We start from the raw sequence: 56,673 nt of genomic DNA on the forward strand, positions 1-56,673 counted from the left end.
TACATCACCGCACTCGAAATCTGCGCAATCCCTGTGGGAGCGGGCGTGCCCGCGAAGGCCTAGACGCAGTTACAACCCTTTAAAAATCGGGCCTGCAGCCGTGATAGAGGGCATTGATGAAATGGTCAGGGAAAGCGATTTGACGGGGCTGGCCACAGGCTATAGCTTGAGTCCTGTAGCCCCCATTTCCTTTCGAGCGCCAACGTGGAACAGAACAGCCGGGCCCTGATCGACGGCTTCAACCGGAAAATCGACTACCTGCGGATGTCGGTCACTGACCGCTGCGACTTCCGTTGCGTGTACTGCATGGCCGAAGACATGCAGTTCCTGCCACGCCAGCAGATCCTCAGCCTTGAAGAACTGTTCCAGGTGGCCGAGCGCTTCGTCGCCCTCGGCACCCGCAAAATCCGCCTGACCGGTGGCGAACCGCTGGTGCGCCAAGGCATCGTCGACCTGTGTGGGCGCATCGCCGCCCTGCCCGGCCTGCGTGAACTGTGCATGACCAGCAACGGCTCGCAGCTCGGGCGCCTGGCCCAGCCGCTGTTCGACGCCGGGCTCACCCGCCTGAACATCAGCCTCGACAGCCTCGACGCCGCGCGCTTCAAGCAGCTGACCCGTACCGGCGATCTTCATCAGGTAATCGCTGGCATCGATGCCGCACGCCAGGCCGGCTTCCAGCGCACCAAGCTCAACTGCGTGGTGCTCAAGGGCCGCAACGACCACGAACTGGTCGACCTGGTGCGCTTTGCCATCGACCGCGAGCTGGACATCACCTTCATCGAAGAAATGCCACTGGGGGTGATCAACGAACACGAACGCGGCGAGTCGTTCTGCTCCAGCGATGAAGTGCGCGATCGCCTGGCCGAGCACTTCAGCCTGATCGAATCCACCGAGTCCTCCCAGGGCCCGGCGCGCTACTGGCGCCTCGCCGAAGCCGCCCATACCCGGGTCGGTTTCATTTCACCGCACAGCCACAACTTCTGCGCCACCTGCAACCGTGTGCGCCTGACCGTCGAAGGCCGCCTGCTGCTGTGCCTGGGCAACGAACACTCGATGGACCTCAAGCAGGTCCTGCGCGCCCACCCCGGCGATGCGGCGCGGCTGGAGAAGGCCATCCGCGACTCGCTGCACCTCAAGCCCTACCGCCATCATTTCGAAGTCGGTGGCGAGGTGCAGATCCTGCGCTTCATGAACATGACCGGCGGCTGATCGGCCGCCTCTGGATTGCCATGATCGTCCACCCCCGCCCCGATGTGCTGCGCGTGCTGTTCACCCTCAAAGGCTCGATCGTCAAGCGCATTGCCCCGCGCTGCCTGATGGTCACCTTGCTGGCTGCGCTGATCGTGCTGGTCGAGCGGCACTTCCCGGCGTTTTTCTACCCGGTCAGCGCCACGCCGTTCACCCTGCTTGGCCTGTCGCTGTCGATCTTCATGAGTTTTCGCAACAACGCCTGCTATGACCGTTGGTGGGAAGGGCGCAAGGCCTGGGGCAGGCTGATCATCGAAACCCGTTCGTTCGTACGGGAGAGCGTGGTGATCGCCGATGAGCACCTGCGCGCCGAGCTGTTGCGCAGCCTGTGCGGCTTTGCCCATGGGCTGAATGCTCGGTTGCGCAACGAAAGCGAAGTGAACGCCACCCGCCCCTGGCTGAACCAGGCTACCCAGGTGGCCGAGCACAACGTGTGCGATGGCATCCTGCGCGACATCGGCATGCACTGTTCACGGCTGGCAGCGCAAGGGCAGATCAGCGAATGGCGCTACACCCTGCTGGAGCAGCGCCTGGCCGGGCTGACCGAGGTGCAGGCCAGTTGTGAGCGGATCAAGGGCTCGCCGCTGCCATTCCCCTACACCTTGCTGCTGCACCGTACCATCTACATCTTCTGCCTGCTGCTGCCGTTCGCCCTGGCCGAGCCGCTGGGCTGGCTGGCGCCGCTGTTCACCACCATCGTCGGCTACACCTTTTTTGGCCTGGATGCGATCGGCAACGAGCTGGAGGACCCGTTCGGGCGCGATGAGAACGACCTGCCGATGGATGCCATGGTCAGGACCGTGGAGCGGGATGTGTTGGGGGCTCTGGGGGTCGAGCCGCTGCCGCCGGTGTTGCTGCCGGTGGACTATGTACTGAGCTGATGGCCTCTTCGCGGGCACGCCCGCTCCCACAGGTAAGGCGTGATCCCTGTGGGAGCGGGCGTGCCCGCGAAGAGGCCGGTGCAGCTAACCGCGGCTTTCGCAGGCTTCGACAGGTTTCAGATGCTTGACAAAATTACAGGGCCGGTGCCGCGCATCCAGTTGCTCCACCAGGATGCCTTCCCAGGCAGTTCGGCAAGCGCCAGTCGAGCCGGGCAGGCAGCACACCAGGGTGCCGTTGGCAATCCCCGCCAGCGCCCTGCTCTGTACGGTCGAGCTGCCGATATCGAGAATGGACAAGGCGCGGAACAGTTCGCCAAAGCCATCGACGGTCCGCTCCAGCAGGCACTGTACTGCCTCCGGTGTGCTGTCACGCCCGGTAAAGCCAGTGCCGCCAGTGATCAGCACCACCTGCACGTCGTCGTCGGCGATCCAGCTCGCCACCTGGGCGCGGATCTTGTACAGGTCATCCTTGAGCAGCGCGCGTGCCACCAGGCGATGGCCGACCTCCACCGAGCGGCTGGCCAGCAGCTGGCCGGAGGTGTCGTTGTCATAGGTACGGGTGTCGCTGACGGTCAGCACGGCGATATTCAGCGGTACGAAAACCGCATCGGGTTGGACGCGCACGGTGAAGCTCCTCGAATGGCATTGTCGTCACGCTAGAGGCAAGCCAGAACAGCGTCCAATCGAAATGGCGAACCGGCCGATCAATGACATCTATCGCAGACGTGGGTTAAGGTCTGCACAACCAGACGCCAGGCACTCCCATGGACATCAAGCAGCTCAAGTTCCTCATCGCCCTCGACCAGACCCGCCACTTCGGCCAGGCTGCGGCGCTGTGCCATATCACCCAGCCGACCCTGTCGATGCGCCTGCGCAACCTGGAGGACGAACTGGACCTGGTGCTGGTCAAGCGCGGCCAGCGCTTCGAAGGCTTCACCGAGGCCGGCGAGCGCATCCTGGCCTGGGCCCGCACCCTGCTCGCCGCCCATGACGGCCTGCAAGCCGAGGCCGCCAGCTGCCGCGGCCAGGTGGTCGGCAGCCTGCGCCTGGGCACCGTGCCGCTGGCCAGCTTCAACCCCATGCACCTGCTGCTGCCGCTGCGCGAGAAGTACCCCGAGCTGCAATTCCAGCTCAGTTCGCACAGCACCGAGCAGATCATGGACGGCCTGAGCCGCAACCAGCTAGACCTGGGGATCTGCTACCTCGACCAGGTCAACGCCAACTTCTTCGAAGTGATCGAACTGGGTACCACCACCATGGGCCTGCTGTTCGACACCCAGCACTTCCAGTTCGACGCCGACAGCCTGCGTTGGGAGGAACTCGGCGACACCCCCCTGGGCCTGCTGAGCAAGGGCATGCACTACCGCCAGTCACTGGACCTGAGCCTGCGCAGCCGCGGCCTTGAACCCAATGCCGTGCTGGAAAGCGACTCGACCTTCCAACTGGTGCAGGCCATCAACACTGGCGTGTGCTGCGCGATCATGCCGCTGGGCTGCGGCCTGGAAGACCTCAGCGAACACATGCGCATCATCCCCATCGCCGACGCCAGCATCCACAGCCCGGTCGGCCTGCTGCTGCGCCGCAGCGAACCGCGTTCGGCGATTGCCGAGCAGTGCTTCGCCGAAGCGAAGCTGCTGTTTCAACCTAGCTGATCCGCGGTTGCCTGGCGATACTGCCGCGGCGTGAAGCCCGTCAGTTGCTTGAACTGACGGCTGAACGCGCTGTGGTCGGTATACCCGCAGCGCAACGCCACTTCGGTGATCGGCAAATCGGAATGCAGCAACCGGTGGGCGTGCTCCAGGCGTGCCTTGTGGATCATCTGCCGCGGCGTGAGGTGGAACACCCGCTTGCAATAGCGCTCCAGCTGCGCCACGGAAATCCCGGCGATGCGGGTCAACTCGCTCATGCTGATCGGTTGGTGGAAATGTTGACGGATGTGCTCGTCCACGGCAGCCAGGCGCTGGTAGGCGGGGTGGGTATCGGCGGCTGACTGCAGGTCGACGGAGATGCCCACCAAACCGATGATCTCCCCGGCCGGGTTGCGCAGCGGGCGCTTGTGGGTCAGGCACCAGCCCGGTTCTCGGCTGCCGTACAGGTGCAGTTCGAGCTGGTCTTCCAGCACCAGCCCATCCTTGAGCACGCGGCGGTCCTGCTCGGTGTAGCCGGGGCCCAGTTGCGCCGGGAACACTTCGGCACTGGTCTTGCCCAGCAGCGGCTGCAGGCGCTTGAGACCGCAGCGCTGGACCAGGGTGGTATTGGCCAGCACATAGCGCGCGGCCGGGTCCTTGATGAAGATCGCGGCGTTGGGGATGGCGTCGAGGATCGGTAGCAGCAAAGAGACACCCGCCAGCAGCGCTTCTAGGGTGGTCGGGCGGTGCTGGTCGACGGACTGGTACAGGGTTGCCAGGGGGATATCGGTCATCTGTCGGCTCACTGCAGCTTATAGCGTTCAGGTCTGCATACGCTTTTTTGTAGGGGCGGCCTTGTGTCGCGAAAGGGCTGCGCAGCAGCCCCGGGATCTGCGCCCTCATGCAAAATTGCCGGGGCCGCTATGCGGCCCTTTCGCGACACAAGGCCGCTCCTACAGGGACGGCGCTTGCAACTGAGAGCACTTCACAAAACCTTGTCCATTATGGCTTTCAGCCTATATCTGGGCACTTTCACCCCGCCACTGCTTTTTTGAAACTGTGCCGATTTCGTCATCCCTCCTGCAGAAAACCATCAAGAACCCCTGCCCCGTTCGGGTCCACTCTATGCCCCACGCAAGCCGCCCAAGACCTACAACAGCGCGGCCGTGGAAAGCCGCATCACGTGACATCAGACCTGCCTATCCAAAACCTACAAAAAGGCGCACCCATGTCAGGCAAATTCAAGAAACAGCTGTCGTTGCTCGACCTCACCTTCATCGGCCTCGGTGCCATCTTCGGCTCCGGCTGGCTGTTCGCCGCCAGCCATGTTTCGGCCATCGCCGGCCCGGCCGGTATCCTCTCCTGGTTCCTCGGCGGTTTCGCCGTGCTGCTGCTGGGCATCGTCTACTGCGAACTCGGCGCCGCCCTGCCGCGTGCCGGTGGCGTGGTGCGCTACCCGGTGTACTCGCACGGCCCGCTGCTCGGCTACCTGATGGGCTTCATCACCTTGATCGCGTTCTCCAGCCTGATCGCCATCGAAGTGGTCGCCTCGCGCCAATACGCCGCAGCCTGGTTCCCCGGGCTGACCAAAGCCGGTTCCAGCGACCCCACGGTGCTCGGCTGGCTGGTGCAGTTCGCCTTGCTGGGGCTGTTCTTCTTCCTCAACTACCGCAGCGTGAAGACCTTCGCCAAGGCCAACAACCTGGTCAGCGTGTTCAAGTTCATCGTGCCGCTGCTGGTGATCGGCGTGCTGTTCACCTTCTTCAAGCCGGAGAACTTCGAGGTCCAGGGCTTCGCCCCGTTCGGCCTGTCCGGCGTGGAAATGGCGGTATCGGCGGGTGGCATCATCTTCGCTTACCTGGGGCTGACGCCGATCATCTCGGTGGCCAGCGAAGTGAAGAACCCCCAACGCACCATTCCCATCGCGCTGATCCTCTCGGTGCTGCTGTCCACCGCGATCTACGCCCTGCTGCAACTGGCCTTCCTCGGCAGCGTGCCGACCGAGATGCTGGCCAACGGCTGGGCCGGCGTGACCAAAGAACTGGCCCTGCCCTACCGTGACATCGCCTTGGCCCTGGGTGTGGGCTGGCTGGCCTACCTGGTGGTGGCCGACGCGGTGATCTCGCCCAGCGGCTGCGGCAACATCTACATGAACGCCACCCCGCGCGTGGTCTATGGCTGGGCGCAGACCGGCACCTTCTTCAAGTACTTCACCCGCATCGATGCCCAGTCCGGTATCCCGCGCCCGGCGCTGTGGCTGACCTTCGGCCTGTCGGTGTTCTGGACCCTGCCGTTCCCCTCCTGGGAAGCGCTGATCAACGTGGTGTCTGCCGCGCTGGTACTGAGCTACGCCGTAGCCCCGGTCACCGTTGCCGCCTTGCGCCGCAATGCGCCGGACATGCCGCGCCCGTTCCGGGTCAAAGGCATGGGCGTGCTGGGCCCGCTGTCGTTCATCATCGCCGCGCTGATCGTCTACTGGTCGGGCTGGAACACCGTGTCCTGGTTGCTGGCCTTGCAGATCGTGATGTTCGTGCTGTACCTGCTGTGCAGCCGCTTCGTGCCGACCCAGCACCTGTCGCTGGCCCAGCAAGTGCGTTCTTCGGCCTGGCTGATCGGCTTCTACGCCATGACCATCCTGCTGTCCTGGCTGGGCAGCTTCGGCGGCCTGGGCGTGCTCGGCCACCCAGTCGACACCGTGGCCGTGGCCGCCTGCGCCCTAGGCATCTACTACTGGGGCGCGGCCACTGGCGTACCGGCTCACCTGGTACGCCTGGAAGGCGAAGACGAAAGCGAAGCCTCCACTGAAACCTACAGCGCCCAGCCCGCCGTCGCCTCCTGATCCTCATAGCAATGGACAAGCCCATGAAACAGATTCACGTCATCGACTCGCATACCGGCGGCGAACCGACCCGCCTGGTGATGAAAGGCTTCCCGCAGTTGCAGGGGCGCAGCATGGCCGAGCAGCGCGACGAACTGCGCGAGCTGCACGATCAATGGCGCCGTGCCTGCCTGCTTGAGCCACGCGGCAACGATGTGCTGGTCGGCGCGCTGTACTGCCCACCGGTGTCGGCTGATGCCACCTGCGGGGTGATTTTCTTCAACAACGCCGGATACCTGAACATGTGTGGCCACGGCACCATCGGCCTGGTCGCCTCGCTGCAGCACCTGGGCCTGGTCGAACCCGGCGAGCACAAGATCGACACCCCGGTCGGCCAGGTCAGCGCCACCCTGCACGCCGATGGCGCCGTCACCGTCGGCAATGTGCCGTCCTATCGCTACCGCCAGCAGGTGGCGGTGGATGTACCTGGGCATGGCGTAGTGCGCGGCGATATCGCCTGGGGCGGCAACTGGTTCTTCCTGGTGTCCGAGCACGGCCAGCGCATTGAACTGGACAACCGCGAGGCCCTCACGGAGTACACCTGGGCCATGCTCAAGGCCCTCGAGGCCCAAGGCATCACCGGCGAAAACGGCGCGCTGATCGACCATGTCGAGCTGTTCGCCGACGACGCCAATGCCGACAGCCGCAACTTCGTCATGTGCCCCGGCAAGGCCTACGACCGCTCCCCCTGCGGCACCGGCACCAGCGCCAAGCTGGCGTGCCTGGCCGCCGACGGCAAGCTCGAAGAAGGCCAGACCTGGGTCCAGGCCAGCATCACCGGTAGCCAGTTCCACGGCCGCTTCGAGCGCGACGGCGAACGCATTCGCCCGTTCATCACCGGCCGCGCCTACATGACCGCCGACAGCACCCTGCTGATCGACGAACAGGATCCATTCGCCTGGGGCATCTGACCCGGCTTTTCTAAACAACCGAATATCGCCAGGAGTGACAACAATGACTGACAACATCTTCACCGGCACCATGCCTGCCCTGATGACCCCGTGCACCGCCGAGCGCAAGCCGGACTTCGACGCCCTGGTGCGCAAGGGCCGGGAGCTGATCGAGGCTGGCATGAGCGCCGTGGTGTATTGCGGCTCGATGGGTGACTGGCCACTGCTGACCGAAGCCGAGCGCCAGGAAGGCGTGGCCCGCCTGGTGGCCGCCGGTATTCCGACCATTGTCGGCACCGGTGCGGTCAACACGCGCGAGGCGGTGTCCCACGCTGCCCACGCGGCCAAGGTCGGTGCCGCCGGCCTGATGGTGATCCCTCGCGTGCTCAGCCGCGGTGCTTCGCTGATCGCCCAGAAACACCACTTCTCGGCCATTCTCGCTGCGGCGCCGAAGCTGCCGGCGGTGATCTACAACAGCCCCTACTACGGCTTCGCCACCCGCGCCGACCTGTTCTTCGAACTGCGCCGCGAATTCCCCAACCTGATTGGTTTCAAGGAGTTCGGCGGCGGCGCCGACCTGCGCTACGCCGCCGAGCACATCACCTCGAAGGATGACGATGTGACCCTGATGGTCGGTGTCGATACCCAGGTCGTGCATGGCTTCGTCAACTGCGCCGCCACCGGTGCCATTACCGGCATCGGCAACGCCCTGCCGCGTGAAGTGCTGCAGCTGGTGAGCCTGAGCAAGCAGGCCGCCAAAGGCGACGCCAAGGCCCGCCGCCTGGCGCGTGAACTGGAAGCGGCGCTGGCAGTGCTGTCGTCGTTCGATGAAGGCTGCGACCTGGTGCTGTACTACAAGCACCTGATGGTGCTCAACGGCGACACCGAGTACAGCCTGCACTTCAACGAAACCGACGTGCTCACCGATGCCCAGCGCAACTATGCCGAGCAGCAGTACGCGCTGTTCCGCAAGTGGTACGCCAGCTGGTCGGCCGAGCAGAACCTGGCCTGATCCCTGGGGCTGCTGCGCAGCCCTTTCGCGACACAAGGCCGCTCCCACATTGACCGGCGTACACAGGTCTTTTGTGGGAGCGGCCTTGTGTCGCGAAAGGGGCGCAAAGCGCCCCCCGATCCAGAAACTGATTCCGAAGGAGGCCCCATGACCCTGACAGGCAACTTGCTGATCGGCCAGCGCGCCGTTCCCGGCAGCCGCGACGCGATCCACGCCATCGACCCGGCCACCAACCAGGCCCTCGAACCCGCCTACGCCGGCGGAAGCGGCGAACACGTGGCCCAGGCCTGCGCACTGGCCTGGGCGGCGTTCGACGTCTACCGCGAAACCTCGCTGGAACAACGCGCACATTTTCTTGAAACCATCGCCAGTGAAATCGAAGCCATTGGCGATGCCCTGATCGATCGCGCCGTGGCCGAAAGCGGCCTGCCCAAGGCGCGCATCCAGGGCGAGCGTGGCCGCACTTGCACGCAACTGCGCACCTTCGCCCGGGTGGTCCGCAGCGGCGAATGGCTCGATGTGCGGGTCGACAACGCCCTGCCCGAACGCCAACCACTGCCACGCGCCGACCTGCGCCAACGCCAGGTGGCGCTGGGCCCGGTGGCGGTGTTTGGCGCCAGCAACTTCCCCTTGGCCTTCTCGGTAGCGGGTGGCGACACCGCATCGGCCCTGGCCGCCGGCTGCCCGGTGGTGGTCAAGGCCCACGCCGCGCACCCCGGCACCAGCGAACTGGTCGGCCGGGCCGTGGCCCGTGCCGTCAAGCAATGCGGCCTGCCTGAAGGAGTGTTCTCGTTGCTGTATGGCGCCGGTCATGAAGTCGGTATCGCCCTGGTCAGCGACCCGCACATCAAGGCGGTCGGCTTCACCGGGTCGCGCAGCGGCGGCACAGCCCTGTGCAAGGCAGCCCAAGCTCGCCCCGAGCCGATTCCGGTGTACGCCGAGATGAGTTCGATCAACCCGGTATTTCTTTTCGATGCCGCGTTGCAAGCCCGTGGCGAAGCACTGGCGCAAGGCTTCGTTGCCTCGCTGACCCAAGGCGCCGGGCAGTTCTGCACCAACCCTGGGCTGGTGATCGCCCGCCAGGGGGCGGCGCTGCAGCGCTTCATCGAGGCGGCCAGCGCGCAGGTTCGCCAGGCCGCCGCGCAGACCATGCTCACCCCAGGCATTGCCAGCGCATACGCTGCGGGCGTCGACACCCTGGCCAGCAACGTCAACGCTACGCTTGCCGCCAGCGGCCTGACGCAACAAGGGCCGAACCAGTGCCAGGCGCAGCTGTTCGTGACCCAGGCCGAAGCGTTTCTCGGCGACCCGGCATTGCAGGCCGAAGTGTTCGGCGCCGCTTCGCTGGTAGTGGCCTGCACCAGCGACGCGCAGGTGCGCCAGGTGGCCGAACAGCTTGAAGGCCAGCTGACCGCCACGCTGCATCTGGACGATGCCGACCTCGACAGTGCCCGCGCCCTGCTGCCGACCCTGGAGCGCAAGGCCGGGCGCATCCTGGTCAACGGCTGGCCGACCGGTGTCGAGGTGTGCGACGCGATGGTTCACGGCGGGCCGTTCCCTGCCACCTCAGATGCCCGTACCACCTCGGTCGGCACCGCAGCGATCCTGCGTTTCCTGCGCCCGGTGTGCTACCAGGACTTCCCCGATGCCCTGCTGCCGCAGGCGCTCAAGCACGGCAACCCGCTGCAATTGCGACGTTTGCTCGACGGCAAACGGGAAGGTTGAGCATGGTCGATACCGCCGAAAACGATATCGCCGTGGTGGGTGCCGGCATTGTCGGCGTCGCCTGCGCCCTGCAACTGGCCCGCCAGGGCCGTCGGGTGCTGCTGCTCGATCATCAGGCGCCGGGCCACGGTGCCTCCTTCGGCAACGCCGGGCATCTGGCCACCGAGCAGGTGTTCCCGATCGCCGACCTGTCGATCCTCAAGCGCCTGCCGCGCATGCTGCTCGACCCGATGGGCCCGCTGCGCCTGGACTGGAAGTACCTGCCCAAGGCCATGCCATGGTTCACCCGCCTGCTGCTGAACCTGCGCCCGGCGCCGTTCCAGCGCAGCGTGGCCGGCATCCGCGCACTGAACGAAGGTAGCCTGGGAGCCTGGCAGCGTTTGCTGGGCTCGATCGGGCGTAGCGAGTTGTTCAAGGAGGACGGCTCGCTGCTGGTGTTCGAGCGGCCCGAGTCACGTGTCGCGCTGCAGGCCTTGCGCGCACGCATGCAGCAGCAGGATGTGCAGGTGGACCTGTGGTCAACCGATCACCTGCGCGAGGCCGCGCCGCAGTTGAACCCATCGCTGCTCGGCGGGCTGTTCTTCCCGCGTACCGGGCACTTCATCGACCCATACCGGGTGGTCTGCGCACTGTTCGAGGCCGCCAAGGCCAACGGCGTACGCTTCGTCCAGGCGCGGGTTACGGGAGGTCAACTGCACAGCGGCGGGGTCAACCTGGCCAGTGACCGGGGGACGTTCAAGGCGCGCCAGGTCCTGCTCAGCTGCGGCGCCCATTCAGCGCCATTGACGGTGGCGCTGACCGGCAAACGCGTACCGCTGGATACCGAGCGCGGCTATCACCTGATGCTGCCGCAAGAACAGCAGCGGCTGCCGTTCGCGGTCACGTCGCTGGAGCGCAAGTTCATCATGACGCCCATGGCTGATGGGCTGCGCCTGGCTGGCACAGTGGAGTTCGCCGGGCTCGATGCGCCGCCCAGCATGCAGCGGGCGTGGCAGTTGCACCGGCTGAGCAAGGGGTTGTTTCAGCATGACTTGAGCACGGAAGGGGCGACGCCGTGGATGGGCTTCAGGCCCTCGTTGCCGGACTCGTTGCCGGTGATCGACCGCGTGTGTGACGGGCGAGTGCTGCTTGCCTTCGGGCATCAGCATCTGGGATTGACCCAGGCGGCGGTGACGGCGGAATGGGTGGGGCGGTTGGCGGCGCAATCGGCCGGGCCGGAGACAGCGGCTTACCGGTTGGATCGGTTCTAGCCTGGACCGGCCTCTTCGCGGGCGCGCCCGCTCCCACAGGTACAGCGTTGCCTTCAGCCTTCACGCTGTACTTGTGGGACAGCGGCTTACCGGTTGGATCGGTTCTAGCCTGGACCGGCCTCTTCGCGGGCGCGCCCGCTCCCACAGGTACAGCGTTGCCTTCAGCCTTTACGCTGTACTTGTGGGAGCGGGTTTACCCGCGAATGGGCTGCAAAGCAGCCCCCCTTCAAGACTCAGCGATAGCGCTCAAGCCAGTGTGCATAAGGTGCCGGCAAGGTCCAGGAGGCCTTGTCCACTCCCAACTCCTTGGCCGCGAAGTACGCCCAGTGCGGATCGGCCAGGTGCGCACGCCCTACCGATACCAGGTCCAACTGCTTGGCCTGCACCGCCTCTTCAGCCAGTTGCGGCGTGCCAAAGCCCCACGCCGAAGTCACTGGCAAGCCCGCCTCGCGACGCACACGTTCGGCAATCGGCCCCATGAATGCCGGGCCCCACGGAATGTTGGTATCGGGAATGGTGAAGCCGACGCTGACGCTCAGCAGGTCCAGCCCGCCAGCCTTGAACCGGCGCGCCAGTTCGATCGACTCTTCCAGGGTCTGCTCATCGCGGCCGTCATACTCCAGCACACCAAAGCGAGCGGTCAGTGGCAGGTTCTCCGGCCATACCTCACGCACCGCTGCCAGGGTTTCCAACAGAAAGCGACTGCGGTTTTCGAAGCTGCCACCGTAGGCATCGGTACGCTGGTTGGAATGCTCGGAGAAGAAGCTCTGCCCCAGATAGCCGTGGGCGAAGTGCAGCTCGATCCACTCGAAGCCAGCGTCGCGGGCACGGCGCGCAGCGTCGACGAAATCCTGTTTGACCCGGGCAATGTCGTCCAGGGTCATTTCGCGCGGGACTTTCGGCAGGTGCGCACCAAAGGCGATGGCCGACGGGGCGATAGTGTCCCAGCCACGGGCATCGTCGGCAGCGATGTGGTCATCGCCTTCCCACGGGCGGTTGGCGCTGGCCTTGCGCCCGGCGTGGGCAATCTGGATACCCGGCACCGAGCCTGCCGCCTTGATCGCCTGTACCACCGGCACGAACGCCTGGGCGTGGGCGTCGCTCCAGATCCCGGCGCAACCGGGGGTGATGCGCCCTTCCGGTGCCACGGCGGTGGCCTCCACTACCAGCAGGCCTGCACCGCCACGGGCGAGGCCGGCCAGGTGCACGTGGTGCCAGTCGTTGATCATGCCGTCCTCAGCCATGTACTGGCACATCGGCGGGATGGCGATGCGGTTGCGCAAAGTGACATCTTTCAGGGTGTAGGGTTGGAACAGGGCAGACATGGGCAAACTCCGGGTCGTCTGAATACGATAGTTCGATCATAATCGAACTATGGCAATTAATGAAACCCCCGTTATCATGTCGGCCATGCGAGCCTACCAACACCCCAATTCTGAAGACCTGACTCTCGAGCGTGTGCTCTATGCACTGAGCGACCCGGTGCGCCTGGGCATCGTCCGCCATCTGGCCGGCGTGGCCGAGGCCAGCTGTGGCGAACTCGATGGCGGGCGGCCGAAGTCGAGCATGTCGCACCATTTTCGCGTGTTGCGTGATGCGGGGTTGGTGCATACCCGCAACGTCGGCACCACCCACATGAATTCGCTGCGCAGCGAGATGCTGGCCGAGCGCTTTCCCGGCTTGCTGGACTGCATTCTGCGGCAGGTCTGATCGCTACCGTGCCGCCCCGGCACGCCGGCAAGGTCAGGCGCTGATGGCGTCAAAGCTGCGTATGGGGGTGGGCGCCGCACAGAACAGCGGAAACTCTTCTTCGATGATCCACGGCTCTTTCATGACCAGGTACACATCGAGAAAATCAGAGAAGCCAGGCCAGATGAACAGGTCATTGGCTTCGGCAACGGCACGCGACAGCACGCCGACGCCGCCAAAGCTCTTGATCATGGAAACACTGACGATCTCGCTGCCGGAATGGAACACGGTGGCGGCGTCCAGCATGCCGGGCCGGCGCTCGGCGAAGCGGGAAAAGATCGAGGAATAAGGGCACTCGGGCAACGGCTTGATCACCGCGCAGGCAGGTGCACGGTCGTTACTGGATGACGAGGCGACGACTTCGATACGCAACCCCTTGAGCGGCAGCGAATGGTAGTTCTCAGGCACGCTGTCGCCCAGCACCACCACCATGTCGGCTTCGTCCTTGGCCAGCTTTGTCAGGTTGTCGGGCGATTCCGAGCAACTGAAGATCGGGTTGTAGCCTGCAAGCTTGCTGACCACCCCGCCCATGATCTGTTGGTTGATTTCCATGGACAACGTGCTGTTCAAGGCAACGCGCAGAGGCAGCCGCTGATTGCGGCTCTGGCGCAACTGATTGATCTTCAGTTGCATGCGCTCCGAAGAACGGACGATTTCCAGAACGTGCGGCAGGATGCCCACGCCCTCCTGGGTCAGCGATACCCCTTTGTTGGTGCGGTCGAACAACTTGAAGCCGCAATGATCCTCGAGCTTTTTCAACTGAGCGGCCAAGGCCTGGACCGTAACGTGAACCTGTTCGGCCGCATCGGTGATCGACCCCGTTCGAGCCACGTTCACGATGTTCTTTAGCACCTTGATGTCCATTCAATCTCCCTCCCCGATTTGCTGACGCAGTCCGGCAACAAAAGGCCAACAGGATAACGCACAAGGCCTTGCACTGTCTGCCCGCTTATGGTGCACGCGGCCCGGGTAGCAAGCAACGGTTGAGGCACCTGAAAAAAAAGTGAAGTTTCTCCGCGCAAGCCAACTGTTAGATTTTTGCCAGCTTTTGAATAAGAAGAGATGGCCATGCTGACACTGAACAGAAACATCGAAACTGCCCTGCGACAAAACAAGACGGTCAATGTCATGGGCAGCGATTATGCCTTGACCGGCGGCTTCAAGGAGTTCGTCGAGTTTTCCAAAAGTTGGGAAACCATGGGCGTCGACCGTTATTACGGTCAGGCCGACAAGGGCACGCGCTACCGCCGTTACAGTGATTTCGACTTCAACCCGGTCACCGGCGAACTGAACCAACTCAGCCACCGCGCCTACGAACAATCCGAGGCCCACAACGCCTACGTCGGCGGCATGGCGCGTCATTTCGATGACATCGGCGCCGATGTATTCAACTCACCGATCCTGCGGGCGCTGATTCGGCTGGATTTCGACGTGTACAAGGCCGTATTGCCGGAAGACCTGCATACCGTCAACTGGCAGTGCCAGGTGCATCAGATCCGTATCGAGATCAAACCCGGGGCGCAGATCGAAATCACACCTGAAGGTATTCACTGTGACGGTTACCCGTTCAGCGGCGTGCACTTCTGGGGCCGTCATAATGTCGAAGGTGCTACCAGCAAGATTTACGATAAACAGTCCAATGTTATCGATTCCGGCACCTACCTGAATATTCTCGACACTACTTACTTCCTCGACCGCGAACTTCAGCACTATGTAACGCCGGCCATCAACCCGAGCCATTCCGAAATGGGCTACCGGCAGATCATTGCCATTTCCTTCTCTCGACCGGGTAGCGAGCATGACATTATCGACTAGTTGCATCGGCACGGCGCCAAAACTGTTCCCGGCCGAACACATCAATGGCCTGAGCATCAAGAAAGCCACGCCCTTCCATGCGCGCAAGATCGTCGACTTCTTCCGCCGCTTCGAAGAGACCTCATTCTGCGACTGGCAGGACGAAGGGCTGCTCAAAGGTTTGCTCGGCACCGAGCACACCTATTGCTACGTGGCCGAGAACCAGACCGGGGCCATCGTCGGCGCGGTCGCGGGCGGACTGATGGGCACACGAGGCACCATCAATCACATGGCCGTGGAGCCGGACTATCGCCAGAGCAGGATCGGCACTTCATTGGCCAACTCGATTCTCAGTGATTTCCGCCAGCACGGCATTCGCCGGGTGTTCCTGTTCGTTGAGAATGACAACACCCAGGCACTGAGCTTCTGGCAGAAACAAGGCTTTCTGCAGACATGTGGTGAAATCACCTGCGAGGTCGACCTGTGACCTCGTCGGTGCTGCTATCCGCCACGCGCAAGGAAAGCCTGGTCGACGCCCTGCCGATCATTACCGGCTATTTCGTCGTCAGCTTCGTGTTTGGTGTCATGTGCATCAATGCCGGCCTGCCCTTGTGGCTGCCGGCCGCCATGTGCCTGTTCGTCTATGCCGGGGCGGCGCAGTTCGCCGCACTGGCCCTGATGACCACCAGCGCGCCGCTGATCACCATTGCCTTGTCGACCTTGCTGATCAATTCGCGGCACATGCTGATGGCGATGTACATGTCCAAACGCAGCGCACAACTGCCGATCAGCAAGCCACAGAAGCTGCTGTACGCTTTCGGCCTGACCGATGAGTCCTTTGCCTTTCATAGCCAACGCCTGGAAAACGGCAGGCCGACCTCGGCGGGCTATCTGTTGCAGTTCAATACCTACTGCCATGCCAGCTGGATCGCCGGCGCGGTGTTTGGCGCGGTGGCCTCGGATGCATTGAACCGGTTCTCCCAGTTCAAGCTGGACTATGCCCTGACGGCAATGATGATCTTCGTGCTGATATCGCTGTGCAGCAACCTCACCAAAGCGCTCATCGCCCTGGTGGTGATCGTCACCACCTGCCTGTTGAACATGTACGCACCGTCGCCCTTGAACGTATTCATCGCAACCGCCTTAGGCTGTGGAGCAGGGTTATGCCTGAAAAGAACTACCTGATCGCAGCGGTGATGCTGATGGCTGCCATCACCTATCTCACCCGTGCGACACCCTTTCTGCTGAAGATGGAGAAATCTCCCAAGCTGTTCAATGACGTCATTGAATACTTGCCGGTGGCAATCATCGCCAGCATCACCGTACCCGCCCTGCTGGTGGCCAAGGATGGCTCATTGCTGGGCCTGAATGCCGACCTGCTGGCAGCGATCCCGGTGGTCATCGTCGCCTACTGGTCACGCAGCCTGATCTACAGTGTGTGTGCCGGTGTCGCCGGGCATGTGGCAATCACGCTCCTGGCATGAGGTGCGGTTGTGAAAAGGAAGCAGTTATGAGCCTTGCACGCCGGAAAGTCACGCTGACCAACCTGAGTGAATTTTCCCGCCTGATGCCCAAGGTTCCTCGTGACCAGGTGATTGAGGAAATGGCTGACCTGTCGCTGGAATGCTCGCTGACCTACGCCTTGGGCAAGACGTTCCTGCGCGATGGCTGGATTGCGGAATATCGCCATCTGCATGCGGCCGCGCACTTGAGCCCATGCACCGACCTGCTGCTTTTCGCCACCTCGGGAAGCTTGAATCTGGAGCTGGCCGACGGCTCGCAAATACACGTCATGCACGGCGATCAGGTGGTACTCAGGGCTGCCACCGAGGCGAAGGTCTTTCCCGTCAGTGCCGAGGGTGATGTGAGTTTCCTGGCATTGGCCATCGACCTCAACCTGGCGGAGGTGCTGCAGGACCTCGTCGTCGACAGCGACCTGCCGAAACGCCCATAAAAAAAGCCACGGGGGTCACCCGTGGCTTTCGCGAACCCACATCGCCGCCCGATCAGAGCGCCATGTCGTTTGCTGGCTTGCTTTCAACCGGTTGGCTCGGCGCAACGCTGGTGCCGACGCTCTCGTCGATCACCGGCGGTTTCTCCAGTTGCAGCACTTCAGCGGTGTAGTTCCACTCTTTCTGGGTAGCCGCTGCCGAATCGTTCAGCTTGGTACCGTAGCTCGGTACGATCTGCTTGATCTTGGCCTGCCACTCAGGGGTAGCGACTTTTTCCTTGAACACGGTTTCCAGCACGTTGAGCATGATTGGCGCAGCAGTCGAAGCACCTGGCGAGGCGCCCAGCAGGCCGGCAATGGTGCGGTCCTGGGAAGCCACCACTTCGGTACCCAGCTTCAGCACGCCGCCCTTCTCTTCGTCACGCTTGATGATCTGCACGCGCTGACCGGCCTGCCACAGTTTCCAGTCTTCCTTCTTGGCGTTCGGGAAGTAGGTGCGCAGCGCTTCGAAGCGGTCGTCATCCGACAGCATCAGCTGGCCAGCGAGGTACTCGACCAACGGGTACTGGTCGATACCGACCTTGGTCATCGGCCACACGTTGTGGGTGGTGGTGCTGCTCAGCAGGTCCAGGTACGAGCCGTTCTTCAGGAACTTGGTCGAGAAGGTGGCGAATGGGCCAAACAGGATCACGCGCTTGCCATCCAGCACGCGGGTGTCCAGGTGCGGTACCGACATGGGTGGCGCGCCGGTCGAGGCAATGCCGTAGGCCTTGGCCATGTGCTGCATGGCCACGGTCGGGTTCTCGGTCACCAGGAACGAACCGCCCACCGGGAAGCCTGCGTACTCCTTGGCTTCTGGAATACCGGACTTCTGCAGCAGCTTCAGTGCGCCGCCGCCAGCACCGATGAACAGGAACTTGGCGTCGGTGGCCGATTCGGTACCGTCCTTGAGGTTCTTGTACTCGACGTGCCAGGAGCCGTCTTCGTTGCGGGTGATGTCCTGCACTTCGCTGGACAGCTTCAGGTCGAAGCCTTTCTGGGTCTGCAGGTGGCCAACGAACTGGCGGGTGATTTCGCCGAAGTTGACGTCGGTGCCGATTGGCGTCCAGGTGACAGCCAGCTTCTGGTTCGGGTCACGGCCTTCCATCATCAGCGGGACCCACTTGGCGATCTGCGCGTGGTCCTCGGAGTACTGCATCGGGCGGAACAGCGGGCTGGCCTGCAGCGCGTCGTAACGCTTCTTGAGGAACTTGATGTTGTCATCACCCCAGACGAAGCTCATGTGCGGGGTGGTGTTGATGAACGAATGCGGGTTCTTCAGCACGCCCTGGCGAACCTGCCACGACCAGAACTGGCGGGAGATCTGGAAGGCTTCGTTGATTTCGATGGCCTTGGCGATGTTGACGTTGCCGTCTTTGTCTTCCGGGGTGTAGTTCAGCTCGGCCAGCGCGGAGTGGCCGGTACCGGCGTTGTTCCAGCCGTTGGAGCTTTCCTCGGCGACGCCGTCCAGGCGCTCGACCATTTCCATCGACCAGCTCGGCTCCAGCTCGTGCAGCCACACGGCCAGGGTGGAGCTCATGATGCCGCCGCCGACCAGCAGCACATCGACTTTCTTGGTTTCTGCGGCGTGCGCTTGCATGAAGCTCGCAGCGACAGCCAGACCCAGCAAGGTCTTGCCAGCTTTCTTGAACATTGATCAATTCCAGTCAGTAGAACGGAGGGTGGACCTGTGGCTGGCCCAGAGTGTTCCTTGTTCTTCAGCGCAGGCTTGTTGTTAATGATTGTTCAGCAGCCAGAGAACCAGAAAACGACTCAGGCTTTTGTCGAATTGACCGACCAGGCTGAATCGTTTCGCCGATTGTAACCGAAATGCCAGCACAAACAAATTGCCGCTGGGGGGTCAACGCGACGGGTTGTCTCAGTGATTTTCGCCCACCGCAAAAGCTTTCGGGCAACAAAAACCCCCGGCCATCTGCATGACCGGGGGCGTCGGATCAGGCCACTAGCGGCGAGATCTGTAGATCACCAGGCTTACTGCGGCTGAGGCAGTTTATCGATAGGGCCGCAGCCACCGATGACCTTGGAGATGGAAACCGAAGGGTGGAACAGGTAGTCGTACGAGCAGTTTTTCTGCTGGTTGTAGACTTGGCCAGTGCAGCCCGACAGCAGGGCAACGCCGGATACGACAGCAACGGCGACAGTGGCCTTGAACAGCTTTTTCATACTAAGTCCTTTAAATGCTTCATCTTCGACCATCTTTCTGATGGCGGCGGGATGATACAGAACCCAGGCATTGGATCCAAGTCGCAATTAGCCATCGACAACGGGTGCCTTATCCGGCAAATCACTTTTATCAACAGTCAATCCGTTTCCCCCCAAACAGCAAACGCCATTTCCCCAATAACGGCGATACACCACCCAAACGTGGGCAGTCCCAATAACGACCCAGCACACTGCCAATAAAATTTTTACAATTAGTAATAGTTTTTTCGGGGTTCACTGTTGCAAACCGGCACTGGCACAACACGTGCTTTGACCGATATGGCTCAAGGAACTCTCTGGCGAACATGTCCTGAACCGGCCAGTTCATCGCCGCCCGAGACCGATGGGCATTACCCTGCTCGAGCCGTTTATTCGATATCCGTATCGCTCCGTAGTTTTTGCACAGGCACTCGTGCAACACGAGCCCTCTAACGGTGGATCGAATGCTTGCAACGTGGCTGGAAGCATTTCGGAGACCATTATGAGCATATCTGCAGGACTCAAGACTTCGGCCGCAGCCCTCGCTCAAGCGCGGCTCAATACGCTGTTCGCTCAACCGGCACTGCTGGCAGGTGCAATGTTCGCCGCACTGGCATTGACTGTTGCTTCGCCCGGCGATGCCTGGGCCAAGGGCGGGACCGACAAACCGGTCAAGGGCACGACATCACCTTTCACAACGCCCACCCTTCCTGACCCGATCTTTGCCGACCCGCTGGCCATTCATGGCTTCGATATCACCGGCTTCATTCAGGACATGACCGTCGACAGCAGCAACAGCAACTGCCCGAATACCAGCAGCCCGGACCGGTTGGGCGGTACTGTTGTGGTCAACGGCACAACTATTACCGTGCCCTGCAACTCGGTCATCCAGATGCCCGCCAATACACTCACCTGGGCGGACTTCGTACACGGCGGCCCGTTGGGTCTTAAACAACTACCGGCCACTTACCCATCGTTTGAAGTGCATGTTGTCGGCAATACCGTCGCCGGCAAACAAATTGCCGGGCTGATCTTTGTCTCCCAGCAATCGGCCCAGGTCGGCAGTGGTTATATCAGCAGGATTGACCAGACCACCGGGAACATAGAGGTGACGAGTACCAACTCGCCGCAACCGACCATCTTGCAGATCAACGACCCTAACGGGCGTTTCGGTAGGGCCCAGAGCCCCGATCCTCGCTTTTCGGTAGATGACGCCAACCCGACCATTCACTCGGCCACGGGTTACCCGATGTGCGTGCCACGTACCGGTGATGACCCGCTGTGCCCTCAGAAAAACCGGCCGAAAGTGGTCACTCCAACCACAACCAACAACTGCCGCAACTTTGCCCAGGCCGGCGTAGCGTTGCCTGCATCCGGTGAATTGACACCACCGAAGGCTGGCCAGCTGTATTGCAGCCAGTTCGTCATGAAGCGCTTCAGTGACCCGACACGGACCGCAACCGACCCGGACCCGACGCAACAAGTACCCTTTGAAGTCGGCGACTTCATTACCTACTCCGGCACGCTGTTCAAATCGACCACGGCCGGTGTGCCGGACTTCATTTCCGCTCACACCATCGAGGCCAACCTCGGTATCTATACCCAACCGGGCTCTCAGCCCAGCTATCTGGCCATTGGCGAATTCGGCGTCGGCACTGCAGACCCGGCTGCGGTAGCAGTCAACGGTGCAGCCCAGGAAACCCAGGACCGGATCTTCCTCGAAGCCGAGACCACCGACGTCAAGACTCCGGTGGACATCTACCTGATCGATGTCGACCCAGCCACCGGTGTACAGCGCAACCGCTGGATCACGCCGTTTGAAATGACCGGGGAATGCGACCCTGCCGCCGTCCTGGCGCCCACCTGCGCCGGCGCCTCAGGCGGGATCACCACGCAAAACGTAGGCCCACAACCACAACGCGCACGGTTGCGTGCGTCCAAGGCGCCGACCGGCCTGCTCAGCCAGCCAACCCGTACCTTGCGGGTGGTCGCTCGTTCACTGTGTGTCCCCACCAACACCCTTGCGCAACCGGGTGTCGATAGCTGCCTGCAGAACGCCAGCCGGCTGACCGTCGCCAACGGCCTGACTGCCGGGCAGTACGTGGCACCGGTGTTCGAGTTCATCTTCCCGGAGAACGTCAAGCCTGGGGACGAGATCGTGCCCAACGACTTCTGGCACCTGCCGTTCCTGCGTAATGGCGAGGGCAGTACCACCCCAACAGGGGTTGGCGCGCTGGAGCCAACGCCTTGGTGAGCTGAAACGAAGATAACAACGCCAGAAACGAAAAAGCCCCGCAGACGTTAATCTGCGGGGCTTCATCTTGTATGGCGGAGAGATAGGGATTTGAACCCTAGGTACTGTTGCCAGTACAACGGATTTCGAATCCGTCCCGTTCGACCACTCCGGCATCTCTCCAATGCCGCGCATCATACCAGCGTTTTCTTGAAACGCAAATCTTTTTTCCAAAAAAATCGCGTGGTATCAGACGCTTGCGTGAACGTGCGGGTTACAGCGGCACGCCCAGGCGCTTGGCAACTTCTTCGTAGGCCTCGATCACGTCGCCCAGCCCCTGACGGAAGCGGTCCTTGTCCATCTTCTTGCGGGTTTCCTTGTCCCACAGGCGGCAGCCGTCCGGGCTGAACTCGTCGCCCAGGACGATCTGGCCGTGGAACACACCGAATTCCAGCTTGAAGTCGACCAGCAGCAGGCCGGCGTCATCGAACAGCTTGCTCAGCACTTCGTTGACTTTCAGCGACAGCTTCTTCATCTCGACCAGCTGCTCGGCGGTACCCCAGCCGAAAGCGACAACGTGGGATTCGTTGATGAACGGGTCACCCTTCTCGTCGTTCTTCAGGAACAGTTCGAAGGTGGACGGCTCCAGCTTGATGCCCTCCTCCACGCCCAGGCGCTTGACCAGGCTGCCGGCGGCGTAGTTGCGCACCACGCACTCGACCGGGATCATGTCCAGCTTCTTCACCAGGCACTCGTTGTCGCCCAGCAGTTTGTCGAACTGGGTCGGCACGCCGGCTTCTTCGAGCTTCTGCATGATGAAGGCATTGAACTTGTTGTTCACCATGCCCTTGCGGTCAAGCTGCTCGATGCGCTTGCCATCGAACGCCGAAGTGTCGTTACGGAACAGCAGGATCAAGCGGTCGGCGTCGTCGGTCTTGTAAACCGATTTGGCCTTGCCGCGGTAGAGTTCGTCGCGTTTTTCCATGATTGGGCTCCGCTTGCTGAGGTGTTGGGCTAGGCGATTTCGCGCCAGTCGAGCCCGTGTTCCTGATTCGCCACCTGGAGCCAGTCCGGGTCGCACCCAAGGGTGTCGACGAAGCACTGACGGGCCAAGTGTGGCAGGTTGTTCTTGCTGCTGAGGTGGGCCAGCACCAGGTGCTGCAAGGTGTTCCAGCCCAACTCCTGCACCAGGCGCGCGGCCTGGTGATTGTTCAAATGTCCTTGCATGCCACCTACCCGCTGCTTCAGGAAGGCCGGGTAGTGACCGCGCGCGAGCAGCTCGCGGCAGTGGTTGGCTTCGATCAGCAGTGCGTCCAGGCCCCGGTAGCGCTCGAGCAGCAGCGCATCGTACGACCCCAGGTCGGTGAGCATGCCGAAACGCCGGCGGCCGTCGCTGAACACGTACTGCAACGGTTCGTAGGCGTCGTGCTCGACCCGTGCCGGGCTCACTTCCAGCCCACCGATCTGCAGCTGCTGGCCACACGCGAGAAAACCGGCCACCTCAACCGGCTTGCGCATGCCGCGCAATGTGCCTTGGCTGAGGTAGACCGGTACATTGTAGCGCCGAGACAGCAACCCCACCCCATGCACGTGGTCGGCATGTTCATGGGTGACCAGCACAGCGCTCAGTTGTGCCGCCGACACCCCGAGCAGCGCCAGGCGCCGCTCGGTTTCACGCAGGGAAAAGCCGCAATCGACCAGGATGAACGTGTCACCACTGGCGATCAGCGTGCCATTTCCCTGGCTGCCGCTTCCGAGTACCGCGAAGCGCACTTAGCCCAGGTGGTCCTGAATGGCGCTCAGCACGCGGCGGGCGACGTCGGCCGGGGCCACGGTGTTGATGTTCTTCTCGACGGTGACCTGCACGCTTTCGCCCACCTTGCTCAGGCGTACCTGATAACGCTCGGCGCGGGCTTCACGCTCTTCCTTGGTCGGAGCACTGCCGAACACACGGCTGAAGAAGCCAGGCTCGTTCTGCTTGTCGTCAGGCTTTTCCGACAGGTTGATGTAGTACAGGCCCAGGCTGCGGTTGATGTCCTCGACACGCCACTGGCCACCCTGCTCCAGGGCCCGGCCCACGCCAGACCAGGCACGGTCCAGGTCCGAGCCGAGGAACAGCACCGGGTTGCCGCTGCCGTCTTCGCTTAGGGTGACACGGCTAGGCGCGTCGAAGTCACGCGCAGCCAGCAGCGATACCGAACCGCCCTTCTCGGCGCTGCGGCTCATGCTGGCAAGCATTTCGTCGACCAGCAGCGCGTCGGCCCCGGTGTTGGCCGAAGTGGACGGGAACGCAGTGTCGGCGGTGCTGCCGGCCGGGCGCTCGACGCTGACGATGTACACCTCGGAGGTGTTGCGCTGCACGCCGGGCTCGATACGAACACGCACACGCACTTCGCTGTCGCCACTGCTGGCAGTGCTCGACAGACGCTGGCCGAGCGATGCCGACAGTTCGTCGAAACGCTGCCAGGTGGTGCTGAACTCACCGGTCTGCGGGCGCTCGTCAGCGATGCGGAAACCATTGTCCTCGAAGAACTGGTGCGCCACCGGCCATACTTCGGCCGGCGAATGCTGGGCCAGCACCCAGCGGCTGCTGCCGCTGCGTTGCAGGGTGTAGTCGCTGGCTTCGGCGCCAGCGGTGAGTGGCTGCGGGCGCGGCACTTCGAACTCGCCAGTGGCATGATCGTCGGCGACGTTGCGCGGGATCGGCAGCAACGGATCGAGGCGCTTGACGTTGCCGGCGTCTGGCGGCAACTGCATCGGCGCGGTCGGGTGCGCCTGCAGGTAATCGCTGCCGCGGTCGCGGAAATAGCCATCCTCGCCCCACAGCCAGCCACACCCACTGGTGCTGGAAATAATCAGGGCGAGTGCGGAAAGACCAGCCAGTCGCTTCATGCGGTGTACTTCCTCTTAAACCAGTACGCCGGACTGGCGCAAGGCAGTACGGACTTTTTCGTGGCAACCTTCGCTCAGCCAGGTCAGCGGCAGGCGAATGCCCTTGTGCATCAGGCCCATTTCCACCAGCGCCCACTTGACAGGGATCGGGTTGGCTTCGCAGAACAGGTCTTTGTGCAGCGGCATGAGTTTTTCGTTGATAGCGCGGGCCTTCTCGGCATTGCCCTCAAGGGCGGCCTCGCACAGGTCGGCCATGCCGCGCGGGGCGACGTTGGCGGTGACGGAAATGTTGCCCTTGCCGCCCATCAGGATCAGCTCGACGGCAGTCGGGTCATCGCCGGACAGGACGATGAAATCCTTGTCGACACCCTCGAGAATGGCCTTGGCACGGGCCAGGTCGCCGGTGGCTTCCTTGATGCCGATGATGTTCTTGACCTTCGACAGGCGGATCACGGTCTCGGCCTGCATGTCGCAGGAGGTGCGACCGGGCACGTTGTAGAGGATCTGCGGAATGTCGACGGCTTCGGCAATGTGCTTGAAGTGCTGGTACAGGCCTTCCTGGGTCGGCTTGTTGTAGTACGGCACGACCAGCAGGCAGGCGTCGGCGCCGGCATTCTTGGCGTTCTGGGTCAGGTGCACGGCTTCTGTGGTGGAGTTCGCACCGGTGCCGGCGATCACCGGGATCGGCTTGTTGCTGCGCTTGACGCGCTCGACCACGTGCTTGATGACCAGGATGTGCTCTTCGACATCGAGCGTGGCCGACTCACCGGTGGTGCCGACTGCGACGATCGCGTGGGTGCCGTTTTCCAGGTGGAAGTCTACAAGTTTGTCGAGGCTGACCCAGTCCAGACGCCCTTGTGCATCCATGGGTGTGACCAACGCCACCATACTGCCCGCAATCATGTAACTGCTCCTGCCGGAAAAAGAGAGCGGTAATGGTACTGGGGGCATCGGCCTTGCACAAGCGAAGCAGGCGGGCGGAGCATTCCCCTCGGCGCCTTATTTCGCTACCCTTGATCCTTTGATCGGTGCAGCGCGGCCCGCCGGGCCGCCGACCCTGCTCCCCGGCCAGCGTCCACGTCCTCGCATGCGAGCCCCGGGCCCTGCCGACAGGAGGCTTTCGCCCGTCCTGCACCGACCGCTCATCGCTTTAGGAATGCTGCATGTCCACCCCCACCGTCCGCGAACAATTCCTTGTCATCAGCGCCTTGGGCCCCAACCCAATGGAGCTGGCCAACGTCCTCAGCCGCGCCGCCTTCGAAAACCGCTGCGCGGTGGTCACATCGCGCCTGAGCCGCCACGGCGAGACCAGCGCCCTGGTGCTGCAGGTAGGCGGCAGCTGGGATGCCCTGGCACGCCTCGAAGCCATGCTCCCGGGCCTGGGCAAGAAACACGGCCTGACCCTCGACGTGGTGCGCAGCGCCGACCAGGAAGTGCGCCCGCAGGCCCTGCCCTATGTGGCCTACGTCAGCGCCGCCTATCGCCCGGACATCATCAACGAGCTGTGCCAGTTCTTCCTCGACCACCGCGTCGAGCTCGAAGCCATGACCTGCGATACCTACCTGGCGCCGCAGACTGGCAGCAGCATGCTCAACGCCCAGTTCACCGTGATCCTGCCGGCTGGCACGCAGATCAGCTGGCTGCGCGACCAGTTCCTGGACTTCGCCGATGCCCTGAACCTCGATGCGCTGATCGAGCCATGGCGTCCACAGAACCCCATGTAAGGAAACCGACCATGGCAGTAGCTCTCGACCAACCCGTCGCCGACTTCCAGGCCCAGGCCACCAGCGGCCAGACCGTCAGCCTTGCCGAGCTCAAGGGCCAGCAGGTCGTGGTGTACTTCTATCCAAAGGACAGCACCCCGGGCTGCACCACCGAAGGCCAGGGTTTCCGCGACCAGCATGATGCCTTTGCCGCCGCCAACACCGTGGTGTTCGGCGTGTCACGCGATGGCATCAAGTCGCATGAAAACTTCAAGGCCAAGCAAGGCTTCCCGTTCGAGCTGATCAGCGACAAGGACGAGGCCCTGTGCCAACTGTTCGACGTGATCAAGCTGAAGAAGCTGTATGGCAAAGAATACCTGGGCGTCGATCGCAGCACGTTCCTGATCGACAAGGATGGCGTACTGCGTCAGCAATGGCGTGGCGTGAAAGTACCGGGGCATGTGGATGCCGTGCTGGCAGCGGCCCAGGCCTTGAATAAAGCCTGAGTTTGACTGGGGCTGCTTTGCAGCCCTTCGCGGGCACGCCCGCTCCCACAAGGACTTGCACGATTCCTGTGGCAGCAACTGTCTTGCCCACATGTTGAAAGCTGGCGCCATTCCTGTGGGAGCGGGCGTGCCCGCGAAGGGCCGCAAAGCGGCCCCAGTTACATTCACAACATCGGCGAGACGCTCGGCTCCTGCCGAGGCCAGGCATCCAGCACAGCCTTGATCAAGGTCGCCAGCGGGATCGCAAAGAAGATCCCCCAGAAGCCCCACAGCCCCCCAAACAGCAGCACCGCGCAGATGATCGCCACCGGGTGCAGGCTCACCGCCTCGGAGAACAGCAGCGGCACCAGCACGTTGCCATCCAGCGCCTGGATGATCGCGTACACCGTCATCAGGAAAATGAACTGGTCGCCCCAGCCCCACTGGAACAGCGCGATCAACGTCACCGGCACGGTCACGACCACCGCGCCCACGTAGGGCACCACCACCGACAACCCCACCAGCAGCGCCAGCAACGCGGCGTAATTGAGCCCCAGGCTGATGAAGGCTATGTAGGTGGCGATCCCGCAGATCAGGATTTCGATGCCCTTGCCGCGAATGTAATTGGCGATCTGCCGGTTCATCTCGCTACCCACGCGGTTCAGCAGGGTGCGCTGACGCGGCAGGTAACCACTGACCCAGCGCCCGATCAGCTCGCGGTCCTTGAGGAAGAAGAACACCAGGATCGGCACCAGCACCAGGTAGATCATCGCGTTGACCAATAGCGGCAGGCTCGACAGCGAGAAGGTCAGCGCCCATTGCCCGAACTTGCCGATTTCGCCGCGCACCGACTCGATCGCATGCAACACCTGCTCGTCCGACACCAGGTGCGGATAACGCTCCGGCAGCAGGAGCAGCAGCGACTGCCATTTGCCGAGCATCCCCGGCAATTCGTTGAACAGCGTAATCAGCTGATGCCAGAGCAGCGGCACCAGCACCAGCATGAACACCGCCAGCGCCCCCATGAACAGGGCGAACACCAGCATCACCGCAAACCGGGTCGGCATCCGCATGCGCTCCAGGGCATTGACCAGGCCCTGCATCAGGAACGCCAGGACCATACCGGCCAGCACGGGCGCCAGCATGCCGCCGAGGGTGAGCACTGCGGTGAAGGCGAGGAACAGCAGGACCGCCAGCACCACCGCTTCCTCATCGGAGAAGTAGCGCTCTATCCAGTCGCGAAGCACTTTGAACATTGACGATCCTTCGGTTGGCTCAGGCCTTGCGGAGCCAGTAGGTATAGGTACCGGCCTCGGCCGTTTCTTGCAGCAGGGTATGACCGGCAAGCTTGGCGAAAGTGCGGAAGTCGCGCTGCGAACCTGCATCGGTGGCGACGACTTTGAGGATCGCACCGCTGGCCAGGCGATTGAGTTCCATCTTCGCCTTGAGCAGCGGCAACGGGCAGTTCAGCCCGCTGGCGTCGAGTTCGGCGTCGCAGGTCAGGGGGTCACTCATCGGGTGCGTCTCCAGGGCGAGGCAGAAAGTCTTGGGGAAAGCTCGGTAGCATACCGCCACTGGTCGGCTCCGCGCGACCCGGCTACAGTAAGGCTTTTCATCGACGCGAGCTTCTGCATGAATCTACTGCGCCCTACCCTGCTGGCGCTGGCCTGCCTCATGGCCCTTCCAGGCCACGCCGACGACCTGCCGTCACTGGGCGACGCCAGTTCCGCCATCGTTTCACCCAAGCAGGAGCACGACCTTGGCCGCGCCTGGCTGAGCCTGCTGCGCGGCCAGGTCAACCAACTCAACGACCCACAGCTCAAGGACTACGTCGAAACCACCGTCTACCGCCTGGCCGAAACCAGCCAGCTGCAGGACCGACGCCTGGAATTCATCCTCATCGACAGCCGCGAACTCAATGCCTTTGCCGCGCCGGGCGGCATCGTCGGTGTCAACGGCGGCTTGTTCCTCAATGCCCAGACCGAAGGCGAATATGCCTCGGTGCTGGCGCACGAACTCGCGCACTTGTCGCAACGCCACTTCGCCCGCGGCGTCGAGGCCCAGCAGCGCATGCAACTGCCGATGATGGCGGCCCTGCTGGCTGGCATCGTGCTGGCGGCGGGCGGCGCCGGTGATGCCGGCATCGGCATGATCGCCGGTACCCAGGCGGCGGCTCTCCAGGAACAACGGCGCTTCTCGCGGCAGAACGAACAGGAAGCCGACCGCGTGGGCATCCAGAACCTGGAAAGGGCCGGCTACGACCCGCGCAACATGCCGACCATGTTCGAGCGCCTGGCGCGCCAGTACCGCTACGATGCCAAGCCGCCAGAATTCCTGTTGACTCACCCGGTAACCGAATCGCGTATCGCCGACACCCGCAACCGCGCCGAGCAGGCGCCCAAAGGCGGCGTCGAGGACAGCCAACGCTACCAGCTGATCCGCGCCCGGGTGGCACTCACTTACGAGGGCACCTCAGGTCTGGCAGCCAAGCGCTTCCGCGCCCAGCTCGACGAAGATCCAAAACTCGATGCCGCCCGCTATGGCCTGGCCCTGGCGCAGATCAAGGGTGGCCAGCTCAACGAAGCGCGAGAAAACCTCAAGCCATTGCTGGCCAAAGCGCCCAACGACATTACCTACAACCTGGCGCAGATCGACCTGGATATCACCAACAACCGCCTGGCCGACGCACAGCAACGTGCCGAGCGCATGCAGGGGCTATACCCGGCCAACTACCCGCTGAAACAGGTACGTGCCGACCTGCTGGTGAAGCAGAACAAGCCCGCCGAGGCCGAGAAGGTGCTGGAAGACCTGCTCAAGAGCCGACCGGATGACCCGGACGTCTGGTACGACATGGCGGAAGTGCGCGGGTTGTCGGGCAATACCATCGGGCTGCATCGGGCGCGCGCCGAATACTTCACGCTGGTGGGGGATTTCGACCAGGCGGTACAGCAGCTGGACTACGCCAAGCGGCGGGCGGGCGGCAACTTCCCGCTGGCTTCGCAGATCGACCAGCGCCAGCGCGAAATCATGGAGCAGAAGCGCATGGTTCAGGAAATGATGGGCCGCTGAGATCCTGGGGCCGCTTTGCGCCCCATTCGCGACACAAGGCCGCTCCTGCATGGGTACGCGATCGCCTGTAGGAGCGGCCTTGTGTCGCGAATGGGCCGCAAAGCGGCCCCAGCAATCTCAAGCGTTACCGGAGAGCTTCAGGCGAGCCGCCTGGGTAAAGTCGAGCATGCGGTTCAGCGGCTTGATGGCCTTCGGTACCAGCGCCGGGTCAACGAAGATCTCGTTGCTCCCGTGCCGCAGGCAATCCAGCACCCGCTCCAGGGTATTCATCGCCATCCACGGGCAATGCGCGCAGCTGCGGCAGGCCGCGCCGTTGCCGGCCGTCGGCGCTTCGACGAATTCCTTGTCAGGGCACAGCTGCTGCATCTTGTAGAAGATGCCGCGGTCAGTGGCGACGATGAAGGTCTTGTTCGGCAGGGTTTGCGCTGCCTTGATCAGCTGGCTGGTCGAGCCTACCGCGTCGGCCAGCTCGATGACCGCTTCCGGCGACTCCGGGTGTACCAGGATGGCGGCATCCGGGTACAGCGCCTTCATGTCGGCCAGCTGGCGCGACTTGAACTCTTCGTGAACGATGCAGGCACCGTCCCACAGCAGCATGTCGGCACCGGTCTGCTTCTGGATGTAACGGCCAAGGTGCTGGTCCGGGCCCCAGATAATGGTCTCACCGTTATCCATCAGGCTTTCGACGATCTCCAGCGCGCAGCTGGAGGTCACCACCCAGTCCGCCCGTGCCTTCACCGCAGCAGAGGTATTCGCATAAACCACCACGGTACGCTCGGGGTGCTGGTCGCAGAAGGCCGAGAACTCTTCGACCGGGCAGCCCAGGTCGAGCGAACAGGTGGCCTCCAGGGTCGGCATCAACACGCGTTTTTCCGGGGTGAGGATCTTGGCGGTTTCGCCCATGAAGCGCACACCCGCGACGATCACCGTCTCGGCAGGGTGGTTCTTGCCGAAGCGGGCCATTTCCAGCGAGTCGGACACGCAACCGCCCGTCTCTTCAGCCAGCGCCTGGATGACCGGGTCGCAGTAATAGTGGGCTACCAGCACGGCGTTCTGGGCTTTCAGCTCGGCAGCGATGGCCGCACGGTATTCGGCCTCCTGCCCGGCGGTCAGCGGGTTGGGCTGCTTGGCGTCAAGGTGGGCCTGAACCAACAGGCGTTCGGAAATCTGGGTCATGATCGCTGGACCTGCAGGCGCGCGTGCGCGTCAAATCGAGTGTATCACCCGGCCCTGGCAGATCGGCTAGGGGTGCCGGACGGCAGGCGTGCCGCCACGGCCCTCTGCGGGCGCGGATTATTATCGGACGCCGAAGGCTACAGACAATCTGGGGAATTCAAAAGCGGTTTTTGTAATGCCTGTGCTGGCCTCTTCGCGGCTAAAGCCGCTCCCACAGACCTGTGCTGACCTCAGGCGCGAGTTGATCCCTGTGGGAGCGGCTTTAGCCGCGAAGAGGCCAGCACAGGCAGAACATCAGCCCTGCGGTTGCATGGCGGCAAAATGCGCCGCCAGCAACATGGCGAACGCTTCGACGGTCATCTTCTTGCCGTTGAAATCGACCATGCCATCGGCATAGTGCAGGCTCGACACCACATCGTTGCCCTGCACGGTGGCCAGGCCGCTCTGCAGCGCCATCATGCCGACCATCTCCCCGGCCTGGCCGGACTGCATGGCAATCGCCTGGGCATCGGTCTGCCCTTCCAGCAGCGCCTGCAAGGTCGCCAGGTCGCCGATCATCGGCTTGGACAAGGTCAGCTTGCTCTTCACTTCGGTGATCAGTTGCTTGCTCAGCTGGTCTGGCGGCAGGTCGAACGAAGCCGGGTTGGAAAAGTCCATCGACAGTTCGAAGCGGCTCTCGCCATTGGCAGTGCGCAACGCCAGGTTCTCGATCGCCAGCTTGGGCTTGGAGGCCAGCAACTGTTGCAGATCTCCGTGGAACCGGGCTTTTTCCGCCTCATCCATCTGGATTTCCGGCACCGGTTGACCGGCAGCCTGGGCCGCTTCGAACTCCGGCAGGTGGGCCTGGTACCACTTCGACAATGACTGCAAGGCCGGCGCATTGAGCGACTTGATGCTCACGCCCATCTGCACATTGCCGACCGCACGGCCATCCCAGGTGATATCAGCCACCCGATAATCCACGCGACCCGCCACGGTGTCGGGGCCATCCAGGGTCTGCTGGACAGTCTGCTGGAGCCCCTTGAGCACCAGTTCCTGCTGCTTGTCACCCAAGGTCGCCCTGGCCTGCGCCAACAGCATGTCGACCTCGCCGACGTATACGGCGTCGTGCTTGCTGGCCGTAAGGTTGCCGCCAACCTTCAGGCCCGAAAGTTCGAGGGTGGTTGGCGGCTGGTCGTCGCCGACCAGCTTCATCTCGAAGCGATCCGCGCTGCCGTGGAACTTCGACGCCTTGCCTTCCTGATCACCGCTGACCTCCAGGGTCATGCCGGAGAAGTCCAGGCTGCTGCCATTGGCCTCGGTGTGCTTGAGCGGTGCCACGGTGATGGTGCTGTCGACGTTGCCAGCAAAGCCCAGGCTGGTATGCGCGCGGATCGGCGATTGCTCGCCTGCCGCAGCGAACCACGGGGCAGTCAGTTCATCCTTCTGCAAGCTGCTGTTGCTGGCGGCCAGCACGGGCATCAGTTGCAGCGCCTTGACCCGCGACCATGGGAACGGGCCGTGTTCGATCTGGTCGGTCATGCCCAGGTCGAAGCTGAGCACTTCGCCATGGCCGAGGTTGATGTCCTTGGCCTTGAGCCGATACTGCGCCGTGCTGCTGAACAGATGCTGATCGAGGGATACCAGCTCAACCGTCATGCTGCCGCCATGATTGACCAGGGCTTTTTTGAGCTGTTCGTTGCTGCGGCTGACAGCATTTTCCAGCTCCCCCGGCAGTTGCTTGCCGGTGTACCAGGCGCCAGCGGTGGTCACGACGGCGATGGCGATGGCCAGGCCGCAAAGAATGCCTACTGATTTCTTCATGAATAGAACCGATCGATGTCCATATGGGCAGATTCGCAGCCAATCGGCTGCGAGGGGTGCAAAAGGATATCATTGCCGCGCCAGACGAGTGACGGCCTCAAGGCAGAAAGGATGAATTTGCGAAGCGTCCGACAATCGTTCATTTTTACGAACATCGCGCTCGCTCGAAACCGCAAAAAAACGCGCAAAAATCGAACATTCAGGGTGTTCACCTAATAAATATTTCAATTTCGCAACATCTTGTCATGTTTAACTTGACGCCTCCCTACCAATCGTTTTTTATTTTCACCACCTCGCTCAGCGCCCGATCCACGAAGAAGAAAAAGTCGCGCCGTCATGATGCTCGGATGCCCCTGCCCGCACGCTTCAACCTCCTCGCCAAGGCACTGCAAGCCTGACGTCGGCGCCTAGCCCGCGCCTATCTCTGCTCCAAACAAAAAGGTGAACAACATGGAGCCACACCAGCATGCAGCATGACCACAACGCCACCGGCAACGGCCAATTCCGTAAATCCCTGCGCCTCTGGCACGTGGTCATCATCGGTCTGGCGTACCTCACGCCGATGACCGTGTTCGACACGTTCGGCATCGTGTCCGGCGTTACCAACGGCCACGTTCCCAGTGCCTATCTGCTGGCCCTGGCCGGCGTTCTGTTCACCGCTGTGAGCTACGGCACACTGGTACGCCGGTTCCCGCAGTCCGGCTCCGCCTATACCTACACCCAACGCGCCATCAACCCGCACGTTGGCTTCCTGGTCGGCTGGTCTTCGCTGCTGGACTACCTCTTGCTGCCCATGGTCAACGCCCTGCTGGCCAAGCTCTACCTTTCGGCGATGTTCCCTGAAGTGCCGGCGTGGATGTGGGTGGCCGGCTTCGTCACCCTGATCAGCCTGATCAACATGCGCAGTATCAATCTGGTCGCGCACTTCAACCTGTTGTTCGTGGTGGTGCAGCTGATGATCATGTCGGTGTTCATCTACCTGTGCATTCGCGGCCTGGGTCAGGGCGAGGGGCTGGGGAGCACCTGGAGCCTGATCCCGTTCGCCGACTCGCAGACGCAACTCAGCGCCCTGGCTGCCGGTGCAACCATCCTGTGCTTCTCGTTCCTGGGCTTCGACGCAGTGACCTGCCTGTCCGAAGAAACCAAGGAGCCAGGCAAGATCATCCCGCGGGCGATCTTCCTCACCGCCCTGATCGGTGGCGTGGTGTTCATCGCCGTGTCGTACTTCATGCAGGCCTACTTCCCGACCAACGCACGCTTCCACGACCCGGAAGCAGCATTGCCGGAAATCGCCTTGTATGTCGGTGGCAAGCTGTTCCAGTCGGTTTTCATCGCCTGCACGGTGATCAACACCATCGCCTCGGGCCTGGCTTCGCAGACCAGCGTATCGCGCCTGCTGTATGTGATGGGCCGTGACAATGTGATCCCGAGCGGTGTGTTCGCCCGCCTGCACCCGCGCTACAAGACGCCAATCGTGAACATCGCCGTGGTCGGCGTGATCGCCCTCTCGGCAATCTTCTTCGACCTGGTCACCGCCACCTCGATCATCAACTTCGGCGCCCTGGTCGCGTTCAGCTTCGTCAACTTGTCGGTGATCAGCCACTGCTACCTGCGCGAGGGCAATCGCCAGGGGCTGGCCAACAAGATGAAGTACCTGGTGCTGCCAACCATCGGCTTCTGCATCATCGCCAAGCTCTGGCTCGACCTCAACGAGAACTCGTTGATCTTCGGCGGCCTCTGGGCACTGGCCGGGCTGCTGCACCTGGCCTGGCTGACCAAGGCCTTCCGGGTCTCGCCACCGAACTACGTCGCTGATTGACTCCAGCCACCGACAACGCCCGCGCCTGAACGCGGGCGTTGTTGTTGCCCGATAAGGAAAGTCCTCATGCTGCTGCGTCGCCTGTCCATCCAGTGGAAAATCACCCTGCTCGCCGGCCTCTGCCTGCTGGTCATCGTCGCCTTGCTGGTCGCCAGCTCACTGGCCCAGTCGCGGCGCAGCGCAGCGCTGGTCAACCAGGCCAACACGGAAATGCTCGAACACAGTGCGCGCCTGCGCCTGCAGGCCCACGCCGAAACCCAGGCGCTGCGCATTCAGCGCTACTTCATGGACGCCTACCAGTACGGCAACGGCTTCGCCCGCCTGGTACAGGTGCTCAAGGCCAAGGGCGGCACCGACCTGCGCGCCGAATTGACCCGCCAGGCCCATGCCAGCCTGGCCGGCAACCCGGACGTGATCGGCCTGTACCTGGTGTTCCAGCCCAATGCGCTCGACCATCTGGATAATCAGTTCATCGGCCAGGAGACCAGCGGCAGCAACGAAAGCGGACGCTTCTCATTGTATTGGTCGCAACCTCGCCCAGGCACCCTGGACCTTGAGGCGATGCCCGAATCGATGCTGAACGACAATAGCCCTGGCACCAATGGCCTGGCCAGGAACCGCTGGCTGACCTGCCCGCAGGAAACCACCCGGGCCTGCGTGCTCGAACCCTACCTCGACGAGGTCAACGGCCACCAGGTGCTGATGACCAGCATCGCCCTGCCCCTGCTGGAAAACGGCAAGGTGGTGGGCGTGGTCGGTCTGGACATCGGCCTGGATAACCTCCAGCAACTGAGCCTGGATGGCCGCCAGGAGCTGTTCGATGGCCAGGGCCAGGTCAGCATTGTCAGCGCTGCCGGCCTGCTCGCCGGGCATAGCCGTGACGCCAGCAAGCTGGGCCAGCCGCTGGACAAAGAAGTGGACCAGGGCCTGCTGCGCGTCACCCGGCCGTTCGCGCCGATCCCCGACGCCACCCCGTGGCAGGTGCAACTGGAGCTGCCTGAGGCAGTGCTGCAAGCGCCGGCCCTGGCCCTCAACCTGCGCCTGGACGCTCATAACCAGAGCGCCAACCTGACCAGCCTGCTGATCGGCCTGGGCGCCGCCATCATCGGCCTGCTGCTGGTCTGGCTGACGGCGCGGGGCGTGACCCGGCCGATCCTCGCCGTGGCCGACCGGCTGAAAGACATCGCCAGTGGTGAAGGCGACCTGACCCGTCGCCTGGACTACGCCCGTCAGGACGAACTGGGCCAGCTGACAGGCTGGTTCAACCGCTTCCTCGACAAGCTCCAGCCGGTGATCGCCCAGGTCAAAGGCTCGCTGCTCGAAGCCCGCGGCACCGCCGACCAATCCGCCGCTATTGCCAGCCAGACCAGCAATGGCATGCAGCAACAGCAGCGGGAAATCGAACAGGTCGCCACCGCCGCCAACGAAATGAGCGCCACCGCCCAGGATGTCGCCCACAACGCGGCCCAGGCCGCCCAGGCTGCACGCGGCGCCGATCAGGCCAGCCGTGAAGGCTTGCAGTTGATCGCCAGCACCCGCCAGACCATCGACCAACTGGCCACCGGCATGGACGCCGCCATGGGCGAGGCCCGAGCGCTGGAGCAGCGCAGCGAGCAGATCGGCTCGGTGCTTGAGGTGATCCGCGCAATTGCCGAGCAGACCAACCTGCTGGCGCTCAATGCCGCCATCGAAGCCGCTCGCGCAGGCGAGGCCGGGCGTGGCTTTGCCGTGGTCGCCGATGAAGTGCGCAGCCTGGCCCAGCGCACCCAGGTGTCGGTGGAAGAGATCCGCCAAGTGATCGAAGGGCTACAGCAAGGCACCCAGGACGTGGTTGGCGCCATGCATGAAGGCCAGCGCCAGGCTCAGGCCAGCGCCACGCGCATGGAGCAGGCGCTGCCCGCACTGGAGCGCATCGGCGAGGCCGTGGCGGTGATCAGCGACATGAACCTGCAGATTGCCTCGGCGGCCGAGGAGCAGAGCGCGGTGGCCGAGGAAGTGAACCGCAATGTGGCCGGGATTCGCGACGTGACCGAATCGCTCTCGGGCCAGGCGGATGAATCGGCACGCATCAGCCAGGCGCTCAATCGACTGGCGAATCAACAGCAGGCATTGATGGAACAGTTTCGCGTCTAGCCTGTAAGGGCCTCTGCCAGCTCCCACAGGAATATCGCCCAGCGAGCTGCGCTGTATCTGTGGGAGCGGGTTCATCCGCGAAGGGGCCAGCACAGCCAACATAGAAACATCGCTATTTACCGAGCACACCCCATGCAAACCGCAACCCGTTCTTCCTTCTTCGATATCACCAGCGAACAGGGCCTGTTACGCACCTCGATCGCCGTTACCTTGTTCATCGCCACCATCGGTATCGGCTTCGGCCTGGCCTCCGGCTCTTTCTCGATCGTCTTCGACGGCGTCTATTCGCTGGTCGACGCCAGCATGAGCGGCCTGTCGCTGGTGGTGGTCAAACTGATCACCTCGCACGCCACCAGCCTGCAACTCTCGCGCAAGCTGCGCGAGCGCTTCACCATGGGCTTCTGGCACCTGGAGCCGATGGTCCTGGCACTCAATGGGATCCTGCTCAGCGGCGTCGCCATCTACGCGCTGATCAACGCAGTCAGCAGCCTGCTGCAAGGCGGCCGCCACCTGGAGTTCGGCATCGCCATGGTCTATGCGCTGCTGACCGTGGTCGCCTGCGCGACCATCGCCGTGGTGGAACATCGCGCCAACCGCAAGCTCAAGTCAGACTTCGTGCGCATGGACGTCAAAGGCTGGGTGATGTCGGCCAGCATCACCGCCGCCCTGTTGATTGCCTTCTGCTTTGGTTACGCCGTGCAGGGCACGCAATGGGAGTGGGTATCGCCGTACATCGACCCGGCGGTACTGGCACTGGTCTGCCTGGTGATCATTCCGCTGCCGCTGTCGGTGGTGCGTCAGGCGCTGTCAGAGATTTTTTTGGTGACACCGGGCGACCTCAAGCTGCATGTCGACACCATCGCCCGACAGTTCGTCGCCAGGCACGGCTTGAAGTCCTACAAGGCCTACGTGGCCAAGGTCGGGCGCTCACGCGAGATCGAACTCTATTTCATCGTGCCGGCGGACATGCCGCCGCGCTCGATCGCCGAGTGGGATGCCTTGCGCGACGAAGTCGGCGAGGCAGTCGGCGGCGAAGGCCCGGATCGCTGGATCACCGTGGTGTTCACCGGTGACCCGGCCTGGGCGGAGTAACCCCCGCGTCAATACTCGCGGCCGTCCAGCTGGCCGAGGTCAGCAGCTAGTTGCAGGCGCGCGGTGTACCAGTCGACCACCGACGCGACCCGCCGTTGCTGCGCGTTGGCCAGATCGTTCTGGGCATTGAGCAGCTCGATGATGCTGCCGACACCGGCCTTGTACCGCCCCAGCGCCACCCGGTGCGACTGACGGGCACTGGCGACCAGCCGGCGGCTGATGACCAGCGCCTGGGTGCGCGCCTCCAGGGATTGGCGGCTGCGCCAGACACTCAGGGCGATGGCCCGCTGCGCACCGTACAGGTCCTGCTCCCGCGCCGCCGCTTCCGCCTCGGCCGCCCGCGCCCGGCGGCGGGCCAGAAAGCCATCGAAGATCGGCACGCTGACCTGCACGCCCACGGTCCAGGTTTCGATCTGCTGCCGCGAGGCCACCTGTTCGACCGGCGTATCCTCATGCCGGTAGTCGCTGTACAGCGAGATGGTCGGCCGCCCCTGGGCCCGCTCCGCCTCGGCCTTGGCCAGGCTGGAGGCCCATTGGGCGCGAGCGCTGTCCACTGACGGGTGGGTCTGCCGGGCCTGCTCCATCAACGCATCGACACTTTGCATGAAGCGCGCTTCCTGGCCTTGCGGCTCGTCCAGTGCTTCCAGGCGCAGCGGCGCGGAAGGCGACAGGTTCAAAGCGCTGGCCAGCGCACCGTGGGCAATGGCCAGGTCACCTTCGGCCAACACCCGCTCCAACTGCGCCTGCTCGAAGGTGGTCTGTGCCTGCAAGCGATCAGCGCGCTCCCCTGCCCCGGCCTGGTGCTTGGCGGTGGTCACCCGCAAGCTGTCGGCCGCCAGCGCCTCGATGCTGCGCCGGGCTTCGAGCAAGGCACTGCTGGCCTGCACCTGGTAGAACGCCTTGCTGGTGCCCAGTACCACCTGCTGGATCTTTTCCACCCGACTGCTGCTGGCCGCATTGAGCAACTGGCGGGCGCTTTCCACCCTGGCGTCGCGCAGGCCGAAGTCGTACAGCACCCAGTTGAGGCTCAGCCCATAGCCGCTGGTCCGGGCGTCGAGGCTGGAGTTGGCTTCGGGAAAACCGTCATAGCGCGTTTTGCGGTTGGCCCGGCCACTGTTCGCCTGCCCCTGCAAGGTCGGCCAGTAGGCCGAGCGTTCGGCCTCCATGCTGGCCTGGCTGCTCAATTCCGTACGCCAGGCGGCCTGCAGCTCGGGGTCGGCGCACAAGGCCATGGCCACGGCGCGGGACAAGGACAGCGGCTGGTCGGCAGGCCATGGCCCGGGGCAGGCTTGCAGGGGCTGCGCGGCCTGGCCCTGAAGGCCGCACAGACAAAGCAGCATGGCCAGCATTGCGCGGCGCTTCATGATGCGCTCGTCAGCCGCCCGTCGAGCAGCGCCACCACCCGCTGGGCCGAGCGGATGGTATCCGGCCGATGGGCGACGATCACGCGGGTTATGTGCAGCGCTTCCAGCGCCTGGTTGACTGCCGCCTCGCGCTGGATGTCCAGGTGGCTGGTGGCTTCGTCGAGGAACAGCAGCTTCGGGCGGCGGTACAGCGCGCGGGCCAACAGGATACGCTGCTTCTGCCCGCCGGAGAGCACTGCGCCCATGTCGCCGACCAGCGTGTTGTAGGCCATCGGCATGCGCGCGATGTCGTCATGCACGGCAGCCAGGCGTGCACACTGTTCGATCCAGGCCGGGTCGGCGTCGGTGGCGAAAAAGCTGATGTTGTCGGCGATCGAGCCGGCGAACAGCACGTCGTCCTGCAGCACAGTGGCGCTGATCCGGCGCAGCCGGCCTATCGAGCGGGCGTCAATGGGCTCGCCATCGAGCAGTACCTGCCCTTCCACCGGTACGAGGATGCCCAGCATCACGTTCAACAGCGTACTTTTGCCGCAACCTGAAGGGCCGACGATGGCCAGCGACTCACCCGGTTCGATGACCAGCGAAACGCCGTCCAGTACCCACGGCTCGTAGGCGTTATAGCGGAACCTCAGCTGACGCACTTCCAGGCGCGGCACCGGCGCTGCGTCTGCCTCCGGCAATGGCGGTGACTGCGGTTCGGCGGCCTCCAGCACAATGTCCGACAGGCGCTCACCATGCAGGCGCAGCATCACCACGTCGACCAGCTTGTCGATCAGCCCGGACACGCGGCTGTTGAACTGGTCCTTGTAGGCACTGAAAGCGATCAGCATGCCGGCGCTGAGCGCACCGTCCATCACCTGCCGGGCGCCCAGCCAGATCACCAGCAGGGTCACCAGGCCGAACAGCAAACCGTTGAAGGCGCGGTACAGCAGTTGCAGCTTCTGCGGCCGCAAACCGGCATTGATCTCGTCGATCAGTAGGCCACTCCAGGTCGTCGCGCGCTGCTCCTGATGAGCGAACAGCTTCAGCGTGCGCACGCCGCGCATGGTTTCGAGAAAATGGCTCTGCTGCCTGGCTGCATGCACCAGTTCATCTTCGCTGGCCCGTCGCAGCGGCCCGAACCAGGCCCAGCGCGCCAACCCGTAGAGCAGCATGGCAAACACCGCAATGAACGCCAACGGCGGGCTGTAGAGAAACATCAGGGCCAGCGTGACCACGGTCATCAGGCCATCGAGCAGGGCTTCGATGAACGAGGTGGTGAGGGTGCGCTGGATCGCCTTGAGCGAACTGAAGCGAGAAATGATATCGCCCAGATGGCGCCGCTCGAAGAACGCCACCGGCAGGCGTACCAGGTGGTTGAAGACATTGATCTGCCACTGGCTGCCAAGCAGCGTACCCAGGTACATCAAGGCCCACGAACGCCCCAGCGACAGCACCTGCTGGGCCAGCAGCATCAGGCCGAAGCCGATGGCCAGCACCGCCAGCAGGTCGCGATCGGCGCTGACCAGCACTTTGTCGATCACCGTCTGCATGAAGAACGGCGCCAGCACCGTGCACAGCTCCAACGCCAGGCCCAGCGCCAATATCTGGGCGAATACGCCGCCAAATCCCTCGACGTTGCCCAGCAAGCGCCGCAGGGACAGCCGCGTCTTCACCACGCCTGGCTGGAAATCGCTGTGAGGCCATAGCTCCAGGGCGACGCCAGTGAAGGCCCTGGAGACCTCTTCGAGGCCAAGCTTGCACACTCCGCGCGCCGGGTCATGGATGACCACGCCCCGCGGGCCGACCTCCTTGAGCACCACGAAGTGTTTGAACTCCCAGTGCAGTATGCACGGCAGACGCAATTGCGGCAGTGCCTCCAGCTCCAGACGCAACGGTCGCGCGGCCAGGCCCAAGTGTCCGGCCATGGCCATCAGTTGCTTGAGCGTGGCCCCTTTCATGGAAGGCGCGAGCTTCTGGCGCAGGCCCTGCATGTCATGCACCTGGCCGTGATAGGCGGCAACCATCGCCAGGCAGGCCTGGCCACATTCGGCAGCCTCGACCTGCAGCATCACAGGCAGCTTGCGGCCGATGCCAAAGCTAAGGGAATGGTAAAGGCTCACAAGCGTTTTCCTATGCCGCGCAGGGGCTCGAGCAACCATTCGTAGAGCGGCAACTCCTCCAGCATGATGTCCGCGTCCAGCTGCATGCCGGAGCGCAGGGGTTCTTCACCGCCGCGGGCGAACAGACTTTGCCGCTCCAGCGTGACCTTGACCCGATACAGCGGCCCTTGTTCGCGCAACTCCTCGGAGGGCACGCCAACGCTCATGACCTCGTCAGCCGGCATGGCGCTGCGGGAAACCGAGGCGACGGTACCGCGGGCCAGGCCAAAATGCTGGTAGGGGAAGGCCTGGTAGCGCAGCAGCACCGTATTCCCTGGCCTCACGAAGCCGGCCGAGCGGCTGGGCACATGGAGCTCCGCATAAAGGCGGCTGTCCTGCGGTACCAGGCTAAGCAGCGGGCGGCCGGTATCGGCGCGTGCCCCGTTGACCACGCCTAGCGCCGCCACCTCCCCGGCCACCGGGGCGGTGATCATCACTTGGCGCTTGACCTCGCTTTCCAGCAGGCTGCTCTGGCTCTCCAGCAGCCGGCGCTGCAGCTCCGCCATCTGCTTGGTCTGCTGGTAAGGCAATTCGGCAAGTTCGGCGCGCAACGCGGCGCTTTCGTTGCGCAGGGCCAGCAGCGAGCGGTTCAGTTCTTCGGCGCGCAGGCGCATTTCCAGCACGGCATCCTGGCGGGCCTGGAGCAGGTCACGGGAAACGAAGTCCTGACGTTGCAGCTCGGCGTAGCGTTCGGCGATCCCTTGGGCCAGCGCCAGGCGCTGGCGAGTCAGGGCAATCTGCGCGGAGACTTTTTCCTGTTCACCTTCCAGCATGCCGAGGCGACGGGTCTTGCCCTCATGTTCTTGCTGGTGAAGCACGCGGGTTTCGGCAATTTCGTCGGCCAGGCTGTTGTTGCGCCTGGCAAGCAGGCGGCTGATGGCATCCTGGTTGGCAGCTGCCTCACCGTTGCGGGTGTCACTGGCCAGGGTCAACAGGACCTGTCCCGCCTTGACGTGCTCGCCATCGCTGATCTGAAGGTCCTGCACCACTCCAATCTGCGGGGCGAAGACCTTGATCACCCCGGCCTCGGGCACCAGCACGCCGCTCACGGCTTCACGCCGCGTGTAGCTGGCAAAGGTGATAAACAGGCCTACGGCAATGCAGAACAGCAGCGCACAGCCGCTGGCGATGCGCAAGGAGGGTGGCGATACCAATATCACGCTGCCCAGGTCGTTGCGTGCCCCTGATTGCAGTGCTTCCTTACGAAATAGCATTCCCTGGCCTACTACTGGCAGTTGCGAAATCGCCCGCAGCAAGTCCGGCATCGGGCCAGGCCAGACTAATCAAGCCAGTCACAACGGGCACTAGTACAGATGCACTAGTGCGCGACGCAGCGAGAACGGCATCACATTGTGGCACTAGGACACTAGGTCACCCGTGCTATTGCTTCAAGCGGCAGCCCCTTCACATGATTTGCCAGGTCCGGTAGACGCTTTGCCGGTGACGGAACAATACAACTTGAAGAGGACTCATCCGTGAATACCGAACTTGAAAACCTGCGCACACTCGACGATGACGAACTGGAACAGGTCAGTGGTGGCATTTCAGCTTTTGGCTACCACGCCGGTGCCAGCGTCGTTAACTATGGCCAAGGCTCGATCTTGCATGTGAGCTGGGGCAGCAACGGCGGCAAGTACAACTTCTTCGAACTGAAGCTGTGCTGATTGGCCAGGCCCGCAGCCTTTGAGGGTGTGGGCCTTTGCCGTTCTACAAGGCCCAGAACGACAAAGCCCGCGACCATTGCTGGTTGCGGGCTTTGTGTTACTGCATAGGGTGGGTCGTATAGGATTCGAACCAACGCCGTGCACATCCTGAAGGGTTATGGGGACCGGCTTGTCATTGATAACACCGCAAGCCTGACACCACAGCCATCGGGCCAAGGTCCGACGAGCCAGCCGCCGCTTCGGCAAACCGTGCCTCATCCTTGCTGATTACCTCCAGATGATGACGTGCTCCGGTCAGGAGAATCGAGCCAATGAGATCAGCGTCATCTGCCGTTCGCTGAGCCAGGCCACATGGCCGGGGGCAAGGTTCGCATCAACTGCACGCCGACGAATTCAACGAGCTGATCGGGGACGAGTTCATCCCGATGCTGAACAAAGCGGCGGGGCGGGCATTCCGCTGTCCGCCATGGCCGCGTTCACCGGCCTGGTCGATGGCCTGGCTCGCCGTGATCTGCGGCGGTTCGGCGTGGGACGAGAGTCGAGCTACCTCTACCGCAAGGCCCGCGGAACGATCATCCCGCTGGCCATCTTTCCCTGGACGTTCTACCTGGCCCTCCCAATCAGCATCAGCGCGATGCTGGTTCTGCTCCCCTGCGCGGCTTATCCGTGAGCATTACCGCCGCGAGCTTCAAGAAGGATTTGTAAACATGATGCGTTCGGTGGCAACGGAGGTGTTTGAGCCATTTGACGACACCTGCAAAAACGAGTCCTTCTGAATAATGACGACCGGTGATTATCAACGACGCCTCCTGAAACAGTCGTTTTAAAATTCAAGTACTCTTACCCTTACAAAATGATGGCATTTACCCACTACGCCGCGTTAGGATCCACTCATTCCAGGGGCGCCCGCACACATGCCCCTGCGGCCCTACATACGCCACTGCCCGGTAACCAAGGAAGGATTACTCCCCACACGACCAGATCGTCGATGTCGGCTTTCCAGCCAAAGCGGTAACTAGCTTATTCATCTGTTTCGAAGTACGTATCGCCTGCCTCGCGCCTCGAGGCGGGTATTCCTAGTGCGCGCAGTACGAGTAAACGGAGACTTGAAAGCATGGATAACTTCCTGGGCGAAATCCGCCTGTTCAGTTGGACTGTCATTCCCAGGTACTGGCTGCCTTGCGATGGCCGATTGTTGCCGATCCAGACCTACGCAGCACTGTACTCGCTGCTGGGCGTACAGTACGGCGGCGACGGTAGGAACACCTTCGGCCTGCCCGACCTGCGCGGGCGGGTCGCCGTGGGCATCAATAATAATCCTGCGGCCGGCACTGTTCGCCCGATGGCCCAGATAGGTGGAGCAGAGGAGGTCATGGTGCCGGCCTCTGCACTCTTCGCCCACAGCCACACCGTTCAGGTGAGCAATAACAGCATGGGCAATAGCGGGCCGCAGGGCCGCTATCCGGGAACCAACGCCAACGCAAATTCCACCCCAGTGCAACCGACCTACGTCACCGCTGATAAAACCAAGCTGGTGGCCCTTAACTCCAATACCGTCGGCACTACGGCACAGACGCCGGTGCCCAACATGCAGCCCTCTCTCTGCCTGAGCTACTGCATCGCGACTCAGGGTGCCTACCCGATGCGCCAGTACTAAACGATCACAACCTTCAAAGGGGCAAGCCATGACTGACTACTTCATCGGGGAAATCCGGATGTTCGCGGGCGACTTCCCTCCTGTCGACTGGGTTCCGTGTGACGGCAGGCTGCTGCAGATCAACGACTATCAGGCATTCTATTCGCTGGTCGGCACTACCTATGGCGGCGACGGCCGGCATACCTTCGGCGTTCCCGACCTGCGTGGCCGGGTCGCCGTTGGCACCGGCACGGGCATTGATGAGACGAAAAAAAGCCTGACACCTCGAACGATCGGACAAATTCCGGGCACCGAGCAAGTCGCCTTGACTACTTCCAATACTCCCGCCCATAGCCACGCGTTCTACGTCACCAATTCGCCTGCCGATAGCGCGGCGCCAGCCGACAACACGCAAAAGAATATCCGTACATTCGGTGCTTTCACCAAGGACGGCCAGGTCAGGGGCCTGTACAGCACCAGCACCACTGCGCCCGTGACGTTGAACCCGGGCGCGCTGGTAACGGCAGGCGGCAAAGGCTTGCCCCACGACAATATGATGGCGTCACGCGCCATCAACTACATCATCGCTGTCGCTGGGCTCTACCCGAGCCAAGGCTGACGCCGCGCACTTGCCCGCACACTTCCAGGAAAATCGTTCATGGACGCATTCACCGGCGAAATCAGGCTCTTCCCCTACGCTTTCATTCCCAGCGGCTGGCTGCTGTGTGACGGATCGTCGCAAGCGGTCCAGTCATTCCCTGCGCTGTACTCGGTGATCGGCAACAAGTACGGCGGCGACACTACCAAGTTCAACCTGCCCGACCTCAACGGCCGGGTAGCCATGGGCATGGGCGCAAACCCGAGCCTGACCTCGCGCCCGCTCAACAGTGGCGTAGGTGCCGACGCAGTAACGCTGACCTATGACAACTTCGCCCCGCATACCCATACCCTCAATGCCCAACCTGGCACTGATTTCGCCTCGGGCGTGGACATACCGACCAACCAGACCTACCTTGCGCAGCCGCGTAACACATTGTTGTACAGCGCAACCGCGGGCAACGCAGAGTTCACCCTGGCCGCCGAGACTATCGGCCAGAGCGGCAGCAACACTGGCGGCGGTCAGCGCTCGCTCATGCAGCCCTACCTGACCTTGGCCTATTGCATATGCCAAGACGGCATTTACCCGCAAAGACAATGAGTGGCGAGCTGCTGACCGAGTACCTCCAGCGCCATGCCTGCCTCGGTCTCGACCTGCGCCAGCAGGCCGAGACCGACGGCGGCCTGCTGCGAGCCCTGTTCGTTGCCCGGCGTGCGGCCGAGTTTGCCGCCGCACCGTGGAGCGATGCGCAGCGCGAGGCATTCCTGCATGCCCAGGCCGACCTGCAAGGCCGCCACTATGCCCAGCACTACCCGATGGCCCACTTCCTGATCATCGAACAGGCTGGCCAGGCGATTGGCCGGCTCTGCCTGAATGAAAGCGAAACTGACATGCGGGTGGTCGACATCGCACTGCTACCTGCCTGGCAGGGCCTGGGCATCGGCAGCGCCGTGCTCGACGCAGTACTGACACTGTGTGACGGCCTCTGCAAAGCGTGCACGCTCAGTGTTGACCTGACCAACCCGGCCCAGGCGCTTTACCTGCGCCTGGGCTTCGAGGTCTGTGCCGACCAGGGCCTGTACCTTCAGATGCGTCGACAACCCTCAACCGCACACCCTTGAGCGACCCACGCGACGGAACACGTACATGGACAGTTAGCCCTCCTGCCACTCATCGGCAACCAACGATCGCTGGCCATGCCAGCCTGATTCTCTCTAGGACCTCAGCCGATCGACGATCGGCCAACGGCAGGATGTCCCCATGACCCGCCCACGCGTGTTCCCCCGCCCCCGGCTGTATAGCCTGTTCTGCTTCCTGTGGCTGCTGGCCCTGGCGTCGCTCCTACCCGCCCAGGCCGGCGCTATGACCTTCTCTCCGCCTAGCGGCACGAACCTGGGCAGCTACGCGCCAGGCCAGAACCTGAGCATTGGTTTGAGCGTGAGCGGAGGGACCTTACCGATGACTGGGTGGTATGACTGTAACGCCGGCGGGACCAACTGCCTGCCCACCGGCCTGGTCATCGATGAGTCGGACAACAGCACCACCACGACCATCCACGGCATCACGAACGTGGCACCGGGCACCTACAACTTCAGTGTTCTGGTGTACGACCGCTTCACCATGGAAGTGGCGAACTACAGCATCACCATCACCGGCGCCGGCCCAAGCGTGACCGCTCTGTCCCCTTCATCGGGCAGTACCAGTGGCGCCAACAGCGTAATCATTACGGGTAGTGGATTCACAAGCGTTACGGGAGTGAAATTCGGTACCACACCGGCCACCGCGTTCACGGTCAACAGCAGCACCCAGATCACCGCGACAGCGCCCGGTCACACCGCTGGCGTCGTCGACGTGACGGTATCTACGGCAGGCGGCACGTCGCTAACCAGCAGTGCCAGCCAGTACACCTACCTCGCCCCCCCCACTGCCGGCGCTGTCAGCGCCACGGTGGCCGCCAACAGCACCAGCAACCCAATCACCCTGAACCTCAGCGGCGGTGCCGCCACCTCGGTGGCGGTTGCCAGCAATGCCAGCCACGGCACGGCAGTCGCCAGCGGCACTACCATCACCTACACGCCAACGGCCGGCTACTCGGGCGCCGATACCTTCACCTACACCGCCACCAACGCCTCTGGTACTTCGACGCCGGCCAGCGTGACCCTCACGGTATCGAAGCCGACACTGGCGATCACCCCGGCCAGCCTGCCGAGCGGTACCGCCGGCAGTGCCTACAACCAGACCTTGGCCAGCGACGCCGGTACTGCGCCGTACACTTATGCGCTGGTCTCCGGCACGCTGCCGCCAGGAGTAACGTTCTCCAGTGCTGGCGTGTTCAGCGGCACCCCAAGCGGCAGCGGCACTTTTAACTTCAGCATCAGCAGCACCGACCAGTACGGTGCCACCGGCAGCAACAGCTACACGGTTACCATCGCTGCACCGAGCATCAGCCTGGCACCGGCGACCCTGCCCAATGGCAATTATGGTGCACCGTACAGCCAAGCCGTGAGCGCCAGCGGCGGTAACGGCAGCTACACCTACAGCGTCGTTGCGGGCAGCCTGCCGACTGGGCTGGCCCTGGCATCCGGCGGCGCCTTGGCCGGCACACCCAGCGCGCCAGGCTCTTACACCTTCACCCTGCAAGCCACCGATGGCAACCTGTTCAGTGGCCAACAGGCGTACACCATCGTCATCGCCAGCCCGACCCAGTCCCTAATACCGGCCAGCCTGCCCAATGGCAACGCTGGCAGCTCTTACAACCAGACCTTCACCGCCAGCGGGGGTATCGCGCCGTACAGCTACGCCATCACCAGCGGAGCTTTACCCAGTGGCCTCAGCCTTTCTTCCACCGGCACGCTGAGCGGTGTGCCTACAGCCTCCGGCTCCACCAGTTTCACGGTGCAAGCCAGCGATGCCAACCTGCAGACCATCTCAACTGCCTATACGCTCATCATCAATGCCCCCACTGTCAGTGTCGGCCCGACCACCCTCCCTGAGCCCGTGCTGGGTGTGGCCTACAGCCAGACGTTAAGCGCCAGTGGCGGTACGGCGCCTTACAGCTTCGCGGTCACCAGCGGCGCACTGCCCAGCGGCCTGAGCCTGAGCGCTGCCGGGGTGATCTCGGGTACGCCGACGAATACCACACCGGCTAACTTCACCATCACCGCTACCGACAGCCTCACCTTTACCGGCGTGCGGGCCTATAGCGTCACGATCGACACGCCCGCACCAGTGGCCGGCAACGTCAGCCTCACCGTGATGGCAAACACCATAAGCAACCCAATCACCCTGAACCTCAGTGGCGGTGCCGCCACCTCGGTGGCGGTTGCCAGCAATGCCAGCCACGGCACGGCAGTCGCCAGCGGCACTACCATCACCTACACGCCAACGGCCGGCTACTCGGGCGCCGATACTTTCACCTACACCGCCACCAACGCCTCTGGTACTTCGACGCCGGCCAGCGTGACCCTCACGGTATCGAAGCCGACACTGGCGATCACCCCGGCCAGCCTGCCGAGCGGCACCGCCGGCAGTGCCTACAACCAGACCTTGGCCAGCGACGCCGGTACTGCGCCGTACACTTATGCGCTGGTCTCCGGCACGCTGCCGCCAGGAGTAACGTTCTCCAGTGCTGGCGTGTTCAGCGGCACCCCAAGCGGCAGCGGCACTTTTAACTTCAGCATCAGCAGCACCGACCAGTACGGTGCCACCGGCAGCAACAGCTACACGGTTACCATCGCTGCACCGAGCATCAGCCTGGCACCGGCGACCCTGCCCAATGGCAACTATGGTGCACCCTACAGCCAAGCCGTGAGCGCCAGTGGCGGTACGGCGCCTTACAGCTTCGCGGTCACCAGCGGCGCACTGCCCAGCGGCCTGAGCCTGAGCGCTGCCGGGGTGATCTCGGGTACGCCGACGAATACTACACCGGCTAACTTCACCATCACCGCTACCGACAGCCTCACCTTTACCGGCGCGCGGGCCTACAGCGTCACGATCGACGCGCCCGCACCAGTGGCCGGCAACGTCAGCCTCATTGTCATGGCAAACAGCAGCAGCAACCCGGTCACCCTCGCCCTCAGTGGCGGCCCTGCCGCGTCGGTGGCGATTGCCAGCAACCCCAGCAACGGCGTGGCCAGCGTCACCGGCACCAGCATCACCTTCACCCCCAACTCCGGTTTCGCCGGTAGCGACAGTTTCAGTTACACCGCTACAGGTGCAGGCGGTACTTCGAGTGCCGCCACGGTATTGGTCACCGTGCAGGCGCCGAGCATTACGCTGACACCTGCCAACCTGCCTGGCGCCACGGTCAGCACAGCCTATTCACAGATCATCAGCGCCAGTGGTGGTAGTGCGCCGTACAGCTACAGCCTGAGCAGCGGCGCCCTGCCACAAGGCCTCTCGCTGTCCAACAGCGGCAACCTCAGCGGCACCCCTACCGCTTCCGGCAACGCTACCTTCACCGTGATGGCCACCGACAATACTGGCTTCACCGGTAACCAAGCCTACACCCTGACCGTCGCCAGCCAGGCGCCGGTGGCAGGCGCAGTCAGCGCTACGGTAACGGCGAACAGCTCGGCCAACCCGATCACCCTCAACCTCAGCGGCGACGCAGCCAGCAGCGTGGCGGTAAGCAGCAGGCCGAGTCATGGCACAACATCAGTCAGCGGCCTCACCATCAGCTATACGCCAACCGCCGGCTACTCCGGTAGCGACAGCTTCAGCTACACCGCCACCGGTGCGGGGGGCACCTCAGCGCCCGCCACCGTGACCCTCACCGTGTCCGCGCCGACGCTGACTATCAGTCCGGCCACCCCGGGTCTAGGCGATGCCACCCTGGGCACTGCCTACAGTGCCAACCTGGCCGCCAGCGGCGGCACCGCCCCCTACACCTACACCCTAGGCAGCGGCAGCCTGCCGGCAGGGCTGACCCTCGATGGGAGTACCGGGACCATCAGCGGTACACCGACCACCGTTGCCACCAGCACTTTCACCATCACCGCCAGCGACGCCCACGGCGCCACCGGCATTCGCAGCTACAACCTTCAGGTGCTGGCCCAGGCGATCGTGGTGCCGCCATCCAGTGAAACCCTGGCGGCTGGGCAGAGTGCCAATGTCAACCTGACCCGCGGCGCCAGCGGTGGCCCGTTCCTGCGCGCACGGTTGTTGAGCGTGACGCCGGCGTCGGCCGGCCGGGCCAGCATGAGTGGTCCGTTCACCCTGAACTTCGTCCCCGCGGCGGCGTTCGCCGGCACCGCAGTGGTGACCTTCAGCCTGCAGAACACGGGTGGCAGCCAAGCCAACAGCAGCGTCACCTTTACCATACAGGCACGCCCCGACCCCACCCGCGACCCCGAAGTGATTGGCCTGCTCAACGCCCAGTCGCGCGCCGCCGAGCGTTTTGCCAGCACTCAGATGGACAACTTCAACCGCCGGCTGGAGCAGTTGCACCGCCCCACCTGCGACCGTGATTCATTCAATGCCAGCGTGCGCCATGGCCGCGACGACGTTAGCCTGGGCGGGCTGGGCAAGGCCTTGCGCGACGAGCTTGAGGGCAACGGCGAGGGCGATGATGACGAGCAACGGCGCCAGGAGAAAGACAGCACGCGCGCCAGCTCCGGTGAATGCCGCGAAGAGGCCTTGGCGTTCTGGACCGATGGTTTCGTCAATACCGGTTCCAACCGTGCCCGGGGCGTCCAGGACAACAGCTTCACCACCTATGGCCTGAGCGCCGGCCTGGATTACCGGCTATCGCCACAGACAGTGGTCGGCGTTGGTTTCGGATACGGCAACGACCGCGCCGACATCGGCGAACATGACACCCGCAGCGAGGGCGATGCTCTGGGCCTGGCGGCCTACCTCAGCGTCAATCCCGTGTCCGAGATGTACGTCGATGCGCTGCTGGGATACAACCGGATCCGCTTTGATTCGCGACGCTATGTCACCGCCGACCCGTCCAACGGCTACGCCCACGGTTCGCGGGATGCCGACCAGCTGTTCGCCTCGCTCACTGCCAGCTACGAGTACCGCCACGGCGCCCTGTCGCTGGCACCTTATGCGCGCGTCAACGGCAGCTACACCCGACTCGATGCGTTCAGCGAGCGCGGCGGGGGCGTATATGGGTTGTCGTATGAAGAGCAGGACCTGCGCTATTTCACCTCGTTCCTGGGGCTGCGCTCGGGCTACAACATCCACACGGGCATCGGTGTGCTGACGCCACGGGTTGGCCTAGCCTGGGGCCACAACTTCAGCCGCAACGAGGATTACCGCATGCGCTACACCGACCAGGGTAGCGACGGACTGCTGTATCGACTCTCGCCCGATACGCTGGACAGCAACTTCATGGACCTGGATACCGGGCTAGATCTGAACCTTGGCCGCACATGGCGCCTGGGGCTGTCTTACAAAACCGCGCTGGGTACCAACGAGCGCAACGAGATGTTCCGCATCGGAGTAGACGCAAGGTTCTAAGAACGCTATGAAACTGAGGCCTGGCTGGGCGATGCCAGGTAACTCCGCGATGGGGCCGCCTTGCGGTCCCATTGTCTCGGCATCCTGCTGCCCATAGTCAGTCTTGCCAGAGCCCTGCAATGAACAAGTACTTTCTCTATCAGGTGTCAGCGCGCCGCATTCTCTTCGGTTCGCTGTTCGCCATTACAGGCAGTTTCCTGACCGTTCCCACGGCCGAGGCTGAAAGGGCGTCCGAGCAAACCAGAGGTAGTGCTTACGCTAGCTTGACCAACGAAAAAGCCCGCGAACCAATGCAGGCTGCGGGCTATTTCATATGGACATCACGGTGAAGCGAGCCTAAGGTTCGCCTCAAACGGCTGCAAGACTAGAAACTGGCTCTGGCAAGCCCCCTCTCTAGTACTCACGAACCGCTTTGCATATGGTGGGTCGTGTAGGATTCGAACCTACGACCAATTGGTTAAAAGCCAACTGCTCTACCAACTGAGCTAACGACCCGCTGGTTGGCGCGTATAATACTGATTTCTAACGGGAAATCAATACCCGAGCCAACCTTTTGTCAGAAGTAGCGGGTTGGATCTGCTACGCCCGCCGCCTTGAAACCATCGGCACGCAGGCGGCAGCTGTCGCATTTGCCACAGGCTTGGCCTTCATCATTGGCCTGGTAGCAGGACACCGTCAGGCTGTAGTCCACGCCTCGGGCGATACCCGCCTGCACAATCTGCGCCTTGCTCATGTTCTGCAGCGGCGCCTGGATGCGGAAGCCCTGCCCTTCTACACCGGCCTTGGTGGCCAGGTTGGCCATGCGCTCGAACGCCTCGACGAACTCGGGGCGGCAATCCGGGTAGCCGGAGTAGTCCACTGCGTTGACGCCGATAAAGATGTCACGCGCCTCCAGCACTTCCGCCCACCCCAGTGCCAGCGACAGGAACACGGTGTTGCGGGCCGGCACGTAGGTGACGGGAATACCCTCGCCCGGAGACTCCGGCACATCGATGCTGCTGTCGGTCAGGGCCGAGCCACCGATACCATCGAGGTTGAGGCCAATGACCTTGTGTTCGACCACGCCCAGGTCACGGGCGACGCGGGCGGCGGCGTTCAGTTCGGCGCGATGGCGCTGGCCATAGTCGAAGCTCATGGTGTAGCAGCTGTAGCCTTCGGCCTTGGCCATGGCCACCACCGTGGCCGAATCGAGGCCGCCAGACAGCAGGATTACTGCGCGTTTATCAGTCATCTGTTTCACTCCTCAATCAACGTCCGGGTTCGTCGTTCCACAGCAGCTTGTGCAGCTGCATCTGGAAACGCACGGGCAGGTTGTCGGCGACGATCCAGTCGGCCAGGTCGGTCGCGCTCACCTGCTGATGGCTGGGCGAGAACAATACCTCGCCCGCGCGTTCGGCCAGGTTGTACTGGATCAGCTTGGACACTGCCCAGTCGTAGTCCTCACGGGAACAGATGACGAACTTGACCTGGTCGTTGCGGGTCAGCTGCTCGATGTTCTCGTAGCGGTTGCGGTGCGACTCTTCCGACCCTGGGGTCTTGAGGTCGACCACGCGGCTGACGCGCTCATCGGTGCCCGAGATATCGAGGGCGCCGCTGGTCTCCAGCGACACTTCGTAGCCGGCATCGCACAGGCGCTGCAGCAGCGGCAAGGCGTTCGGCTGGGCCAACGGCTCGCCGCCAGTGACGCAGACGTAACGCGGCTTGAAGCCGGCCACCTGCTCAAGGATCGAATCGAGGGTGCGAATGGTGCCACCAGTGAAGGCGTAGGCGCTGTCGCAGTACTGGCAGCGCAGGGGGCAACCGGTCAGGCGCACGAATACCGTGGGCAGCCCAGCCGTTCGTGTTTCACCCTGCAAAGAGTAAAAGACTTCGGTGATGCGTAATGTGTCTTGCATGTTCGCCACGGGCGTGACAGCTAAACAGGCTGTCCGCCTCCGTCAGGCACTGTCGCGGACTCGACATGGCGTTATCCGCTACAGCGTGTTTATAAAAGGGCAGTGATTCTAACGAAAAAACCCGCGACAGGCGCGGGTTTCTTGCAAAGGTACAACTTAGAGCTTCTGCAGGTCGCGTTGCGCCAGTTGCGCGGCTGAGGTGCCGGGGTACTGGGTGATGACCTGTTGCAGGATGCCCTTGACCTTGTCGGTGTGGCCCATGCGGCGCTCGACGTCAGCCAGCTTGTACAGCGAATCTGGCACCTTGCTGTGCTTGGGGTACTTCTGGCTGACCTGGGCGAACGCCTGGCTGGCCGCTGGCAGGTCGCCCTTGGCCAGGTTCACCTCACCCAGCCAGTACTGGGCGTTGCCGGCGTACTGGCTGTTCGGGTACTTGCGCAGGAAGGCGTTGAACGCCTGGCTGGCCTTGTCGAAGTCCTTCTGCTTGATCTGGTCGAAAGCGGCGTCGTAGTAGAGCTTTTCTTTCGCCGGATCACCGGGCTCGCTGCTGGCGGCCGGTTGTTGTGCAGCAGCGCCAGCGGCACCTGCTGCGGCACCGGCGGCGGCATTGGATGCACCACCGGTGGAGGAATTGTCTGGGGTCGCGGCAGGCGCGGCACCACTGTTGATACGACGATCAAGATCCTGGTAACGCTCCAGGTTTTCCTGCTTCATGCGCGACACATCGTTTTGCAACTCTTCGATGATGCCTTGCTGACGGGAAAGTTGATCCTGCATCTGTTGCAGCTGCATGAACAGCTGGCCCTGTGCCGAAGCAGGGGTCGAAGCCCCTGCGCCGGCATAGGCGCCGCTCGTGCCATAACCGGAAGGTGGGTAAGCACCCCCGTTGTCATCAACTACAGGAACCGCAGCCCACGCCGAGAGCGGAAGGCTGAGTGCGAGGACGGTTACAGCACGACGGCACATACGCATAAGAACTTACTTACGCAGTTCTACGCGACGGTTCTGAGCCCAGGACTGCTCGTCGTTGCCGGTGGCAACTGGACGCTCTTCGCCGTAGGAAACCAGTTCCAGCTGAGCAGGGGAAACACCCTGCAAAACCAGGTAGCGCTGAACGGCTTTCGCACGACGCTCACCCAGAGCCATGTTGTACTCGCGGGTGCCGCGCTCGTCGGTGTTGCCTTCCAGGACAACGCGGTTGCCGTTGGCTTTCAGGTCCTTGGCGTGAACGTCCAGAGCGCGCATGGCTTCTGGCTTCAGGTCCGAGCTGTCGTATTCGAAGTAGAAGGTGGTGATTGCGCGCAGGGCAGCTTCTTCGCTCAGGGAGCCGTCAACTGCGCCAGTGTTGGCACCGTAGCCAGCGTTCGGGTCAACAGCGCCTTCACCAGCGTTGTCACCGCCTTTCGAGGAGCAACCTACAGCTACGGCCATGGCCAGAGCCAGCGCAGCAAATTTACCAAACTTCAGCATTTCCATCGTGAAACTCCTAATGAAACCCCAGTGTGTTAAGCAAAAACGTATTACGCCGCAATCAGTTCAGGTAAGGGGACCAGGACGGTTCTCTGACTTCGCCTTGAGCGGTAGGAAGTGGGAGCCTCACACGGCCGTTAAGCGACACGAGCATCAAGACTCCCCGGCCCTGCTGGCGGGTGGCGTAGATTAGCATGGTGCCGTTAGGCGCAACAGTGGGCGACTCATCAAGACTTGTTTCCGAGAGAATCTTTACACTTCCGCGCTGCAAGTCCTGTGCCGCCACCTTGAAGTTGGTAAAGCCTTGCTGACGATGGATCATCACCAAGGTCTTTTCGTCCGCCGACAGTTTCGGGTTGGCGTTGTAGTTGCCCACGAACGTTACACGCTCGGCACCACCACCGCTGACCGATTGCTTGTAGATCTGTGGCTTGCCACCGCGGTCGGAGGTGAAGTACAGGGTGTTGCCATCCTTGCCCCAGAACGGTTCGGTGTTGATGCCTGGGCCGGCGGTCACACGGCTGATCTGGCGCGAGGCCACGTTCATCACATAGATGTCCGGGTTGCCGTCCTTGGACAGCACGAACGCCAGGCGGGAACCATCAGGCGACCAGGCAGGTGCACCGTTCAGGCCTTCGAAGTTGGTCACCTGCTCACGGCGACCGGTATCGATGTTCTGCACGAAAATCCGCGGGCGCTTCTGCTCGAACGACACATAGGCGATACGCTTGCCGTCCGGCGCGAAGCGTGGCGACAGGATCGGTTCACGCGACTGCAGCAGGGTTACGGCACGGGCACCGTCGTAGTCCGAACGCTGCAGGGTGTAGCGGGTGTTGTTGGTGGAGAAGCGCTCGGCCGTCACGTACAGCATGCGGGTAGAGAATGCACCCTTGATGCCGGTGAGCTTTTCGAAAGACTGGTCGGCAATGTAGTGCGCCATGTCGCGCAGCTGGTCGGTGCTGCCCGCCACGCTACCGGTCAGCACTTGCTGCTCGGTGGCGACGTTGAACAGCGCGTACTGCACCTGCAGGCGACCGCCCGAAGGCACGATGCTGCCAACCATCACGTACTGGGCACCCAGCGCTTTCCAGTCGCGGAAGATGACTTCGCTGGCCTGGGTAGGCTGGCTGATCATGTTCTGACGCGGGATCGGCGAGTAGTAGCCCGAATTGCGCAGGTCATTGCCAATGATGTCGGCGATGTCTTCCGGCAGCACACTGCCACCCTGCAGACCGAACGGCACTACCGCGATGGGCGTAGCCCGATCGCTGCCGCTGGTGACCAGGATGTTCTTTTCCTCTGCCATGGCCATGCCAGCCACGCAGCAGAGCATGACCAGCATTCCTCGAAGGAGTTTAATCACAACGCTAGATCCTCAGGTGTAAATGTCATCTTGAACGAACGATAACGATTGAAATCGCTCGGCTTCATACCCTGCATCTCGGTCAAGCGACCGATGTTCTTCACTGCTGCCACCGCCGAACTGTCGAACGGCCCATCGCCGCTGGACTTGATCACGCTGACACCGGTGACGGTGCCGTCCGGCAACATGTTGACCTGCAGGGTCACCGTCATGCCCTTACGCGCGGAAGGCGGACGTGCCCAGCCCTCGGCCGCGCGCATGCGGATCAGGTCGTCGAAGTCGCCGGCCACCTGGTCACCCTGCTCGTCAGCCAGGGCCTGCTGCCGCTCGGTGGTGTCGGACAACAGCTCGGCCAGTGCCTGAGCTTTCTTGTCTTCCGCCGACTTGCGGGCCGCTTCCTGTGCTTTCTTCTTCTGTGCATC

The 56,673-nt window shown here is 62.9% G+C and carries 50 protein-coding genes, 2 tRNA genes and 4 pseudogenes (1 of these 56 only partly in view); 31 read left to right on the forward strand and 25 right to left on the reverse strand.

The window, feature by feature from the left end; genetic code table 11:
* The first annotated feature begins 204 nt into the window (after positions 1-204).
* Positions 205-1,209: a GTP 3',8-cyclase MoaA gene (gene moaA / locus APH33_RS00915; protein WP_054883354.1), complete on the forward strand. Its 1,005-nt coding sequence runs from the start codon at positions 205-207 to the stop codon at positions 1,207-1,209.
* 20 nt (positions 1,210-1,229) lie between these two features.
* Complete coding sequence (locus tag APH33_RS00920) at positions 1,230-2,129, forward strand: bestrophin family protein (protein ID WP_054883355.1); 900 nt, start codon at positions 1,230-1,232, stop codon at positions 2,127-2,129.
* 84 nt (positions 2,130-2,213) lie between these two features.
* Here the strand turns inward: APH33_RS00920 and moaB are convergent, their stop codons facing one another.
* Positions 2,214-2,753, reverse strand: a complete 540-nt coding sequence (gene moaB / locus APH33_RS00925) for a molybdenum cofactor biosynthesis protein B (protein WP_054883356.1) — start codon at positions 2,751-2,753, stop codon at positions 2,214-2,216.
* 140 nt (positions 2,754-2,893) lie between these two features.
* Between moaB and APH33_RS00930 the strand changes: the two genes are divergently transcribed.
* On the forward strand, positions 2,894-3,781 hold the full coding sequence (locus APH33_RS00930; RefSeq protein WP_054883357.1) for a LysR family transcriptional regulator: 888 nt from the start codon (positions 2,894-2,896) through the stop codon (positions 3,779-3,781).
* On the opposite strand, the gene APH33_RS00935 is transcribed toward APH33_RS00930, so the two are convergent.
* Complete coding sequence (locus tag APH33_RS00935) at positions 3,769-4,551, reverse strand: AraC family transcriptional regulator (RefSeq protein WP_054883358.1); 783 nt, start codon at positions 4,549-4,551, stop codon at positions 3,769-3,771. The genes APH33_RS00930 and APH33_RS00935 overlap by 13 nt on opposite strands.
* Positions 4,552-4,985: 434 nt before the next feature.
* On the opposite strand from APH33_RS00935, the gene APH33_RS00940 reads away from it, so the two are divergent.
* The 5 genes from APH33_RS00940 to APH33_RS00960 all read left to right on the forward strand — a co-directional run bounded on the left by APH33_RS00940 (position 4,986) and on the right by APH33_RS00960 (position 11,512).
* Entirely contained in the window at positions 4,986-6,596 is a 1,611-nt protein-coding gene (locus APH33_RS00940) for an APC family permease (RefSeq protein WP_054883359.1), read from the forward strand.
* Between the two features lie 23 nt (positions 6,597-6,619).
* Positions 6,620-7,546, forward strand: coding sequence for a 4-hydroxyproline epimerase (locus APH33_RS00945; protein WP_054883360.1), 927 nt, complete (start codon positions 6,620-6,622; stop codon positions 7,544-7,546).
* A gap of 43 nt (positions 7,547-7,589) precedes the next feature.
* The gene (locus tag APH33_RS00950; RefSeq protein WP_054883361.1) at positions 7,590-8,537 is read left to right on the forward strand and encodes a dihydrodipicolinate synthase family protein; all 948 of its coding nucleotides are present in this window, start codon (positions 7,590-7,592) and stop codon (positions 8,535-8,537) included.
* A gap of 147 nt (positions 8,538-8,684) precedes the next feature.
* Positions 8,685-10,262, forward strand: coding sequence for an aldehyde dehydrogenase (NADP(+)) (locus APH33_RS00955; protein WP_054883362.1), 1,578 nt, complete (start codon positions 8,685-8,687; stop codon positions 10,260-10,262).
* Positions 10,263-10,264: 2 nt separating this feature from the next.
* The gene (locus APH33_RS00960) at positions 10,265-11,512 is read left to right on the forward strand and encodes an FAD-binding oxidoreductase (RefSeq protein WP_054883363.1); all 1,248 of its coding nucleotides are present in this window, start codon (positions 10,265-10,267) and stop codon (positions 11,510-11,512) included.
* A gap of 233 nt (positions 11,513-11,745) precedes the next feature.
* Here the strand turns inward: APH33_RS00960 and xenA are convergent, their stop codons facing one another.
* Positions 11,746-12,837: a xenobiotic reductase XenA gene (gene xenA, locus APH33_RS00965; protein WP_054883364.1), complete on the reverse strand. Its 1,092-nt coding sequence runs from the start codon at positions 12,835-12,837 to the stop codon at positions 11,746-11,748.
* A 49-nt stretch (positions 12,838-12,886) separates the two neighbouring features.
* Between xenA and APH33_RS00970 the strand changes: the two genes are divergently transcribed.
* Positions 12,887-13,222: a helix-turn-helix transcriptional regulator gene (locus APH33_RS00970; RefSeq protein WP_054883365.1), complete on the forward strand. Its 336-nt coding sequence runs from the start codon at positions 12,887-12,889 to the stop codon at positions 13,220-13,222.
* 33 nt (positions 13,223-13,255) lie between these two features.
* Here the strand turns inward: APH33_RS00970 and APH33_RS00975 are convergent, their stop codons facing one another.
* On the reverse strand, positions 13,256-14,125 hold the full coding sequence (locus APH33_RS00975) for a LysR family transcriptional regulator (RefSeq protein WP_054883366.1): 870 nt from the start codon (positions 14,123-14,125) through the stop codon (positions 13,256-13,258).
* A 204-nt stretch (positions 14,126-14,329) separates the two neighbouring features.
* Between APH33_RS00975 and APH33_RS00980 the strand changes: the two genes are divergently transcribed.
* From APH33_RS00980 to APH33_RS01000, 5 genes are read left to right on the forward strand one after another with little or no spacing between them, the layout of a single operon-like run.
* Positions 14,330-15,076 (forward strand): 2OG-Fe dioxygenase family protein, encoded by a 747-nt coding sequence (locus APH33_RS00980; RefSeq protein WP_054883367.1) that lies wholly within the window; start codon positions 14,330-14,332, stop codon positions 15,074-15,076.
* Complete coding sequence (locus APH33_RS00985; RefSeq protein WP_054883368.1) at positions 15,060-15,542, forward strand: N-acetyltransferase; 483 nt, start codon at positions 15,060-15,062, stop codon at positions 15,540-15,542. The genes APH33_RS00980 and APH33_RS00985 overlap by 17 nt, the downstream gene beginning before the upstream one ends.
* Positions 15,539-16,240 (forward strand): AzlC family ABC transporter permease, encoded by a 702-nt coding sequence (locus APH33_RS00990; RefSeq protein ID WP_054883369.1) that lies wholly within the window; start codon positions 15,539-15,541, stop codon positions 16,238-16,240. The genes APH33_RS00985 and APH33_RS00990 overlap by 4 nt, the downstream gene beginning before the upstream one ends.
* The gene (locus APH33_RS00995) at positions 16,219-16,539 is read left to right on the forward strand and encodes an AzlD domain-containing protein (RefSeq protein ID WP_027918627.1); all 321 of its coding nucleotides are present in this window, start codon (positions 16,219-16,221) and stop codon (positions 16,537-16,539) included. The genes APH33_RS00990 and APH33_RS00995 overlap by 22 nt, the downstream gene beginning before the upstream one ends.
* A 26-nt stretch (positions 16,540-16,565) precedes the next feature.
* On the forward strand, positions 16,566-17,009 hold the full coding sequence (locus APH33_RS01000; RefSeq protein ID WP_054883370.1) for a hypothetical protein: 444 nt from the start codon (positions 16,566-16,568) through the stop codon (positions 17,007-17,009).
* Positions 17,010-17,061: 52 nt separating this feature from the next.
* On the opposite strand, the gene mqo is transcribed toward APH33_RS01000, so the two are convergent.
* Both mqo and APH33_RS01010 read right to left on the reverse strand, forming a co-directional pair.
* Complete coding sequence (gene mqo, locus APH33_RS01005) at positions 17,062-18,699, reverse strand: malate dehydrogenase (quinone) (protein ID WP_054883371.1); 1,638 nt, start codon at positions 18,697-18,699, stop codon at positions 17,062-17,064.
* 338 nt (positions 18,700-19,037) lie between these two features.
* The gene (locus APH33_RS01010; protein ID WP_008097338.1) at positions 19,038-19,229 is read right to left on the reverse strand and encodes a DUF4223 family protein; all 192 of its coding nucleotides are present in this window, start codon (positions 19,227-19,229) and stop codon (positions 19,038-19,040) included.
* A 520-nt stretch (positions 19,230-19,749) separates the two neighbouring features.
* On the opposite strand from APH33_RS01010, the gene APH33_RS01015 reads away from it, so the two are divergent.
* A complete protein-coding gene (locus APH33_RS01015) occupies positions 19,750-21,501 on the forward strand; it encodes a hypothetical protein (protein ID WP_054883372.1) in 1,752 nt (583 codons plus the stop codon).
* Positions 21,502-21,573: 72 nt separating this feature from the next.
* Here the strand turns inward: APH33_RS01015 and APH33_RS01020 are convergent.
* The 5 genes from APH33_RS01020 to dapA all read right to left on the reverse strand — a co-directional run bounded on the left by APH33_RS01020 (position 21,574) and on the right by dapA (position 25,275).
* Positions 21,574-21,663, reverse strand: a tRNA-Ser gene (locus tag APH33_RS01020).
* 91 nt (positions 21,664-21,754) lie between these two features.
* Positions 21,755-22,465, reverse strand: coding sequence for a phosphoribosylaminoimidazolesuccinocarboxamide synthase (gene purC / locus APH33_RS01025; RefSeq protein WP_011535129.1), 711 nt, complete (start codon positions 22,463-22,465; stop codon positions 21,755-21,757).
* Between the two features lie 29 nt (positions 22,466-22,494).
* Positions 22,495-23,253, reverse strand: coding sequence for an MBL fold metallo-hydrolase (locus APH33_RS01030; RefSeq protein WP_054883373.1), 759 nt, complete (start codon positions 23,251-23,253; stop codon positions 22,495-22,497).
* Positions 23,254-24,372 (reverse strand): outer membrane protein assembly factor BamC, encoded by a 1,119-nt coding sequence (bamC, locus tag APH33_RS01035; RefSeq protein ID WP_054883374.1) that lies wholly within the window; start codon positions 24,370-24,372, stop codon positions 23,254-23,256.
* Between the two features lie 15 nt (positions 24,373-24,387).
* Entirely contained in the window at positions 24,388-25,275 is an 888-nt protein-coding gene (dapA, locus tag APH33_RS01040) for a 4-hydroxy-tetrahydrodipicolinate synthase (protein WP_054883375.1), read from the reverse strand.
* Between the two features lie 260 nt (positions 25,276-25,535).
* On the opposite strand from dapA, the gene APH33_RS01045 reads away from it, so the two are divergent.
* The gene (locus APH33_RS01045; RefSeq protein WP_013973793.1) at positions 25,536-26,096 is read left to right on the forward strand and encodes a glycine cleavage system protein R; all 561 of its coding nucleotides are present in this window, start codon (positions 25,536-25,538) and stop codon (positions 26,094-26,096) included.
* An 11-nt stretch (positions 26,097-26,107) separates the two neighbouring features.
* Positions 26,108-26,581 (forward strand): peroxiredoxin, encoded by a 474-nt coding sequence (locus APH33_RS01050; RefSeq protein ID WP_054883376.1) that lies wholly within the window; start codon positions 26,108-26,110, stop codon positions 26,579-26,581.
* A 164-nt stretch (positions 26,582-26,745) separates the two neighbouring features.
* Here APH33_RS01050 and APH33_RS01055 read toward each other — a convergent pair whose 3' ends face one another.
* Positions 26,746-27,816 carry an AI-2E family transporter gene (locus APH33_RS01055; RefSeq protein WP_054883377.1) on the reverse strand — a complete coding sequence of 357 codons (1,071 nt, stop codon included), beginning with the start codon at positions 27,814-27,816 and terminating at the stop codon, positions 26,746-26,748.
* 19 nt (positions 27,817-27,835) lie between these two features.
* The gene (locus APH33_RS01060) at positions 27,836-28,075 is read right to left on the reverse strand and encodes a sulfurtransferase TusA family protein (RefSeq protein WP_054883378.1); all 240 of its coding nucleotides are present in this window, start codon (positions 28,073-28,075) and stop codon (positions 27,836-27,838) included.
* A gap of 117 nt (positions 28,076-28,192) precedes the next feature.
* Between APH33_RS01060 and APH33_RS01065 the strand changes: the two genes are divergently transcribed.
* On the forward strand, positions 28,193-29,629 hold the full coding sequence (locus APH33_RS01065; RefSeq protein WP_054883379.1) for a M48 family metalloprotease: 1,437 nt from the start codon (positions 28,193-28,195) through the stop codon (positions 29,627-29,629).
* A gap of 117 nt (positions 29,630-29,746) precedes the next feature.
* Here the strand turns inward: APH33_RS01065 and nadA are convergent, their stop codons facing one another.
* Both nadA and APH33_RS01075 read right to left on the reverse strand, forming a co-directional pair.
* Complete coding sequence (gene nadA / locus APH33_RS01070; RefSeq protein WP_054883380.1) at positions 29,747-30,805, reverse strand: quinolinate synthase NadA; 1,059 nt, start codon at positions 30,803-30,805, stop codon at positions 29,747-29,749.
* A 294-nt stretch (positions 30,806-31,099) separates the two neighbouring features.
* Positions 31,100-32,608, reverse strand: a complete 1,509-nt coding sequence (locus APH33_RS01075; protein WP_054883381.1) for a YdgA family protein — start codon at positions 32,606-32,608, stop codon at positions 31,100-31,102.
* 466 nt (positions 32,609-33,074) lie between these two features.
* Here APH33_RS01075 and APH33_RS01080 point away from each other — a divergent pair, with 466 nt between their 5' ends.
* From APH33_RS01080 to APH33_RS01090, 4 genes and pseudogenes are all read left to right on the forward strand, one after another.
* On the forward strand, positions 33,075-34,427 hold the full coding sequence (locus APH33_RS01080) for an APC family permease (RefSeq protein WP_054883382.1): 1,353 nt from the start codon (positions 33,075-33,077) through the stop codon (positions 34,425-34,427).
* 285 nt (positions 34,428-34,712) lie between these two features.
* A pseudogene (locus tag APH33_RS27855) lies at positions 34,713-35,702 on the forward strand (HAMP domain-containing protein); the annotation flags it as partial.
* Between the two features lie 321 nt (positions 35,703-36,023).
* Positions 36,024-36,560 (forward strand): annotated as a pseudogene (locus tag APH33_RS27860) (methyl-accepting chemotaxis protein); the annotation flags it as partial.
* A 132-nt stretch (positions 36,561-36,692) separates the two neighbouring features.
* Positions 36,693-37,652, forward strand: a complete 960-nt coding sequence (locus tag APH33_RS01090) for a cation diffusion facilitator family transporter (RefSeq protein ID WP_054883384.1) — start codon at positions 36,693-36,695, stop codon at positions 37,650-37,652.
* 8 nt (positions 37,653-37,660) lie between these two features.
* On the opposite strand, the gene APH33_RS01095 is transcribed toward APH33_RS01090, so the two are convergent.
* Genes APH33_RS01095 through APH33_RS01105 form a run of 3 tightly spaced genes read right to left on the reverse strand, consistent with a single transcriptional unit; the run spans position 37,661 to position 42,371 of the window.
* Entirely contained in the window at positions 37,661-39,016 is a 1,356-nt protein-coding gene (locus APH33_RS01095) for a TolC family protein (RefSeq protein WP_054883385.1), read from the reverse strand.
* On the reverse strand, positions 39,013-41,067 hold the full coding sequence (locus tag APH33_RS01100) for a peptidase domain-containing ABC transporter (RefSeq protein WP_371263230.1): 2,055 nt from the start codon (positions 41,065-41,067) through the stop codon (positions 39,013-39,015). The genes APH33_RS01095 and APH33_RS01100 overlap by 4 nt, the downstream gene beginning before the upstream one ends.
* A 47-nt stretch (positions 41,068-41,114) precedes the next feature.
* Positions 41,115-42,371 (reverse strand): HlyD family secretion protein, encoded by a 1,257-nt coding sequence (locus APH33_RS01105; protein ID WP_054883436.1) that lies wholly within the window; start codon positions 42,369-42,371, stop codon positions 41,115-41,117.
* Between the two features lie 261 nt (positions 42,372-42,632).
* Between APH33_RS01105 and APH33_RS01110 the strand changes: the two genes are divergently transcribed.
* From APH33_RS01110 to APH33_RS01145, 9 genes and pseudogenes are all read left to right on the forward strand, one after another.
* Positions 42,633-42,821: a bacteriocin gene (locus APH33_RS01110; protein ID WP_054883387.1), complete on the forward strand. Its 189-nt coding sequence runs from the start codon at positions 42,633-42,635 to the stop codon at positions 42,819-42,821.
* 153 nt (positions 42,822-42,974) lie between these two features.
* Positions 42,975-43,158, forward strand: a pseudogene (locus tag APH33_RS27865) (DnaB-like helicase C-terminal domain-containing protein); the annotation flags it as partial.
* Between the two features lie 114 nt (positions 43,159-43,272).
* Positions 43,273-43,526, forward strand: a pseudogene (locus APH33_RS27515) (DUF4400 domain-containing protein); the annotation flags it as partial.
* A 409-nt stretch (positions 43,527-43,935) separates the two neighbouring features.
* The gene (locus APH33_RS01120) at positions 43,936-44,478 is read left to right on the forward strand and encodes a phage tail protein (RefSeq protein ID WP_054883388.1); all 543 of its coding nucleotides are present in this window, start codon (positions 43,936-43,938) and stop codon (positions 44,476-44,478) included.
* 28 nt (positions 44,479-44,506) lie between these two features.
* Complete coding sequence (locus APH33_RS01125) at positions 44,507-45,076, forward strand: phage tail protein (protein WP_054883389.1); 570 nt, start codon at positions 44,507-44,509, stop codon at positions 45,074-45,076.
* A 39-nt stretch (positions 45,077-45,115) separates the two neighbouring features.
* Positions 45,116-45,655: a phage tail protein gene (locus APH33_RS01130; RefSeq protein WP_054883390.1), complete on the forward strand. Its 540-nt coding sequence runs from the start codon at positions 45,116-45,118 to the stop codon at positions 45,653-45,655.
* Positions 45,652-46,176: a GNAT family N-acetyltransferase gene (locus APH33_RS01135; RefSeq protein WP_054883391.1), complete on the forward strand. Its 525-nt coding sequence runs from the start codon at positions 45,652-45,654 to the stop codon at positions 46,174-46,176. The genes APH33_RS01130 and APH33_RS01135 overlap by 4 nt, the downstream gene beginning before the upstream one ends.
* Before the next feature lie 139 nt (positions 46,177-46,315).
* The gene (locus APH33_RS01140; RefSeq protein WP_054883392.1) at positions 46,316-51,523 is read left to right on the forward strand and encodes a putative Ig domain-containing protein; all 5,208 of its coding nucleotides are present in this window, start codon (positions 46,316-46,318) and stop codon (positions 51,521-51,523) included.
* A 119-nt stretch (positions 51,524-51,642) separates the two neighbouring features.
* Complete coding sequence (locus tag APH33_RS01145) at positions 51,643-51,852, forward strand: hypothetical protein (protein WP_054883393.1); 210 nt, start codon at positions 51,643-51,645, stop codon at positions 51,850-51,852.
* A 90-nt stretch (positions 51,853-51,942) separates the two neighbouring features.
* On the opposite strand, the gene APH33_RS01150 is transcribed toward APH33_RS01145, so the two are convergent.
* From APH33_RS01150 to tolA, 7 genes are all read right to left on the reverse strand, one after another.
* A tRNA-Lys gene (locus APH33_RS01150) sits at positions 51,943-52,018 on the reverse strand.
* 61 nt (positions 52,019-52,079) lie between these two features.
* On the reverse strand, positions 52,080-52,754 hold the full coding sequence (queC, locus tag APH33_RS01155; RefSeq protein WP_054883394.1) for a 7-cyano-7-deazaguanine synthase QueC: 675 nt from the start codon (positions 52,752-52,754) through the stop codon (positions 52,080-52,082).
* A gap of 16 nt (positions 52,755-52,770) precedes the next feature.
* Positions 52,771-53,418, reverse strand: a complete 648-nt coding sequence (gene queE / locus APH33_RS01160) for a 7-carboxy-7-deazaguanine synthase QueE (RefSeq protein WP_054883395.1) — start codon at positions 53,416-53,418, stop codon at positions 52,771-52,773.
* Positions 53,419-53,574: 156 nt separating this feature from the next.
* Positions 53,575-54,390 (reverse strand): tol-pal system protein YbgF, encoded by an 816-nt coding sequence (gene ybgF / locus APH33_RS01165; protein WP_054883396.1) that lies wholly within the window; start codon positions 54,388-54,390, stop codon positions 53,575-53,577.
* A gap of 6 nt (positions 54,391-54,396) precedes the next feature.
* The gene (gene pal / locus APH33_RS01170) at positions 54,397-54,894 is read right to left on the reverse strand and encodes a peptidoglycan-associated lipoprotein Pal (protein ID WP_023381906.1); all 498 of its coding nucleotides are present in this window, start codon (positions 54,892-54,894) and stop codon (positions 54,397-54,399) included.
* A 55-nt stretch (positions 54,895-54,949) separates the two neighbouring features.
* Positions 54,950-56,230 carry a Tol-Pal system beta propeller repeat protein TolB gene (gene tolB / locus APH33_RS01175; RefSeq protein ID WP_176507941.1) on the reverse strand — a complete coding sequence of 427 codons (1,281 nt, stop codon included), beginning with the start codon at positions 56,228-56,230 and terminating at the stop codon, positions 54,950-54,952.
* A 17-nt stretch (positions 56,231-56,247) separates the two neighbouring features.
* Positions 56,248-56,673, reverse strand: the end of a protein-coding gene (gene tolA, locus APH33_RS01180; RefSeq protein WP_054883397.1) for a cell envelope integrity protein TolA. 651 nt of this gene lie beyond the right edge of the window; the window shows 426 of its 1,077 coding nt (coding positions 652-1,077); the start codon falls outside the window, past its right edge; the stop codon is at positions 56,248-56,250.

The sequence above is a fragment of the Pseudomonas sp. NBRC 111130 genome, assembly GCF_001320485.1.
GTDB lineage: Bacteria > Pseudomonadota > Gammaproteobacteria > Pseudomonadales > Pseudomonadaceae > Aquipseudomonas > Aquipseudomonas vlassakiae.

What these genes read in the sequence shown, in the direction of transcription:
- APH33_RS00920 (WP_054883355.1), top strand. Translation starts at nt 1,230, where the DNA reads ATGATCGTCCACCCCCGCCCCGATGTGCTGCGCGTGCTGTTCACCCTC.
- APH33_RS00930 (WP_054883357.1), top strand. Translation starts at nt 2,894, where the DNA reads ATGGACATCAAGCAGCTCAAGTTCCTCATCGCCCTCGACCAGACCCGC.
- APH33_RS00935 (WP_054883358.1), bottom strand. Translation starts at nt 4,551, where the DNA reads ATGACCGATATCCCCCTGGCAACCCTGTACCAGTCCGTCGACCAGCAC.
- APH33_RS00940 (WP_054883359.1), top strand. Translation starts at nt 4,986, where the DNA reads ATGTCAGGCAAATTCAAGAAACAGCTGTCGTTGCTCGACCTCACCTTC.
- APH33_RS00945 (WP_054883360.1), top strand. Translation starts at nt 6,620, where the DNA reads ATGAAACAGATTCACGTCATCGACTCGCATACCGGCGGCGAACCGACC.
- APH33_RS00950 (WP_054883361.1), top strand. Translation starts at nt 7,590, where the DNA reads ATGACTGACAACATCTTCACCGGCACCATGCCTGCCCTGATGACCCCG.
- APH33_RS00955 (WP_054883362.1), top strand. Translation starts at nt 8,685, where the DNA reads ATGACCCTGACAGGCAACTTGCTGATCGGCCAGCGCGCCGTTCCCGGC.
- APH33_RS00960 (WP_054883363.1), top strand. Translation starts at nt 10,265, where the DNA reads ATGGTCGATACCGCCGAAAACGATATCGCCGTGGTGGGTGCCGGCATT.
- xenA (WP_054883364.1), bottom strand. Translation starts at nt 12,837, where the DNA reads ATGTCTGCCCTGTTCCAACCCTACACCCTGAAAGATGTCACTTTGCGC.
- APH33_RS00970 (WP_054883365.1), top strand. Translation starts at nt 12,887, where the DNA reads ATGGCAATTAATGAAACCCCCGTTATCATGTCGGCCATGCGAGCCTAC.
- APH33_RS00975 (WP_054883366.1), bottom strand. Translation starts at nt 14,125, where the DNA reads ATGGACATCAAGGTGCTAAAGAACATCGTGAACGTGGCTCGAACGGGG.
- APH33_RS00980 (WP_054883367.1), top strand. Translation starts at nt 14,330, where the DNA reads ATGCTGACACTGAACAGAAACATCGAAACTGCCCTGCGACAAAACAAG.
- APH33_RS00985 (WP_054883368.1), top strand. Translation starts at nt 15,060, where the DNA reads ATGACATTATCGACTAGTTGCATCGGCACGGCGCCAAAACTGTTCCCG.
- APH33_RS00995 (WP_027918627.1), top strand. Translation starts at nt 16,219, where the DNA reads ATGCCTGAAAAGAACTACCTGATCGCAGCGGTGATGCTGATGGCTGCC.
- APH33_RS01000 (WP_054883370.1), top strand. Translation starts at nt 16,566, where the DNA reads ATGAGCCTTGCACGCCGGAAAGTCACGCTGACCAACCTGAGTGAATTT.
- mqo (WP_054883371.1), bottom strand. Translation starts at nt 18,699, where the DNA reads ATGTTCAAGAAAGCTGGCAAGACCTTGCTGGGTCTGGCTGTCGCTGCG.
- APH33_RS01010 (WP_008097338.1), bottom strand. Translation starts at nt 19,229, where the DNA reads ATGAAAAAGCTGTTCAAGGCCACTGTCGCCGTTGCTGTCGTATCCGGC.
- APH33_RS01015 (WP_054883372.1), top strand. Translation starts at nt 19,750, where the DNA reads ATGAGCATATCTGCAGGACTCAAGACTTCGGCCGCAGCCCTCGCTCAA.
- purC (WP_011535129.1), bottom strand. Translation starts at nt 22,465, where the DNA reads ATGGAAAAACGCGACGAACTCTACCGCGGCAAGGCCAAATCGGTTTAC.
- bamC (WP_054883374.1), bottom strand. Translation starts at nt 24,372, where the DNA reads ATGAAGCGACTGGCTGGTCTTTCCGCACTCGCCCTGATTATTTCCAGC.
- dapA (WP_054883375.1), bottom strand. Translation starts at nt 25,275, where the DNA reads ATGATTGCGGGCAGTATGGTGGCGTTGGTCACACCCATGGATGCACAA.
- APH33_RS01045 (WP_013973793.1), top strand. Translation starts at nt 25,536, where the DNA reads ATGTCCACCCCCACCGTCCGCGAACAATTCCTTGTCATCAGCGCCTTG.
- APH33_RS01050 (WP_054883376.1), top strand. Translation starts at nt 26,108, where the DNA reads ATGGCAGTAGCTCTCGACCAACCCGTCGCCGACTTCCAGGCCCAGGCC.
- APH33_RS01055 (WP_054883377.1), bottom strand. Translation starts at nt 27,816, where the DNA reads ATGTTCAAAGTGCTTCGCGACTGGATAGAGCGCTACTTCTCCGATGAG.
- APH33_RS01060 (WP_054883378.1), bottom strand. Translation starts at nt 28,075, where the DNA reads ATGAGTGACCCCCTGACCTGCGACGCCGAACTCGACGCCAGCGGGCTG.
- APH33_RS01065 (WP_054883379.1), top strand. Translation starts at nt 28,193, where the DNA reads ATGAATCTACTGCGCCCTACCCTGCTGGCGCTGGCCTGCCTCATGGCC.
- nadA (WP_054883380.1), bottom strand. Translation starts at nt 30,805, where the DNA reads ATGACCCAGATTTCCGAACGCCTGTTGGTTCAGGCCCACCTTGACGCC.
- APH33_RS01075 (WP_054883381.1), bottom strand. Translation starts at nt 32,608, where the DNA reads ATGAAGAAATCAGTAGGCATTCTTTGCGGCCTGGCCATCGCCATCGCC.
- APH33_RS01080 (WP_054883382.1), top strand. Translation starts at nt 33,075, where the DNA reads ATGCAGCATGACCACAACGCCACCGGCAACGGCCAATTCCGTAAATCC.
- APH33_RS01090 (WP_054883384.1), top strand. Translation starts at nt 36,693, where the DNA reads ATGCAAACCGCAACCCGTTCTTCCTTCTTCGATATCACCAGCGAACAG.
- APH33_RS01095 (WP_054883385.1), bottom strand. Translation starts at nt 39,016, where the DNA reads ATGAAGCGCCGCGCAATGCTGGCCATGCTGCTTTGTCTGTGCGGCCTT.
- APH33_RS01100 (WP_371263230.1), bottom strand. Translation starts at nt 41,067, where the DNA reads ATGCTGCAGGTCGAGGCTGCCGAATGTGGCCAGGCCTGCCTGGCGATG.
- APH33_RS01105 (WP_054883436.1), bottom strand. Translation starts at nt 42,371, where the DNA reads ATGCTATTTCGTAAGGAAGCACTGCAATCAGGGGCACGCAACGACCTG.
- APH33_RS01120 (WP_054883388.1), top strand. Translation starts at nt 43,936, where the DNA reads ATGGATAACTTCCTGGGCGAAATCCGCCTGTTCAGTTGGACTGTCATT.
- APH33_RS01125 (WP_054883389.1), top strand. Translation starts at nt 44,507, where the DNA reads ATGACTGACTACTTCATCGGGGAAATCCGGATGTTCGCGGGCGACTTC.
- APH33_RS01130 (WP_054883390.1), top strand. Translation starts at nt 45,116, where the DNA reads ATGGACGCATTCACCGGCGAAATCAGGCTCTTCCCCTACGCTTTCATT.
- APH33_RS01135 (WP_054883391.1), top strand. Translation starts at nt 45,652, where the DNA reads ATGAGTGGCGAGCTGCTGACCGAGTACCTCCAGCGCCATGCCTGCCTC.
- APH33_RS01140 (WP_054883392.1), top strand. Translation starts at nt 46,316, where the DNA reads ATGACCCGCCCACGCGTGTTCCCCCGCCCCCGGCTGTATAGCCTGTTC.
- APH33_RS01145 (WP_054883393.1), top strand. Translation starts at nt 51,643, where the DNA reads ATGAACAAGTACTTTCTCTATCAGGTGTCAGCGCGCCGCATTCTCTTC.
- queC (WP_054883394.1), bottom strand. Translation starts at nt 52,754, where the DNA reads ATGACTGATAAACGCGCAGTAATCCTGCTGTCTGGCGGCCTCGATTCG.
- queE (WP_054883395.1), bottom strand. Translation starts at nt 53,418, where the DNA reads ATGCAAGACACATTACGCATCACCGAAGTCTTTTACTCTTTGCAGGGT.
- ybgF (WP_054883396.1), bottom strand. Translation starts at nt 54,390, where the DNA reads ATGCGTATGTGCCGTCGTGCTGTAACCGTCCTCGCACTCAGCCTTCCG.
- pal (WP_023381906.1), bottom strand. Translation starts at nt 54,894, where the DNA reads ATGGAAATGCTGAAGTTTGGTAAATTTGCTGCGCTGGCTCTGGCCATG.
- tolB (WP_176507941.1), bottom strand. Translation starts at nt 56,230, where the DNA reads ATGCTGGTCATGCTCTGCTGCGTGGCTGGCATGGCCATGGCAGAGGAA.